The sequence below is a fragment of the Streptomyces sp. TRM68416 genome (assembly GCF_014596915.1).
Taxonomy (GTDB): domain Bacteria; phylum Actinomycetota; class Actinomycetes; order Streptomycetales; family Streptomycetaceae; genus Streptomyces.
In genome coordinates, this window is sequence record NZ_JACVWU010000010.1 from 55,613 (window position 1) to 109,156 (window position 53,544).

Consider the following 53,544-nt stretch of genomic DNA (forward strand, 5'->3'; position numbering starts at 1 on the left):
CGTGGGCGGGCCAGTCCTTGAAGGTGGGCCAGCCGACCGGGTCGTGGCGGCCGTCACCGCCGTTGGTGATGAAGTCGAAGATCGCGAGTGAGCCGTCGGGGTAGTGCTCGGGGCAGTCCTTGAGTGCGTCGGCGATCCCGGCCTCCGAGAAGGGCTTGCCGCAGATGAGCCGCCCGCCGAAGGCCTCGTTGGAGAACAGGTGGTTGTGCGCGTCGACGAAGCCGCGTACCTCCCCCGCGGCGTTGGTGCCGGTGAACGGCTCACCGGTGACGTTGATCTGCGAGTCCGGCGTGGGGCGCGCGGTGGGCAGCCACCAGTCGGTGCCGGCCGCGGAACTCGGCGCCGGGCCGAGCGTCAGGGTCAGGACGAGGAGAAGCAGCGAGACGACGGTGAGGTTGGTGCGTCTGCGGTACGGGAGCCGAGCCATGGGCCACCCCTCCTGGATTGTCATGACCTCCGCAAGGTAGGGAGCAGGATGTCCACTGCCGGTCAATGAGTCAAGGGTCCCGGACAAGCGACCTGTTATTGAGCGCGGGTGGCTCGGGCCCACGGGTCCGGCGAAGCCGGCCACGGTTCGGCAGCGCTCCGAAGGGGCGCGGGGAACTGCGCGACCGGCCACCACGAACCCGCAGCCGAACGACGACACACCACGGCTCCCCCAGCGGAGCGCTACCGCTTCTTGTAGGCCGCGGTGACCTCCACCTCGACCAGCCAGCCCTTGACGGCCAGGGAGGCGACCTCCATGGTGGCGCGCGCGGGCCGGGCCTTGTTGGCAACCAGCGGGGCCTTGGGGGCGGAGGTGCCCATGGGGACGGGCACGACCTTGTGGGTGGCCAGGTCGATGTTGGCGAAGTACTGCCGGTAGGCGCGGTTCCAGCCCGCGTAGTCGGCGGTCTCGGCGCCGGGCGGCTTCATCAGATAGCACTTCATCGTGATGACGTCGGCCGGGGTGACGCCCGCGGCCTCCAGGTTGGTCTTGATGTTGCGCAGTACGACGAGCGCCTGCGCCTCGGTGACGGTGACGCCTTCGGCGCCCTCGGTCAGGGAGGGGTCGGTGTAGCGCTCCGGACTGCCTCCGGGGGCGGCGGGGTTGAGCGCGGTGGGGCCGAGGCCGCTGCTCTGGTAGACGGCGACCTCGCCGCCCGTCGCCACGCCGGTGGCGATGCCGGGGTTGGACTGTCCCTCGGGCAGCATCACGCGCACCTCCTTCGGCGCGGGCCGCCAGCTCCTGCCGTCGGCGAGCGCGGTGCCGCCCGCGAGGAGGGACGCGGTCAGGGCCGTACCGAGGACGGTCTTCGTACGCCGGTTCATGCGGCCATCACTTTCTGGTGGATGTCGGTGGCGACCTTGCGGGCCGAGGTGAACGCGCCGTGCTGCCAGGCGATGACGTGGCTGAGCCAGTCGCCGGCGAAGTGGACGTGCCCGGCGGGCTGGTTGAGCAGCTTGTACTCCGGGCCGCTCTGCGAGGGCCAGCTCACCCAGCCGCCCTCGATGTGCGGGGTGCGGTGCCAGGCGACGCTGAAGGAGTGGTCGAGTTCGGTGCGGTACTTGTCGCCGTGGATCCGTACGCCCCGGCTCAGCGCCCGCTTCAGGCGCTCCTCGTGCGGCAGGGCGCTGTAGGCAAGGGCGTTGGCACCGAAGTTGTAGTAGCCGATGAGGGTGCCGCGGCGGCCGAGGTGGCCGTAGGACGGGTACCAGACGGTGCCCAGGTCGGTGTCGGTGGGCGTGATCCCGCCGTAGATGTGCTCGTCGGTCTCCCACCAGCGGCTGCGGTACTCCAGGCCGATCTTTCCGACGGGTGTCGCGGCGGGGTACTTCAGGGCGGCGGTGACGTTCGCGCCGAGGTTGTGCTTGATGCGGGCCATGACCATCGGGGGCATGGCGGCGACGACGAAGTCGGCGTGCGCGGTGCGGGTGCGGCCGCGGGGGTCCTTGTACGTCACCTCCGCGCCGGCCGGCAGGTCCTTGACCTCCGAGACCTCGGCTCCGTAGGTGATCCGGCCGCGGCCGACGGCCTCGGCCAGAGCCCGGGGAATGGCGTCCATGCCGCCCACCGGCTGGAACATGAGCATGGCCTGGTCGTAACCGAGCTCGAAGGCGAATCTCTGTCCGACACCGCTGGCCAGGACGTCGGACAACGTTGGCACGGGGCCCAGGACGGTGCCCTCCTCGAAGGCGGCGCCGGGCTCGACGGCGTAGCCGCGACGGTCGGTGCCGGTGTAGGCGTAGCCGTCCGCCTTGCCCTTGATGGCGCCGAAGTTCTGCAGGAAGGCGATCAGCCGCTCCTTGTCGGCGGCGGTCAGCTCCGCGTCCAGGGCGCCCTGGTCGGTGGCCTTGGCGAGGAGCTCGGAGACGTAGCCGTGGACGTCGGCCTTCGCGGTGCGCCAGCGCACGGGCTTGCCGGCGAGGGCGGCGCTGTTCTCGTGGTGGATGTAGGCGTTGGCGTTCTGGTTGGTGAACACCTCGACGGGGACGCCGAGTTCGCGGCAGTACTCCAGCGTGACGTGCGACTGCGGCAGCCGGGCGGGCCCCGCGTTCATGTACTGGCCCTTGGTGAACGAGGCGGTCTGCTTGCGGCCGTCGAGGTCGGTCAGGGTCGTGCCGCCGCGCACGGTCCAGTTGCGGCCGCCGGGCCGGTCCGCGGCCTCCAGGATCCGGCAGTCGTAGCCGGCCTTGCCGAGTTCGTAGGCGGTGGCCAGGCCCGCGATGCCGGCGCCGAGCACCAGGACCTTCTTGGCGCTGCGCCCGCTCAGGCTGAAGTCGCTCGCGCGCGGCGCCCGGTACTCGGCGGCCCCTGCCTCCGGCACCGGGGCGATGCCCAGTGCGCCCATCGCCGAGTAGAGCATTCCCGCGCCGCCCGCGACACCGACGTTGCGCAGGAAGTCGCGACGGGATCCGGTCGCTCTTTCCGCAGCCATCCACTCCTCCTCACCCGCGCCCGCGGCCGGGCGCGCTGTGCGATCAACCCGGTCACGTGGGGGGTGAGTTGCCGATGAGACCGGAGGTGCGCACTGAGCCTCCGTCAGGAGTGTTACGTGGCTATACCGATGACGTATCCGTGTCATGAGCACGGAAGTCCGGGGCGAAGGGCGGACCGAGCGGGCGACGTGCCGGTCCCCGGGGCACGCCGGAGTTCAAGTCGTCCTTCGCGTAAGCCCCTGCCGGGGCGCAGCCCGGCTCAGCTCTCCTTGAGCAGCGGGTCGATCATCCTGCGCAGTTTGGTGTCGTCGAGCGCGCCGAATGCCCTGGCCGCTATGTTCCCCTTGCGGTCCACGGCGATGGTGACCGGCAGCGCCTGAAGGTTCACCGTGCCCTTGGGGAATCCCGACAGGAGCAGTTTCCCGGTCGGGTCGTACAGGCTCGGGTAGGAGATGTCGAAGTCGTCCTCGAACGCCTGGGGCCGCAGCCTGTCGTCGTCGCGCGTGTTGATGCCGACGAATTCCACGCCCTTGGCCTTCACCTCCTTGGCGACCTTGTTCAGGTAGGGGGCTTCGGCGCGGCAGGGAGGGCACCAGGAACCCCAGACGTTGATCACGACGACCTTGCCGCGGAGGTCGGCGAGGTCGAGTTGCTCCCGCTGGAGGGTCTCGCCCTTGATCCGGCCGACGGGGCCGCGCTCCTGCGCGGCGACCGTCTCGATGCCGTCCGCGCCCATGACGTAGTGCGTTCCGCCGCGGTCACCGGACTCGCCGCTGCCGCAGGCGGACAGGGCGAGCGAACCAAGAGTGACGGTCACGGTCAGTGCGACCGTACGGGCGCGGCGGCTGAAGATCATGCACTGAGCTTCCCACGGAGCCCCGCATGCCTACGACTCCTATACCAGGACCAGCAGTTGGGCGGCGACCAGCACATCCACCACACCGCACCACTCCGCGAACGTGCGGGCCACCACCCGGTCGCGCCACAGGTGTACGAAGTCCCAGACGCCGTGGAGGAACCAGCCGGTCGCCACGAGGTAGCGGCCCAGATCCGGGTCCACCGCAAGACCGGCCAGCGCCAGCCCGCAGAAGACGGCCGCGCCCGTCGCCTGCACGCCGAAGGTGGCCGGACCGTGCGGAGTTCCGCGCAACACGCCCCACAGCAGGAGGACGAGCGCGAGGGCGACCAGGGCGGTGGACGGGGCGACCGCGCTCTGCAGGGGGAGGACGAACACGACCGTCAGCCCCGCGCCGAGCACCGGCCAGGTGGCCCGGGGCGTGCCGAGCTGGTGGACGGTCAGGTAGATCAGGGGAAGCAGCGGCAGGACCTCTCCGAAGCCGCCGACGGCGTCGGCCACGTCCTCCGAGCCGGATGCCGTCAGGTTGAGCGCCGCGGCCGCGAGGGCCAGCGCTGTCGGCCGGCGTCGCTTGAGTGCCGCGGGCCGGAGGCAGCGCTTCCGTGCCTCGGGCCGGAGGCCGTGTGCGGTGCTCATGGGATCAGCTCCCGTACTCGTCGCGACGACGGAGCATCACGAGGGCCATGAGCGGAAGCATCATGAGGTGCTCAAGGACCATCAGCGAGTCGGAGGTGAGGACGTCCAGCCAGAGCAGGGGGAACAGCAGGAGCAGGGGTGCGAACATCGCCCCGCACATCTCCAGGGTGCCCGCCCGGCCGTGACCTCGATGGCGCATCCACACCCCCATTCCGGCCGCCATGGCGAACGCCATCTCCAGGGAGGCGAGTTCGGGCTGGCGACTCGCGGAGATCTCCGCCCCGGCGAGCGCGAGGACGCCTCGCGTCACCGCGCCGAGGACGAGCATCCCGACGACCATCGCGGCCACCATCTCCAGGTAGTGGCGGGCGAAGTGCCGGAGGGCCGGTCGGCCGTGCGTGTCCTTCCTGAGCTGTGTCGTCTGCTGCATGACGGCCTCTCCTCGGGTACGGGGGTGGGGTATTGCCCGGTGTGCCTTCAGCCTGCTGCGGGGAGAGGTCCGCCAGTAGTGCCGAATCCCCCTGTGCTCACGTGGAGTTGTCACGGCCGCGAATGACATCTGTCATGGGCCAGAATGGCCGCATGGGGGACGAGGCAGTCGAACGCGGCGCGGGGCTGACGGGCTTCCGCCGCTACACGTGGTGGACCGTGCCCGGTATGAGCGCGTGCGTCCTGCTCGCCTTCTTCGGGGAGTGGCTCCTCGACGGCGACGTCACGCTGTGGGCCCGCGTCCCGGCCGCCGTCGCCCTGCCGGTCGAGACGGTGGCGTGCGTGGTGCTGCTGGGCCGGCGCCTGGCGCCCCGGTCGGCGCCCGTGGGCTGGTTGTCCACGGCGGCCGTGGCCGCGGTCGTCCTCGCGGTGGCGCCCCTCGCCGTACGCAACTACGCCCTCTGGCCCCTCGCCCCGGCACTGGTGGTGACGGCCGTCGCGACCTACCTCCCGCCGGGCCGCCGACGGCTGCTGATCGCCGGTGCGACGACCCTCGCGCCCCTGCCCGGCGGCGTCATCAGCCTGGCCGCGGGGGACGGCGAACTGGCGTACGCCGCACTGTTCCCGGCCGGGATCGTCGCCTTCACCGCCTGGGTGACGCTCGGCCCCCTGTGGGCCTGGGACACGGCACGGCGGCTGGACGAGGCGCGGCGGTTGGAGGCGGAGCTGGCGGTCCGGGAGGAGCGGCTGCGGTTCGCCGCCGACCTGCACGACATCCAAGGCCACCACCTGCAAGTCATCGCGCTGAAGGCCGAGTTGGCGGAGCGGCTGGTCGAGAGGGACCCGGCGCGCGCCGCCACGGAGATGAAGGAGGTACGGCAGTTGGCGGCCGACGCCCTCAGCGACACCCGTGCCGTGGTGCAGGGCTACCGCCGGACGGCCCTGGACGACGAGATCACCAACGCGACCCGGGTGCTGGCCGCGGCCGGCATCGACGCGCGGACGGACCTGTCCCCCACCGCCACCGAACTCACCGAGCCCGCCCGTCATCTGCTCGGCCTGGTGATGCGGGAGGCGACCACGAACGTACTGCGGCACAGCCGGGCCCAACACGCCTCCGTCGCCTACCGCATCACCGACGGCTCCGCCCGCCTGAGCGTGACCAACGACGGCGCCGAGGACCACCCCACCGCCCTGGCGGGAGCCGGCCTGGCGGGAACCGGCCTGCGCACCCTCGCCGCACGTCTGACGGCAGCCGGCGGCGACCTCACCTGGCAGCACGCCGACGGCCGGTTCGCCGTCACGGCCGTCCTGCCCGCGGACGGAGCCGCCCGGTGATCCGCCTGCTCATCGCCGACGACGAGGATCTGCTGCGCAGCGCCCTGGCCGCCCTGCTCGCGCTGGAGGACGACTTCGATGTCGTCGCCGAGGCGGCCACCTCCACCGACGCGGTACGGCTCGCCCGCGAGCTGCGCCCCGACATCGCCGTCCTCGACCTGGAGATGCCGCCCACCGACGGCCTGCGCGCCGCCGAGGAGATCCCGGCGGAACTCCCCACCCAGATCGTCATGGTCACCCGGCACGCCCGTCCCGCCGTCCTGCGCCGGGCCCTCGCCGCCGGCGTACGCGGCTTCGTGCCCAAGACCACCCCGGCGACCCGGCTCGCCGAGATCATCCGCGACATCGCGCAGGGCCGCCGCTACGTCGATCCGCACATCGCCGCCTCCGCCCTGGCCGAGGACGACTGCCCCCTGACCGGCCGCGAACTGGAGATCCTGCGCGCCGCCCGCACCGGCGCGTCCATCGCCCAGATCGCCGCGGAGGTCAACCTGGCCGCCGGCACGGTCCGCAACTACCTCTCCTCCGCGATGTCCAAGCTGGGCACCCCGACCCGTCACGCGGCCGCGCACCGGGCGTGGGAACAGGGATGGATCTGACGCCCCGGCCGCTGTCGTCCGAGGACACCGACCCGGCACGCCCGCGCGCCGCCCGGCGAGCGGGTGGCCCTCGTGAGCACGCACGAGCGGCGCGAGGGCTACGGCAGCGGAGAGCCGTCCGTCAGCTTCGTCCGGCGGCACCGGGGCCAGCCCCGGTCAACGGCGGTCGCGGTGCCCCGGGCCACGGTCTCCTCGGCGCCCCACCGCGCCGGACAGGGCCGCTTTGAGGAGGCGGCGGAAGGTGGAGCATTCCATGTGGCTCGGCGCCGGGCAGGCGGCGGCGTGGCGCAGGGAGTCGCGCAGGACGCCCAGTTCGCGGATTCTGCGGTCCAGCTCGTCCGCCTTGTCCGCGAGCATCCGCCGGTCGAGGCGTGGCTGCCCGTCCGGCGCGAACATGCCCGCTATCTCGTCGAGCGAGAACCCGGCCGTGCGCCCCAGCGCGATCAGCGCCAGGCGCTCCACTACGCCGGGATCGTACTGGCGGCGCAGGCCCCGTCGGCCGGTCGAGGCGATCAGCCCCTTCTCCTCGTAGAACCGCAGGGTGGAGGCGGGTACCCCGGCGCGGCGCGCCACCTCGGCGATGTCCAGCTCCGTCATCCTCTTGACCTCAAGTCGACTTGAAGTAGCACGCTGTCATCTCCGCTCGACGACGGCAAGCACGGGAGGCGATGATGGACGTGATGCGTGAGACCTCTGACGAACAGGCGGCCCGCTGGAAGGGCCGCGGCGGCCATGTGTGGGTCGAGAGCCAGGCGCTGCTGGACGGGATGTTCCGGCCGCTGGAGGAACTGCTGCTAGAAGCGCTGCCCGCCAGGCCCGGAGACCGGGTGCTCGACGTCGGCTGCGGCACCGGCGGTCTGACGCTGGCCGTGGCACGGCAGCTCGGTCGGGCGGGTCGCTGCGTCGGGGTCGACATCTCCGAGCCGATGATCGACGCGGCCCGGGCGCGCGCCGAGCGGGAGGGCACACCGGCGTCCTTCGTCCTGGCCGACGCCGCGGACCACGCGTTCGAACCCGGCGGCTTCGACGCCGTCGTCTCCCGCAACGGCGTGATGTTCTTCGGCGACTCCGTGCAGGCGTTCGCGAATCTGCGGCGCGCCGCCAGGGACGGTGCCGGGCTGCGGTTCGTCTGCTGGCGCGGCGCGGAGGAGAACCCGTACATGACGACGGCCGAGCGCGCCGCGGCCCCGCTCCTGCCGAACCTGCCCGCCCGACGGCCCGACGAGCCGGGGCAGTTCGCGTTCGCCTCCGCGGAGAGGATCCACCGGATCCTGGCGGAGAGCGGGTGGACGGACATCGACATCCGGCCGGTCGACAGGACCTGCACGCTGCCCGAGAGCGAGCTGGTGGGCTACTTCACCCGCCTCGGCCCGGTCGGCCTGGTCTTCGCCGAGGCGGACAAGGAGACACAGACCCAGGTCATCGAGCGGGTCCGCGCCGCCTTCGAGCCCTTCGTACACGGCACGGAGGTCCGCTTCACCGCCGCCTGCTGGCTGGTCGCGGCGCAGGCGGGGTAGGGCTGGGGCAGGGGGCGGCTCGGCGCGCGGCTCGGAGGCTCAGCGGCTCAGCGCTCGGCGCTCACGGCACCCGGACGTCGTGCAGCTGATCCGGGCCCAGATCGCCGCGCACAGGGCGTCCTTTCGCCGTCGCGACCGGCGTCAGTCCACGGGCCAGGTGTGCGCGGGCGCGTTGAGATGCATGTAGTCCATGTACGTCGTGGTCATCTGCCGCAGCGCCGCCGCCCGGTCGGCGGTGGACTTCTCCAGGTGGTGGACCGACTCCGCCTGCCACAGGGCTCCGTTGCGGGCGGTGACGCAGCGCTGCTCGATGACGCCGAGCAGGGGTTCACGCCACTCCACGTCCATGCCGACCAGCTCCAGCCCCCGGTGGGCCAGGGGCAGCAGCCGCCGCAACACCAGCTCCGTGACCGGTACTTCGCCGGTGCCGGGCCAGTACAGGCGGGCGTCGATGCCGTCGCGGGCGGCCGCGTGCAGGTTCTCCTCGGCGACCGAGAAGGACATCCGGGTCCAGACCGGCCGGTCGTCGTCGACGAGGGCGCGGGTGAGGCCGTAGTAGAAGGCGCCGTTGGCGATGGTGTCGGCGACGGTGGGGCCGGCGGGCAGGACCCGGTTCTCGATGCGCAGGTGCGGGCCGCTGTCGGTGACGGCGTAGACGGGACGGTTCCACCGGTAGATCGTGCCGTTGTGCAGGGTGAGTTCGCCCAGCTGCGGGACGGCGCCGCGGCCGAGTGCCTCTTGCGGGTCCTCGTCGTCGCAGAGCGGCAGCAGCGCCGGGTAGTAGCGCACGTTCTCCTCGAAGAGGTCGAACACGCTGGTGATCCACCGCTCCCCGAACCACACCCGGGGCCGTACTCCTTGGGCCTTGATCTCCTGCGGGCGGGTGTCGGTGGCCTGCTCGAACAAGGGGATACGGGTCTCGCGCCACAGTTCCTTGCCGAAGAGGAACGGCGAGTTCGCCGCCAGCGCGATCTGTACGCCCGCGATGGCCTGGGCCGCGTTCCAGTAGTCCGCGAACTCCCTTGGGGAGACCTGGAGATGGAACTGGGTGCTGGTGCAGGCGGCCTCGGGGGTGATGGTGTCGGCGTACGTCGACAGGCTCTCCACGCCGTCCACCCTGATCCGCAGATCCTCCCCCCGCGCCGCGAAGATCTGCTCGTTGAGCAGTCGGTACCGCGGATCACCGGACAGGGCGGTCTCGCCCACGTCCGACTCGCCCAGGGTGGGCAGAATGCCGATCATGATCAGGTGTGCGCCCACCTGCGCGGCGCGTTCCTCCGCGTGGTTGAGCGCGTCGCGGATCTCCTGTTCCCAGGCGCCGGGACCGCCGGTCGTGAGCTGCCGGGGCGGGATGTTGATCTCCAGGTTGAAGCGGCCCAGCTCGCTCGACCAGGCCGGATCGGCGATCGCCTGCAGCACCTCGGTGTTCCGCATCGCGGGCAGCCCGCGCTCGTCCACCAGATTGAGCTCGATCTCCAGCCCCACCTGGGGGCGCTCGCTCTCGAACCCCGACTCACGCAGCATCTGCGCCAGTACGTCGAGACAGGTGTGCATCTTGTCCCGGTACCGACGGCGGTCCTCGCGCGTGAACACCAGGGCCGGTACGTCGCGTCCCATCGCACCCTCCCGAGTCACCTCGGCGGACACCTCTCGCTACCCCAGCGTCCCACTTCGGACGGGGCACGCCCAGTCAGCCCGCCTGACGCCTCTTCCGGGCCTGCCCACCAGCCACTTTGTACCCCCGGCAAACAAAGCCGCTGCCGACGCCGGTGGGCGATCTCCACCGCGGCGCGGACGGGCTCTTGCGGGGCATCTGTCACGGGGCCGTGGCCCAGGCACGGGGCCGTGGCCCAGGCACGGGGCCGTGGCCCAGGCACGGGGCCGTGGCCCAGGCACGGGGCCGTGGCCCAGGCACGGGGCCGTGGCCCAGGCACGGGGCCGTGGCCCAGGCACGGGGCCGACGCCCAGGACGAAAGCGCGTGCGTCGGGGGGCGGGCGGCAGCGGGGCGCCAGTCGGACTCCCCGGGCGGCCGGACACGCGCGGCTCCGGTCCCGGACCGTCGGGGCGCGCGGCCGCCAGCGGACCGGCCGAGCCGCGTCACGGCAGGCCCGGACGACCCGCGTCCGCAGGAGGGCCGGACGACCCGCGTCGGCGGGAGGACCTGGCGAGCCGCGTGGTGCCGTACGCCCACGCAGGCCGCGCACGCGACCCGCGGCGGCCCTCAGCCCCCGCGCCGCACCCGCGCCGCCCTGCGGGCCTCGGCGAGCTTGCGGGCCTCGTCGGCCTTGCGTGACTTGCCGCCGGTGCCTCGGGAGGCGGCCTTGCCGGTGCCCAGGCCGCGGAAGGGGGCGTTGGTGTTCTTGGGGCGGGGTGCGGCGGGACCTCCGTCGAGCGGGGTGCCGGAGGGGGCCTTGGCCCCGGTGATCCGGCTCAGTTGCGCCTCGCCCGAGCGCACCTTGGTGACGGTCGGCGCGATACCGGCCTCGGCCATGACCCGGCTCATCTCGCGGCGCTGGCCCGACAGCACCAACGTGACGACGCTGCCGGACTCGCCCGCTCTGGCGGTGCGGCCGGCGCGGTGCACGTAGTCCTTGGGGTCGGCCGGCGGATCGACGTTGACGACGAGATCGAGGTCGTCGACATGCAGGCCACGGGCCGCGACGTTGGTCGCCACCAGGGCGGTGATCCGGCCGTCCTTGAACTGCGCGAGGGTGTGCGTGCGCTGTGGCTGGGACTTGCCGCTGTGCAGGGCGGCGGCGCGCACGCCGCTGGCCCGCAGATGCCGGGTGAGCTGGTCGACCGCGTGCTTGGTGTCCAGGAACAGCAGGACGCGGCCGTCCCGGGCGGCGATCTCCGTGATGACGGCGTACCGGTCGGGACCGTGGACCACCAGCATGTGGTGCTCCATGGTCGTGACCGCGCCCGCACCCACGCCCGCACCCACGCCCCCGTCCACGGGCGAGTCGACGGAGTGCACGACCGGGTCACGGAGGTAGCGGTGGACCAGGTCGTCGACGTCACGGTCCAGCGTGGCCGAGAACAGCATCCGCTGACCGTCGGGACGCACCTGGTCGAGTGCTTCGGTGACCTGCGGCAGGAACCCCATGTCACACATCTGGTCGGCCTCGTCGAGGACGGTGATCCGTACCCGTCCCAGACGGCAGGCCTTCCGGTCGACGAGGTCGTGCAGACGGCCGGGCGTGGCGACGACGACCTCGGCGCCGTCACGCAGCGCGGCGATCTGTCGTCCGATCGACATGCCGCCGACGACCGTGGCCATCCGCAGCCGCAGCGCCTCGGCGTACGGCGTGAGCGCCTCGGTGACCTGCTGGGCCAGCTCCCGCGTGGGCACCAGGACCAGCGCGAGGGGCTGCTTCGATTCCGCACGCCGCCCGGCCGTCCGGGCGAGCAGGGGCAGGCCGAAGGCGAGCGTCTTGCCCGATCCGGTACGGCCGCGTCCCAGCACGTCGCGCCCCGCGAGGGCGTTGGGCAGGGTGGCCGCCTGGATCGGGAAGGGCTCGCGCACGCCGCGCTCGGTGAGCGTGCGCAGCACCTCGGTCGGCAGCCCCAGGTCGGCGAAGGAGGCGACCGCGGACACCGCGGAACCGGTGGGCACCGACTCGGCGAGGCCGCCGTGCGCGGTGTCGTGGCGGTCGGGGTGATGCATGAGGAGCCTTCCGTCCGAGGAATGTGCCGAGGAAGGCCCGGCAGGAATCAGCGTCCGACGACCGTGGGAACCGACCGGGCAGAATCACCGACCATCACGAACGCACAAAGGTCTGAGGATAACACAACGTGACGATCCACCGTCCGGGCTCAGGATGCCGAGCCCGGGCGACCGCCGCGGCGCAGTGCGCGGGTGCACCAGCCGATGATCGCGGCGTTGGCCCCCGCCCCGATGGCGACGGCGCCGAAGAACATGGCGCTGTTGTCCGGCAGCACCAGGAAGACGAGGCTGCCGGGGGCGGTGGCGAGGAGTGGGATGACGCCCGCCATCGACTCGCCCGAGCTGTCGGCCGCGGTCACCACGAGCGCCCACCCGAGCAGGACGGCACAGACCCCGAGGTAGACGAGGCCGAGGACGCCGAAGTGGTCGCGCAGGCGGCGCGGCACGGGTCGGCCGGAAGCAGAATCGGTACCGGTCACAGAAATGAACTCCAGGGTTGCATGGTAGCGGTCAGAGGTGGGTGCCGGGCGGATTCGGGCGGGCGAGCCCGAGGTCGTACGCGAGGATCGTCGCCTGTACCCGGTCGCGCAGGCCGAGTTTGCGCAGCAGCGCGTTCACGTGGGACTTCACGGTGCCCACGGTGATGCCGAGTTGCTCGGCGATCTCGGCGTTGGTGAGGCCGGACGCGACCAGGGCGAGGACACGCCGCTGGCTGTCGGTCAGGCTGTCCAGCTCGGGGGAGCCGGCGTGCGGGACGGCGGCGGTCGGTCCGGACGCGTAGTGTCCGATGAGGCGGCGGGTCGCGGACGGGGCGAGCACGCTCTCGCCGGCCGCCACCACCCGTATGCCGTGCAGCAGTTCGGCGGGGCGCACGTCCTTGAGGAGGAAGCCCGAGGCACCGGCGCGCAGCGCGTCGAAGACGTACGCGTCGAGGTCGAAGGTGGTCAGGACGAGGACCCGGGGCGCGTCCTGGCGAGCGGTGATGATGCGGGTGGCTGCGATGCCGTCCAGTTCGGGCATGCGTACGTCCATCACGACCACGTCGGGCGCCAGTTCTTCGGCGAGCCGCACCGCGCCGGCGCCGTCGGCGGCCTCGCCGGCGACCGTCATGTCCTCCTCGGCGTCGATCACGGCGGCGAATCCCGCCCGTACGATGCCCTGGTCGTCGACGACCAGCACCTTGAGGCTCATCGTTCCCTCTCGTCGTTGCCCGGCGTGACCGCGAGGGGCAGCCGGATGCGGACCGTGCCCTGCGGTCCGGTGGTCAGGGTGCCGCCGAGTGCCGAGACCCGTGCCGTCAGCCGCTCCCTCAGCGTGGGCTCGGCGGCGCGGGGCACCCCGGTGGCCATGAGCGTCAACGTACCGTCGTCCGCGTCGACTTCGAGCGCCGCCGGTTCCTCGCCGCCGGCCGTGAGCACGGTCTCGGCGGCGTGGTAGGCGGCCAGGTCGACGGCGGTGGGGAGGCGCTCCGGTACGCGGTCGGTCAGCCGTATCTCGATGTCGCGTCCGGTGGCGCGGAGTTGGCGGGCGAGCAGGTCGAGCGCCTGGAGGGTGGGCTGCGGCCGCAGCTCTGCTCCGGCCTCTCCGTCCCGGACCGCGTCGAGCAGGGCGCGCATCGCGGCCAGGGCCTCCCGGGCCCGTTCGGCGGTCGCGTCGAGCCGTCCGGCCTCCGCCTCCCTGATCATGTCGGCGGTGCGTGAGAGGACGGTGGTCTCCAGCCCGGCGGCGATCCTACGGCGCTCCGCCCACGCGTCCCGGACGGCATCCTCCGTCCAGGCGGCAAGGCGTTCGTTCCGCGCTCCCCGGGCGGCCCGGTGGCTCCGACCTCGCAGGACTCCGGCCCCGTGGGCGGCGCCGACCGCGAGGGCCGCCGCGACCGTCGCCGACGCCACGACCGCCCCTACGGGGACCGTCGTGCCCCGGTCCAGCACGGCCGCCGTCGCGGCGAACGCGTGCACCACGACGGCGGCGATCGGAAGGACCGGCCATGATGTGCGCGGGCGCACCGGCTGCGGCACGCGCGGACGCCCCTCGGCGACACCTGCCGGTTCCGCCCGAGCGGCTCCGCCTGCGGTGGTACGGGCCGATGCCCGACCCGCGGGAGCGGAACAGTCTGCGCCTGTACAGGCCGAGCTTGGGCTCCCGGAATCGGAGTGGCCTTGGGCAGCACGGGCCGAGCCCCGCCCCCCGGAAGCAGAACGGCCTGCGGCCGCACGGGCAGCGTCCGCCGCGACTGCCGCGCACGTCGCGAGCACGCTCAACACGGGAGGCAGGACCGCCGGCCCGGTGTACTCCCCCGCCGCCATCGCCACCGGCCACAGCAGGGCCAGACCGAGCAGGGCTCCCCGAGCAGCGCGGGGCGTCCGGCGCAGCCACAGCAGGGCGACCGCCTGTGCAGCGGCCAGCAGCGCGAAGAGCACGCCCGCGGACACCCGCGTACCGTTCGACACGTCCTCCGCCCGGACGACCAGCGCCGGCAGCAGCGGCTGTACGACCAGACCGGCGGCGGCCGTCAGTTGTGCCAGGCGGTAGGTCCGCGGAACGGACGACTCCACCGGGGCCGCGGTCCGGCCGGGCAGGACCGCGCGCACCTCCCAACCGCCGTCCGCCGTGGGGCCGGTGGTGAGGCTGCCGCCCGCCTCCCGAGCCCTCGACCTCAGAAAACCCTGGCCCCGGCCGCCGCCGAGTCCCGCCCCGTGCGCCACCGCCCCGGCCGGCGCTGACGCGCTCGTGACCACGACGTCCGTGCGGGTGTCGCCGTACCGGACCTGCACCCTCGTATGCGCACCCGGGGCATACCGCGCCACGTTGGTCAACGCCTCGCGCACGATGCCGTACGCCGCGTCCGCGAGGGCACCGTCCGGGAGGGCGTCGATGGCGCAGTCCACTTGCTGGTCCAGGCGCCGGAATCCCTCGACCAGGCTCAGCAGACGCTCCTCCGGTGACGGCAGTTGCTCGCGGGAGGGCGCCGGGGCCCGAACCGCGCCGAGCGCACGGCTGACCTCGCGTCCGGTCTCCCTCGCGAACTCCAGCGCCTCCTCGGCCATTTCGGGGCGGCGTTCACGCAACCCGAGGGCCGCACCCGCCGTGACCACCACAGCCGTCAGATGATGAGCGCTGACGTCGTGCAACTCCCGCTCCATCCGCTGCCGTTCCACGGCCGGAAGCCGGTGACGTTCGAACTCGGCCCGCTTCAGCACCTGTTCGGCCGCATGCCGTGCCCGACGCGCCCGCCGCACGAGCAGGCCGACGCCGCACGAGGCGGCATACAGCACCGCCGTCAGAACAAGATCGAGTCCGTTGCGGTCGCTGAGCCCGTGCAGGCTGATGCCCTGCAGGAGCTGCCAGACAGCCAGCGCCATCCCGCACAACACAGCGGTGAAGGCGTCGAGTTCGGTCGCCACGGTGAACAGGGCCAGCGCGACGCCTGCGGTCCCGAGCACCGCCATCGCCCCGGCGGGCAGCGGCCCGGCGCCCAGCGCACAGGCGGCGGCGACCACGACAAGGGCGGCCACCGGGCGGACGCGACGAAGCGCGAGTGCGGCCGTCACCACCCCGGCGACCAGGGCCGCGACGAGAAGAGCGGACGCGGGCGGGACGACCCCGCGCACCAGCGCCGCGCCCGGCCACACCACGGCCTGGACACAGGCCGGCAGAGCCGGAAGCAGCCGGTCGCCGGTTCGGCGCGGCATGACGCATTCGACAGCGGTTGAGATGACGGACGGGATGACGGATCTCGCGGCGGATTTCATGGCGGATCAAGGCTATGACCGCAGGTGAGCGGCCCGAATCCGGCTGACGACGGATTCCGGTCTCCAACCTGGGTTACAGACCCTCTACCTGCGGTTCGAGGCCCCGATCCTCCCGCAGCCCGAGGACGGCCCCACGCCCTCGACCATAGGCTCGATCACATTGAGAACGCGGCAGGCCACCGCTTCTACGACCGCTTCTACGACCACTTCCACCAGCGGTTCTTCCACACAGCTCCGCGTATCCAACTCTCCAACGAATTCAGGGGGATCTCCCATGTCCAAGCGCATTCTCCTCTCCTCGCTCATCGGCGCCGTCGCCCTCGGCGGAGTGGCCGCCGGCGGCCTCGCCCTGGCCTCGGCCCCCTCGGAGCCAACGCTGAAGAACGAGTCGGCCCGCTACGTGGCTCCGTCCGAAGCCGGCGCGGGTTCGCTCACCTACACCGTGGACGTGAGCGACGAGTCGGGCATCCGGGACCTCAAGGTCCTTGCCTGGCCCGCGAGTTCCAAGCTCGACCCGACCGAGGAGGAGCTTCGCTCCGTGGACCGCGCCGAGTGCCGCAGCACCTCGGACGAGACCACCCGCTGCACCTACGCACTGAAGGTCACGAAGAAGGAGGCGGCCGATCTGGCCAAGGGCACCTGGTACATCTCGGCCCTGGCCACGGCCAAGGACGGCGACACGACGTTCGCGCCCCGCGCCGCCACGTTCATCGTCACGCCCTGACACGCCCGTCGAGCCATCGTTCAGTGCGCCCGTCCGCCGAAGGCACATGCCGTCGGCAGGCGGGCGCACGGCTTCCCCGCTCACCCGAACACCCTTGCCCACAACCGAGCAGGCACCCTACGCTGACTTTGTGCCGCCAATAAACAAATCCCGTCGGCGCACCGCCGCGCCGGACGCCCGAACCGACCTCACCCGCCTCCGCACCGCCCTGACCACCTTCTTCGCCCTCGACGGCTTCATCTTCGCCGGCTGGGTCGTCCGCATCCCCGCCATCAAGGAACAGACCGGCGCCACCGCCGGCACTCTCGGCCTCGCCCTCCTCGGTGTCTCCGCGGGCGCCGTGATCACGATGATGCTCACCGGCCGCCTCTGCCGCCGCTACGGCAACCACCGGGTCACCGTCGTCTGCGCGGTCCTGCTCTCCCTCAGCGTCGCCCTGCCCCCGCTCACCCACTCCGTCCCGGCCCTCACCGCGGTACTGCTGGTCTTCGGCGCCGCCTACGGCGGGATCAACGTCGCCTTCAACAGCGCGGCCGTCGACCTGGTCGCCGCCCTGCGGCGGCCGATCATGCCCAGCTTCCACGCGGCCTTCAGTCTCGGCGGGATGATCGGCGCCGGGCTCGGCGGCCTGGTGGCCGGGGCCTTCTCCCCGACGCGGCATCTGCTCGGCCTCACCGCCGTCGGACTGGTCGTGACGGCGGTCGCGGGGCGCACGCTCCTGCGGCAGGAACCACCGCGGCCACCGGATCGCGTCGTCGACAGCGCCGGGCGGGGCGAGTCGCGCCGACCGGACCGGCGCACCCGCGGGCTGGTCGTGGTCTTCGGACTGATCGCGCTGTGCACGGCCTACGGCGAGGGGGCCATGGCCGACTGGGGCGCCCTGCACCTCGAACAGGACCTGGACGCCCCGCCGGGTCTGGCGGCCGCGGGGTACGCGTGCTTCGCGCTCGCCATGACGGTCGGCCGGCTCACGGGGTCGGCCCTGCTCGAACGGCTGGGCCGCACCCGTACGGTGGTCTTCGGCGGTGCCACCGCGGCCGTCGGCATGCTCCTCGGCTCCCTCTCCCCCGCCGTGTGGGCGGCGCTGCTCGAGTTCGCCGTCACCGGGCTCGGGCTGGCCAACCTCTTCCCGATCGCCATCGAGCGCGCCGGCGCGCTCGCGGGCCCGAGCGGCGTCGCGACCGCCTCCACCCTCGGCTACGGCGGCATGCTCCTCGGACCGCCCGCCATCGGCTTCATGGCCGACTGGCTCTCCCTGCCCACCGCACTCACCAGCGTCGCCGCGCTGGCCGCCGTGGCCTCGGTCATCGGGGCCGCGACCCGGCACACGACCACGGACTGACCTGCGCAAGGCTCCGCCGGGCGGTATAGCCACCGAGCCGGACGACCATGGCCTCGGACGCTCCCGCGGCGGCCTGACCACCAAGCTCCACCTGGCCGCCGAGCAAGAACAGCAGCCCATGCCGATCGTGGTCACGGCCGGCCAGCGCGGGGGTTCCCCGAAGGTTCGAACCCGTCCTGGAACTCCGCCGAGGGCGACGGCGCACCGGCGGACACCCGGCAAGAAGCTGGGTTCGAGGGGCAGCAGGCCGCCGAAGTTCGACCCGGAGGACTACCGGGCTCGACACGCGGTCGAGTGCGGCATCAATCGCCTCAAGAGGCATCGCGCCGTAGCCACAAGGCACGACAAGCCCGCGGTCCGCTACGAGGCGACCGTCCTCGTAGCGGCCATCAACGAGTCTGTGACCGCCGGGTTGACAGGCCTCTAGGAGTTGGGCGTCTGGTCGAGTGGCCGCAGGAAGCGACGTTCGTACCGGCGAATGCATCGGGTCCGACGAGCCAACTCAATCGTCTCCTGGCACTCGGGGGCACGCGCGCTGTCAGCTCGGTACTGCTCGTATACGGCGAGGCTGGGGAAGGAGAAGAGTGCGTACGCGATGTCACTGTCGCCCTCGCTGGGCAGAAAATAGCCGTGGTGCGTGCCCCCGAACCTGCCGACGAGGGCGACCCACCGGCGGCCGTACTCTTCGAAGTCCTCGATGCGGTCGGGATCGATCTCGTATTTCACGTGAACGGTAATCATGCAACGACATGATGCCTGAGCTGGAGCGTCAGGCTCGGTAGTCATGAGTCACATCGGTTCGCAGACTCGCCGGGGCGGACGCCCCTGGCTGCCGCAGCAAGAACCGGTTTGGTGGCGGACCGGCTGCGCAGCACAGTCGAAAATTCCTTGCGGAGTCGTGGGAGCACTCGATACCCAGCATCGGGACGACAAGGAGCACAGGATGACGACCCGTCTGGGTTCATTGAACGAGTTCTGCTGGATGGACCTCAAAACCCGTGACTCAGCCGGCACCGCCACCTTCTTCTCGACGACGCTGGGCTGGCGCTTCGCAGTGGACGAGAAGGACTGGCGAAAGGCCGTCAAGATAACCATCGACGGGCACCCGGTCGGCGGGGTGAGCGATCTGGCGAACCCGGTCTACCCACCGGGAACACCCGCCCACATCGCCTACTACTTGGCAGTCGACAACGTCGACCGCCGCGCCGAAGTGGCGACGGCGAACGGCGCTCGCCTGGTCGTACCTCCCTTCGACGCGGGCGATCAGGGGCGCATGGCAACATTGATCGATCCGGTGGGCGCCGCCTTCTCCCTGTGGCAGCCGCGCAACTTCACCGGCTGGCAGTTTCCGTCGCGCTTGGCGGGTGCCCCGCACCGCATGGTCCTGACGTGCGCCCAGCCTGAGCAGGCCCGGCACTTCTACCAGAAGACAACAGGGACCCCTCTGATCAGCGCCGATTTCATAGCCGCAGATGGACCGGGTGCATCCGCTCCGCAGTGGGAGCTCGCGGTCGGCGTCGAGGATCTGGACGGCGTCGTCGCACGCACACACGATCACGGCCAGGACTCGGCCACCTGGTCCGAGAACGCCGGTAGTCGTGTTGTGCGGTTGAGCAGTCCGGAGGGACTGACACTCCTCGTTCGCGGCCTTGAGCAGTGACTCGGCCGTCGACCATGTGGCGGTCGCAGCCTGGCCCGACCCGGCGGACCAGCAACTGTCGTACGGTCACGCCCTGGTCGAGCGCTCCACGCTCGGCGACACCACAGGCTCCACCGTCGCCACCTTCGCCAACTCGAACCGCCCCGCAGGCCGGACCAACCACAAGGGTTCGTTCGTCCGGCCTGCGCTACATCCTCAACCCGCCCGGACGGCCGCCCGGATCCACCAGCGCCTGGGCTACGGCCAGAGCAAGCCGGACCGGGACGCGTTCTTCGGCATTCTGCGCGAGCCGGGATTCGACGGGGCGGCCGCGGTGTGCGGGTTTGCCCGGGAGGAACGGGCCCGCGCGTCGTCGGCGTTCATCCCGGCCCCCGTCCGTGAGGAGCTCCCCGCCCGAGACGCCTCATCAGGCCTGCCTGAGTTCCGCCGCTCCGAAGGAGACGTTGAACCGGTCGCACCAGATACTGACGCTGCTGTAGTGGGTCAGGTCGACGTCGGCCGGGACGGTGTAGTTCTGGCTGCCCTTGTTGCCCTTGAGCTTGCCGAGGCTGACGTACTTGCCGTCGTCGAAGACGTGCCAGCCGGCCCTGCCCTCCTTCACGGGTGCGTCGGTCAGCCAGACGCGCAGGTCGGGGCCGTTGCTGGTGTCGAGGTTCTCCAGCCGGACGATGTGGGAGCCGTCGGCGAGCCGGACGAGCTTCACCGTGCCGGAGGTGGCGTGCTCGTGACTGATCAGCTCGCCGTCGGCGAGGGTCTCGGGGCCGGCCGGCGGCGCGGACGGCTCCGCGGTGGACGGCGCGGAGGGCTCCGTAGTGGACGGGGCGGAGCCCTCCGTGGAAGTGGAGGGCTCCGCCGTCGCGGGCGGCGCGGCTGTCCCCACGGCCACGGGCAGCGCCTCGTCCACGGTCTCGTCCTGCCACAGCTTCCACGGCTGGAACCAGTACAGCCCGAATCCGATCCCGACGACGGCCACCACCACTACCGAGATGACCAGCGACTTCCGCACGCGCCCCATGACCCGCCCCGTTCCTTGGGAGTTTTTCTGCCGGCTCCTATTCCAACGGGTCAACGGCCCCTTGGGCAGCCCTGAACCGATGACGAAACCCTTACGGGCACCTCCCTTCGGACCGTGCCCCATCAGGGACAATCGGCCGCATGAAGACTGCTGAGTTCCTCAACGCCCTGGATCGGGAGGGCCGTTTGCTGGCCGCGGCGGCCGAGGAGACCGGGACCGATACCAAGGTGCCGACCTGCCCGGGGTGGCAGGTGCGCGATCTGCTGCGGCACACGGGGGCGGTGCACCGCTGGGCGACCGCTTTCGTCGCCGAGGGCCAGGCCTCGGCGCGGCCCATGGCCGACCCGCCCGAGCTCGACGGGGCCGAACTGCTGGACTGGTTCCGGGCGGGCCACCGCCGTCTTGTCGACACCCTCGCCGCCGCCCCGCCCGCCGTCCAGTGCTGGCACTTCCTGCCCGCGCCGTCGCCGCTCGCCTTCTGGGCCCGCCGGCAGGCGCACGAGACGGCGGTGCACCGCTTCGACGCGGAGGCGGCACGCGGCGGGACGCCGAGCGAGGTCGCCCCGGACTTCGCCGCCGACGGCATCGAGGAGTTGCTGTTCGGCTTCCACGCCCGCGCCAGGAGCCGCGCCCGCACCGCCGAGCCGCGCGTGCTGCGGGTGCGGGCGACCGACATGGCCGACGCCGCATGGACGGTACGGCTGACGCAGGAGCCGCCCGCGGCCGCGCGCGGGGACGTCGAGGAGGCGGACTGCGAAGTGAGCGGACCCGTCGGGCAGTTGTATCTGTCGCTGTGGAACCGGGTGCCGTTCCCGGACGTGACCGGTGACGCCTCGGTGGCCGCGCTGTGGCGGGAGAAGTCCGCCATCGGCTAGAACCACCGGCACGTAGAACTAGCGGCACGTAGAACTACCCGCGCGCCACGCTCAGTCGGCAAGCATCTTCGTCAGTACCGCGCGCTGCACCGGCAGTACCTCGTCGTGCAGCGCGTGGCCCTTGTCCGTGAGGGCGACCTTCACCCCGCGCCGGTCCTCGGGGCACATACGGCGTTCGACGAGCCCGTCCTTCTCCAGGCGCGCGACCAGCCGCGACAGCGCGCTCTGGCTGAGGTGGACGTACTCGGCGATCTCCTGCACGCGCAGGGGGCACGTACCGCCCGACAGCACGTCCAGCACCTCGAAGTCGCTGCCGCACAGGCCGTGTTGGTGCAGCGCACGGTCGAGTTCGCACTGGGTGCGGGCATGCAGCGAAAGGATGTCCCGCCATTGGTCCACGAGCGCCTGCTCGGCCTTCTTCGCCGCCATGGCCGCACCGTAGCAGAGAAACGAATTTGTTGCATCGTAATTAAATGCATTTGCATTCGATGCATGCGCATGTAGTGTCTGCGGCATGACCTCTCCGCTCTCCACCCCCGCGGCCTCCTCCTCGGAAGTCCGCTGGACCCCCCGGCTGTGGGGCACCCTGCTGGTGCTCTGCGCCGCGATGTTCCTCGACGCCCTGGACGTGTCGATGGTCGGCGTCGCCCTGCCGTCCATCGGCGCCGACCTGGGCCTTTCCACCTCGACGCTGCAATGGATCGTCAGCGGCTACATCCTCGGCTACGGCGGTCTCCTGCTCCTCGGCGGACGCACCGCCGACCTGCTGGGCCGGCGTCAGGTCTTCCTGGTCGCCCTCGGCGTCTTCGCCGTCGCCTCCCTGCTCGGCGGGCTCGTCGACTCCGGCCCCCTGCTGATCGCCAGCCGCTTCGTCAAGGGCCTGAGCGCGGCCTTCACGGCGCCCGCCGGCCTGTCCATCATCACCACGACGTTCCCCGAGGGCCCGCTGCGCAACCGCGCCCTCGCCCTCTACACCACCTGCGCGGCCACCGGCTTCTCCATGGGCCTGGTCCTGTCCGGCCTGCTCACCGAGGCCAGTTGGCGCCTGACCATGCTGCTGCCGGCCCCCATCGCCCTGCTCGCCCTGCTGGCCGGCCTGAAGCTGCTGCCGCGCAGCACCCGGGAGCAGAACCACAACGGCTACGACATCCCCGGCGCCGTCCTCGGCACCGCATCGATGCTCCTGCTGGTCTTCACCGTCGTCCAGGCCCCCGAAGTCGGCTGGACAGGCGCCCGTACGCTGCTGTCCTTCCTTGCCGTCGCCGTCCTGCTGACCGCGTTCGTCCTGGTCGAGCGCCGCTCCCCGGGACCGCTGATCCGGCTCGGCGTGCTGCGCTCGGGCAACCAGATCCGCGCCCAGCTCGGCGCCGTCGCCTTCTTCGGCTCGTACGTCGGCTTCCAGTTCCTGACCACCCTGTACATGCAGTCGCTGCTCGGCTGGTCCGCGCTGCACACCGCGCTCGCCTTCCTGCCCGCCGGCGCGCTGGTGGCGCTCTCCTCCACCAAGGTCGGTCCGATCGTCGACCGGTTCGGCACCCAGCGGTTGATCGCGGTGGGCTTCGGCCTCATGGTCGTCGGCTACGCGCTGTTCCTGCGGGTCGACCTCGACCCGGCGTACGCGGCGGCGATCCTGCCGTCGATGCTGCTGATCGGCGCGGCCTGCGCGCTGGTCTTCCCCTCGCTCAACATCCAGGCCACCAACGGCGTCGACGACCACGAGCAGGGCATGGTCTCCGGCCTGCTCAACACCTCGGTCCAGGTGGGCGGCGCGATCTTCCTCGCCGTGGTGACCGCGGTGGTGACCGCGGGCGCCCCCGAGGACGCCACCCCGCAGGCCGTCCTCGACAGCTACCGCCCCGGCTTCGTCGTAGTGGCCCTCGTCGCCGCAGCGGGCCTGCTCATCACCCTCACCGGCCTGCGCACCCGGCGCCCCCGGCGCTCGGTCGTGGTCGCCAAGTCCACCGTGCGGGAGGCGGAGACGGACCGCGTGCCGGTCCGCGACTAGGGGGACCGCCTCCACCGCGTGTGCCCGGCGGGTTTCGCTTGCCCGCCGGGCACACGCCTGTTTGACTCACCCGCATGGACGAATACGGGGGACGGCGCACCAAGGCCGAGCAGGACGCGTACACCGTGGAGATCGGATACGCGCTGTGCAGCGCCCTCTTCGCGGCGGCGGTGGTCTTCGGGGCCGTCGCCGGCCCGGCGCTCCTCTTCGACCTGCCGCAGACGGTCGAGGTGACGCTGCTGCGGGCGGGGCTGATCCTGGCGCCGGTGCTGTTCGTGGCCCGGGTGATCAGCGTGCTGGTGCGGTTCCGGCGGACGTCAAAGGTCGCGGACACGTCCCCAGCGAGCAAGCCGCGTTGACGTGCGCCCACGTGGCGATCATGTCCCTCGTTCCCAGGGGCGAGGGCCAGGGCCGCACCACACGTCCGACCGCCCGGCTCTCCGAGCTGGGCTGCCGACGCAGAAGGTGCCATGAATCCCGCCGTGGTGGACCCGGCAGTGTCGCGAACGGTGCGCCGGCTGTCACCCCTCGGCCGCGCCGGAATTCCCGCTCATGGGTTCCCGGTAGGCATCCGCGTAGGTGGGAGAGTCCTTGATCAGGTCGTCGCAGAACGCGGCGACGTCGGTGCCGATGAGTTCCAGAACTCCCTTGCCCGCGGCGACGCCCTCCTCGAAGAAGTCGACGATTCCGGGGAGGAGGGTTCCGTCGGACAGGCTGACGGGGCCGACCTTGAACAGGTACTTCTGCATCTCCTTGTAGACGATCTGGTAGTCCGGCGGGAGTGCCTTGACCCGGGCCACGTGCGCCCGCCACTGCTTCTTGCCTTCGATGATGTCTTGGATGCTCACATCAGCCTCCCAGCCGGCTCAGTTTCCTCGCGACGTTCCGGTTCAACTGCTCGCGCCACCGGTCGCGATAAGTCCGGGCCCCTGATCCGCCGGCCAGCGCCGTGCAGAAGCCCTGGACGTCGTCGCCGAGCACCTCGTGGATGCTCTGCCCGTCTGCTGCCGACACTTCGAGCAGCCCCAGGGCGGAGTCGAGAATCGGCGTGAGGTTGCGGCCGGTGAAGTCCCCGTAGGGGAAGAGATGCGCGACGATCTGGCCCCACGCCTCCCGGTAGTCGTCGGGCAGGGCCTCGGCTCGGGCTTCGAACGCCTTCCAATCCCTGGTGAGATCGCTGCCTGTGATCTTCTCCCGGAAGTTCATCTCCCGCCCTCCTTGAGCCTGTTGACACGCGATGAGAGGTACTGCCATTTCGCCCAGAACTTCGCCAGTTCCTCGCGTCCGGCATCGTTGAGCGTGTAGAACTTGCGCGGCGGACCGACCCCGGACGGCCGTTTCGTCACCTGGACGAGCCCGTTCCTCTCCAGCCGCAACAAAATGGTGTACACCGTCCCCTCGATGACGTCAGTGAACCCCAGCTCGTTCAACTGGCGGGTGATGGCGTACCCGTAGGTTTCCTCGCTGCCGATGATTTCCAGCACGCACCCTTCGAGCGTGCCCTTCAACATCTCCGTCAGGTCTTCCATCGCGGGTACTCCTCGGCCCGAACCAGTACTACGTGATAACGAGTACCGCTATACCGTATCACCGAGTAGTGGAACGGCAACGTCTCCGGTTCGCGGCCTGCCCCTTGGGCCCGCCCGGTGTCCCGATGTACGAGGTAGCCGATCGCGAGCGGTTCGGCTCAGCCCAACCAGCCCGGCCGCACCAGCCCGGACTCGTAGGCCAGCACGACCAGTTGCGCCCGGTCGCGGGCGCCCAGTTTCACCATCGTGCGGCTGACGTGGGTCTTCGCGGTGAGCGGGCTGACCACCAGGCGACGGGCGATCTCCTCGTTGGACAGCCCGATGCCGACCAGGGCCATCACCTCCCGTTCCCGCTCGGTGAGTTCGGCGAGGGCGTCGGCGGCCGCGGGCTCCTTGGAGCGGGCGGCGAACTCGGCGATCAGCCGGCGGGTCACCCCCGGCGACAGCAGCGCGTCCCCCGCCACCACCGCCCGTACCGCGCGCAGGAGTTCCTCCGGCTCGGTGTCCTTGACCAGGAAGCCGGAGGCCCCCGCCCGGATCGCCTCGAAGACGTACTCGTCGAGTTCGAAGGTGGTGAGCATGACCACCTTCACGTCCTTCAGCCGGTCGTCGTCGGTGATGCGGCGGGTCGCGGCCAGTCCGTCGAGGACGGGCATCCGGATGTCCATCAGGACGACGTCGGGCGCGAGTTCGCGTACCGCGCGCACCGCCTCCTCGCCGTCGGCGGCCTCGCCGGCCACCTCGATGTCGGGCTGGGCGTCGAGCAGGGCCCGGAATCCGGCCCGCACGAGTGACTGGTCGTCGGCGAGCAGTACGCGGATCACCGGTCGTCCTCCTTGGGGGTCACGGGCAGGGCGGCGAGCACCCGGAAGCCGCCATCGGGGCGCGGGCCCGCCTCGATCGTGCCACCCAGCGCGGCGGCCCGCTCCCGCATTCCCGCCAGTCCGTTGCCGCTGCCGCCCGCGTCGGCGCCGGTCGCGGGCCCGTCGTCGTCGATCCGGATCCGCAGCGTCCGGCGGTCGTGGTCCAGGCGCACGCGCGCGTGCCGCGATCCCGAGTGCCGTACGACGTTGGTGAGGGCTTCCTGGACGACCCGGAAGGCCGCGAGGTCCGTGGCGGGCGGCAGGCGGGGCGTCTCGCCCTCGACGTCGACCGCGAGACCCGCGCTCGCCGCCTGGGCCACCAGCTCGGGCAGCCGCCCCAGGCCGGGCGCCGGCGCGCGCGGCGCTGCGCCGGGCGCGCGCAGCGTGTCGAGCACCTGGCGGACCTCGCCGAGCGCCTCCTTGCTCTTGGCCCTGATGGTGGTCAGGGCCGTGCGCGCCTGCTCGGGGTCGGTGTCCAGCAGGGCCAGGCCGACGCCCGCCTGGACGTTGATGACGGAGATGCTGTGCGCGAGGACGTCGTGCAGCTCGCGGGCGATCCGCAGCCGTTCCTCGTCCGCCCGTCGGCGGGCCGCCCGCGCCCGCTCCTCCCGCTCCCGCGCCCACTGCTCGCGCCGGGTGCGCACCAGCTCCGACAGCGCCCCGATCGCCACCACCCAGGCGGCGACCACGATCTCCTGCCCCCAGGGCGCGGCGGAGTCCCCGGACGGCGGCAGCCAGCGGTAGAGCCAGTGCGCCACCAGTACATGCCCGGCCCACAGTGTGCCCATCGCCGCCCAGGCCGCCCTGCGGTGCCCGGCGACGATCGCGCCGAAGCAGCTCAGCGCCACGGTCAGGAACACCGGCCCGTACGGATACCCGGCGCCCAGGTAGACCATGACGGCGGCGGCCGTGCCGAAGGCGACCGCCACCGGATAACGGTGCCGCCACAGCAGCTGCGCCCCGGCGGCGAGCAGCAGCAGACGCGCGAAGGCGTCCAGGGGCGCGCGTTCGTCCACCTGGCTCTCGGCCGCGAAGTGCGAACCGATCAGCACGAACGCCGTGACGAGCACGGTGGACCGCCAGGGCCACCGGACCCGGTCGCCCTCCCGGCTCCACCAGGCGGGACCGGTCCGCCACCGGCGCGACGAACCGGCCGCGGGTGCACGCTGCTCCTCCATGACCGCCACGCTAGACGCGCGCACCGCCGGTCGGCGTCACCCGCGCGCGGTGATCACACATACTCCCCACGCAGTACGGGGCCCTCCTTGACCCGCCACCGGCGCAGCCGCCGGGGCGCCCACCAGTTGGCGCGCCCCGCGAGCCGCATCGTCAGCGGCAGCGGCAGCGGCAGCGGGATCCGGATGAGGGTGGCGTCGACGAGGATCGTCACGGCCGTGCCGACGCCGAGCTCCCTGCGGAAGACGACGCCTCCGGTGGCGTAGGACAGACGATCTGGACGGCGTCCGTGAGTTCGGCGGGGAACGCGCGGTGCAGGGTCTCGGAGGTGGTACGCGAGGAGGTGCGCGCGGGCAGGGTGCACTCGGGGAGCGTGCGCTCGGGCAGGGTGCGCTCGTCGGCCGACGAGCGAGATCGAACTCGGCCACGCCTTCGGCCGTGTCCACGAACTCGTCCGTCTCGCCGCCGCGCGCCCCTTGCGCGAACGCCTCGCCGAACTCCTGACGCCGCCCCTGTGCCGCACCGGCCGCCCGGCGGACGCCCTCGCCGCGTACGAGGCGACCCGGCAGCGCCTCGCGGAGGCAATGGACACGGACCCGGGACCCGCGCTGCGGTCCCTGCACGAGCGGGCCCTGCGCCGTGCCCCGGCTCTGCTGCCGTCGCCGCCGCGGCTCCGGCGGCGTGCGGGCCGCGGCTACTTCGCGGTGGTCGTTCCCTGCTGGGGGTAGACCAGGCCCACCCCGTGGGCGAGTTGGGCCGCGGCGTGCCGGAAGAACGGCTCACGGTCCTCGACGACCCGGTTGAACTGGCCGAACAGCTCGAAGCCGACGAGGCCGTAGAGCTGGGCCCACGCGGCGACGAGCGCCGTCATGTTCTCCGGGGGGAGGTCGGGCGCGAAGTCGGCGGTGAGCCGCTCGGCCTCGGGGCGCAGCTCGGCAGGGAGCGTCGGCTTGGCCAGGCCCAGGCCGCGGTGCGCGTCGCGGAGGATGCCGATGAAGACGAGGCCGACGCGGGAGGCGGCGGGGACGGTGGTGTCGGGGGCGGAGTAGCCGGGGACCGGTGATCCGTAGATCAGCGCGTACTCGTGGGGGTGGGCGAGCGCCCAGGCGCGTACGGCCTCGCACACGGTGATCCAGCGCTGGACGGGTCCGGCATCGGCCGCGGCCTCGTGCGCGGTCTCGACGCTCTCGCCGTGGGAGTTGAAGGCGTCGATGATGAGTGCGGTGAGCAGGTCGTCGCGGCTGGGGAAGTAGCGGTAGAGCGCGGAGGAGACCATGCCGAGCTCGCGGGCGACGGCGCGCAGCGAGAGCTTGGCCGCGCCTTCGGCGGCGAGCTGTCTGCGGGCCTCGTCCTTGATGGCGGCGGTGACCTCGATCCTGGCCCGGGCGCGGGCGCCTTGTGCGGTGCTCATGCGGGGCAGTGTGGCATGAAAGGGAGAGCGGTGCACGCAAACGGAAGCGGTGCACTCGTACGAGAGCAGTGCGCATATTCGAGAGCAGTGCGCGCATACAAGAGCAGTGCGCACATGCGTGAGCAGCGCCCACACAAGAGCGGCGTCCACATTCAAGAGCGGCGCACACATTCGAGAGCACCGCTCTTGCTTTGGATCACCGACCTGCCCCATACTTCAGGAGCACAAGCGAGAGCAGTGCTCACAAACAAGAGCGTCGCTCACCCAACAGAGCAACGCTCTTCCGCCAACCCTGGGGGTTCCCCATGTCCACGCACGTCCAGAAGCCCGGCTGGTTCACCGTCAACGTCTTCAACCGTGCCGTGGCATGGATGACCCGCCGCGGCATCAGCGTCTGGGGCTCCCGGGTCCTCGCCGTCCGCGGCCGCAAGAGCGGCCAGTGGCGGACCACCCCCGTGAACCTGCTGACCGTCGACGGCGAGCAGTACCTCGTCGCCCCGCGCGGCCACGTCCAGTGGACCCACAACATGCGCGCGGCCGGCGGCGGCGAGCTGCACCTCGGCAAGAAGGTCGACGTGTTCACCGCGACGGAGGTCCCGGACGACGAGAAGGTGCCCCTCCTGCGCGCCTACCTCAAGCGCTGGAAGGCCGAGGTCGGCGTGTTCTTCAAGGGGGTCGGACCCGACTCCCCCGACGCAGACCTGCGCCGCATCGCCCCGGACCACCCGGTCTTCCGGATCACGATCAACCACTGACCCGGGCGGTCAGGAACCGCCCTCGCCGCTCACGCCCCCTCGCCACCCGCCTGCGCCTGCGCCTCCGCCTGCCGCCGGTCCAGCGCGGTCAGGGCGCGCTGGGCCATCGGCCGGCTGCGCACGAGCTCGGCCAGCGAGGTCGCCCCGCGGGTGATGTCGGTGAACGCCCGCCACGCGGGCCGGAACCCGGTCAGCGCCGCGTGGAACAGCCCGGGGCGCCGCTCGAACAAGGCCAGCATCCGCTTGCCGACGCTCATCTCCACGCCGAGCCCGGCCTTGACGGCGAACGCGTAGTTCAGGGCCTGGCGCCGGGCGTCCACGGCGTCGTGCGCCTCGGCGATCCGTACCGCCCACTCCCCCGCGAGCCGCCCCGACCGCAGCGCGAACGAGATGCCCTCCCGGGTCCACGGCTCCAGCAGCCCCGCCGCGTCCCCGCACACCAGCACCCGGCCGCGCGACAGCGGCGAGTCCTCGGCCCGGCAGCGCGTCAGATGGCCGGAGGAGATGCTCGGCTCGAACCCGGCGAGCCCGAGCCGCCCGATGAACTCCTCCAGATACCGCTTGGTGGCCGCGCCCTCGCCGCGCGCCGAGATCACCCCGACCGTCAGCGTGTCGCCCTTGGGGAACACCCAGCCGTAGCTGCCGGGCATCGGCCCCCAGTCGATGAGCACCCGCCCCTGCCAGTCCTCGGCGACGGTCTCCGGAACCGGGATCTCCGCCTCCAGGCCCAGGTCCACCTGGTCGACCTTGACCCCGACATGCGCTCCTATGCGGCTGGCGCTGCCGTCCGCGCCGACGACCGCCCGCGCGAGCAGCATTTCGCCGCCCTGGAGGACGACGGCGACCGTGCGCCGGTCGGGCACGGCCGAGCCGTGCTGCTCGACCCGCTGGACGGTGACGCCCGTACGCAGCTCGGCGCCCGCCTTCTGCGCGTGCTCGACGAGCTGCTGGTCGAACTCGGGCCGGTTGATCAGCCCGAACAGCATCTGCCGGGAGCGCCGGGTCCGGGTGAAACGGCCGTTGTGGGAGAAGGTGACCGCGTGCACCCGGTCCCGCAGGGGCAGTTCGAAGCCGGGCGGGAGGGAGTCGCGCGAGGGGCCGATGATGCCGCCGCCGCAGGTTTTGTACCGTGGCAGCTCGGCCTTCTCCAGCAACAGCACGCGCCGCCCGGTGACCGCCGCCGCATAAGCGGCCGAGGCCCCCGCGGGGCCCGCGCCGACCACGACGACGTCCCACACCCGCTGCACGTCGTCCGCCGAAGAGTTCTCGCTGCTCACGATGGTCTACTGCTCCCGATCAAGCCGCTGCCGCACCTGTCTCCCGCATCCTACGGCGGACGTCGCCGCAGACCGCTGTGGGAGGATCAACGGCACTCACAGGTACAACGTCGCACCCACAAGGAGCGTGCCCATGTCGTCGAATCCGGTCGCCGAGACCGTCGCCTCGCTGATGCCGAGGGCGAAGGCGGAGCTCACCGAGCTGGTGGCCTTCAAATCGGTGGCGGACTTCGACCAGTTCCCCCGGAGCGAGAGCGAGGGCGCCGCACGCTGGGTCGCGGACGCGCTCACCGCCGAGGGCTTCCAGGACGTGGCGCTGCTCGACACGCCGGACGGCACGCAGTCGGTCTACGGCTACCTCCCCGGGCCCGCGGGTGCCAGGACGGTGCTGCTCTACGCCCACTACGACGTGCAGCCGCCGTTGGACGAGTCCGCGTGGACGACTCCGCCGTTCGAGCTGACCGAGCGGGATGGGCGCTGGTACGGGCGCGGGACCGCCGACTGCAAGGGCGGTGTGATCATGCATCTGCTGGCCCTGCGCGCGCTGAAGGCGAACGGCGGCGTGCCGGTGCACGTGAAGGTGATCGCGGAGGGCTCGGAGGAGCAGGGCACCGGCGGTCTGGAGCGGTACGCCGAGGCGCACCCGGAGCTGCTGGAGGCGGACACGATCGTCATCGGCGACGCGGGCAACTTCCGCGTCGGCCTGCCGACGGTCACCTCGACGCTGCGCGGTATGACGATGGTCCGGGTGGAGGTCGACACGCTCGAAGGCAACCTGCACTCGGGGCAGTTCGGCGGCGCCGCGCCCGACGCGCTGGCCGCGCTGATCCGCGTACTGGACTCGCTGCGTGCCGAGGACGGTTCGACGACGGTGGACGGGCTCGCCCCGGAGTCGGCGTGGGACGGTCTGCAGTACTCGGAGGAGCAGTTCCGCAAGGATGCCAAGGTGCTGGAGGGCGTGGAGCTGATCGGCTCGGGCACGGTCGCCGACCGCATCTGGGCGCGTCCGGCTGTCACGGTCATCGGCATCGACTGCCCGCCGGTCGTCGGCGCCACCCCGTCCGTGCAGTCGAGCGCCCGCGCGCTGATCAGCCTGCGGGTGCCGCCGGGCGTGGACGCGGCCGAGGCGACCAAGCTGCTCCAGGCCCACCTGGAGGCCCACACGCCGTGGGGTGCGCGGGTGCGCTCCGAACAGGTCGGCCAGGGCCAGCCGTTCAGCGCCGACACGACCAGCCCGGCGTACGCGGCGATGGCCGAGGCGATGGCGGTGGCCTACCCCGGCCAGGACATGCAGTACGCCGGCCAGGGCGGCTCCATCCCCCTGTGCAACACCCTCGCCGCCCTCTACCCGCACGCCGAGATCCTCCTGATCGGCCTGAGCGAGCCGGAGGCCCAGATCCACGCCGCCAACGAGAGCGTCTCCCCCGAGGAACTGGAGCGCCTCTCGGTCGCCGAGGCACTGTTCCTGCGCAATTACGCGGCGAACTGAGCGCCGTAGCACCGAGGATGGGGCGATGACTCGCATCACGCGCCTCATGGCCCACTCCGACGTCGCCACATCCCTCGCGCTCCTCGGCGACCGCGAACTCACGGAGGTGGTGGCGTCGGGCACACCGCTGGGCACCGGGATCGGCGGCCGTTCGGCACTGGTCGAGGTGGACGGCAGACGGGTGTTCGTGAAGCGGGTTCCCCTCACCGACGCCGAATTGCGTCCGGAGAACGTCCGCTCCACGGCGAACTTCCTCGGACTGCCGGCGTTCTTCCACTACGGCGTCGGCAGCCCGGGGTTCGGCGCCTGGCGGGAACTCGCCGTCCACACGATGACGACGAACTGGGTCCTGTCCGACCGCTTCTCGGGCTTCCCGCTGATGCACCACTGGCGGGTCCTGCCCGACGAACCGCAGCCGCTGCCGCCCGAACTGGCCGACGTGGAGGGGGCCGTGGCCTACTGGGGCGGCAGCCAGCAGGTGCGTGAGCGCATCGAGGGGCGGCGGACGGCTTCGGCGAGCCTGGTGCTGTTCCTGGAGTACGTGCCGTACACGGTGCACGACTGGTTCGACGCCCAACTGCGCACGCAGGACGGCGCGGAGGCGGCGTGCGCCCTGGTGGAACGGGAGCTCAAGGGGATCACGGACTTCCTCCGCGAGCACGAACTCCTGCATTTCGACGCCCACTTCGAGAACATCCTCACCGACGGCCGACAGCTCTACCTCGCCGACTACGGCCTCGCCCTGTCGGCCCGCTTCCCGCTCACCCCGGAAGAGCGCGTGTTCTTCGACCGGCACCGCGACTACGACGTCTGCTACACGGCCGCCCATCTGGTGAACTGGCTGGCCAAGGCCCTGTACGGGTACGACGCGCAGGAGCGTGAGGTCTTCGTGCGGGAGTGCGTCGGTGGTCGGCGGCCCGAGGGGATTCCGGGGGCCGCCGCCGACATCATCGTCCGGAACGCGCCCGTCGCCGCCGTCACGGGGGACTTCAACCGGCGCCTGGTGCAGGAGAGTCGGCTGACTCCGTATCCGTACGAGGAGCTGCGGAGGCTGGTTCAGGGGGCGGGAACGCCGGCCTCCAGGTAGAGCGCGGCCCCGCGTTCGCGTGCGCGCAGGGCCCAGCGCAGGCGTGCGTAGCGGACGGGGGGCAGCAGGTCGGCCGCCTCCTCCTCGGTGACGAAGCGCCAGTCGCGCAGTTCGGCGCCGGGCAGCAGCAGGCGTGCGGCCTCGGCGGAGTCCAGGCGGCCGCCGTCGAAGAGGAGGCGCAGGCCGCCGTAGCCCGGGGGTGACGGCTGTTCCCAGTCGATGACGAGCAGCCGCGGTACGTCGTCCAGCCGCAGGCCGGTCTCCTCGGCGACCTCGCGCATGCCCGCGCGCGCCGGGGCCTCTCCGGGTTCGACGACGCCGCCGGGGAACTCCCAGCCGGCCTTGTAGGTGGGGTCGACGAGCAGCACCCGGTCGTGTTCGTCGAAGAGCAGCACCCCGGCGGCGAGCGTCTCGGAGGTGGGCTCGGCCGTCTGCACGATGTCGCAGGCGGGTACGGCGCCGGAGGCGACGGCCTCGGCGATGCGGGCGGCGGTCTCGTACGGGGTGAGGGTGCCGTTGTCGACGGGATGGGCGTCGGCGGTGAGCCAGTCGGCCAGGGCGGTGCGGTAGGACTCGATACGGTCGAACGCCCCCTGCGGGGTGTGGGGTTCGCCGTCGGGGACGTCGGGGGCCTCCCGGTGGGTTATTCGCTCCCGCAGGATCGTTTCAGCCGGGGTCAGCAGGATGTGTCGTACGGTGATCCGGCGCGCGGCCAGGCCGCCGAAGATCTCGTCGCGGTACTCCTGGCGCAGCAGGGTCATGGGGACGACCAGCGTCCCGCCGAGCTCGGCGAGCAGGGCGGCCGCCGTGTCGATCACCAGTCGTCGCCAGATCGGCAGGTCCTGGAGGTCGCCGACCTCGGCAAGGTGCTTGGGCGGGAGCAGCTGGGTCAGTGCTCCGCCGATGACCTCGGGGTCGAAGAGCGTGCTGTTCGGAATCAGTTCGATCAGTTCGCGTGCAGCGGTGGTCTTCCCCGCACCGAAAGCCCCGTTGATCCAAACGATCACAGACTCCCCCTCTTCTCTTGGCCCCCTGTGGCTTGCCCGCTCCACCCTGCCACGGAAACCAGCCCCTGCTGGGGGCGCACAAACGGGTGCGCCGGGGCCCAAGGGAGCAGGAGCCCCGGCGTCGTACCCGGAACCGCCGACGGCGTCAGCCGACCCGACCGGCCGTGTCAGCGGCTTTGCCCGGCCGTATCAGCCGTTCAACCCGGCCGCATTCAGCCGTTCTGCCCGAGGGCGTTGTCGTCGATGGCCAGGCTGTCGCTGGAGACGGTCTTGTCGAGGGCGCTGAGGGTGTCCTTCACGTCGAGGTCCTTCAGCTCCTCCCCCAGCGAGTGGGAGGGAGTGATCGCCGCGACGACGAATCCGGTGGCCAGGGAGGCGATGGCGAGCATGCTGCGCTTCTTCATGGCCGGTTCAACTGCCCGACGCGGGGAAGGTCACGGGGCCGGCTCGGAGACGTACCCTCCGCAGCCGGCCGAATGAACGTTCCTGCGAAGTCGCGTCGGGCCGTCAGACCCTCAGCCCCGTCGCCGACCCCGTCCGCCGCGTCAGGGCCGCCGCTGCCGCACCCACCAGACCCGCGTCCGTGCCCATCTGGGCCGGCATCACGGCCAGGCGCTGGACGAAGGAGAGCGTGGCGTAGTCGCCGAGTGCCTTGCGCAGCGGGGCGAACAGCACCTCGCCCGCCTTGCCGACCCCGCCCCCGACGACGGCGATGTCGATCTCGACGAGGGTGGCGGTGGCCGCGATACCGGCGGCCAGAGCCTGCGCCGCGCGCTCGAAGGAAGCCACCGCGACCGGATCGCCGGCGCGCGCCGCGGCGGCCACCGCCGCGGCGGAGGTGTCGCCGTCGGGACCGGGCCGCCAGCCGTTGTCCAGGGCGCGGCGGGCGATGTTGGGGCCGCTCGCGATGCGCTCGACGCAGCCGCGCGCGCCGCAGGGGCAAGGGTCGCCGTCGAGGTCGACGCTGATGTGACCGATGTGGCCCGCGTTGCCGGTCGGGCCGGGGTGCAGCCGGCCGTTGAGGACCAGACCGCCGCCGACGCCCGTGGAGACCACCATGCACAGTGCGTTGTCGTGACCGCGGGCGGCCCCCTGCCAGTGCTCGGCGGCCGTGATGGCCACCCCGTCGCCGATCAGCTCGACCGGCAGCCCGCCCACCGCCTCCCGGACCCGCCGGACCAACGGGAACTCGCGCCAGCCGGGGACGTTCACCGGGCTCACGGTGCCCGCGGAGGCGTCCACCGGCCCCGCGCTTCCGATGCCGAGGGCCGCGACCCGCATCCACAGCGGGGAGGCGGTCAGCTCGCCGAGCACGGCCTGGACGGCGTCCATCACGCACTCACCGCCCTCCCGCGCCGGCGTCGGGCGCTGCGCCCGCACCAGGATCCGGCCATGGCCGTCCACCAGCCCTCCGGCGATCTTTGTTCCGCCGATGTCGAGCGCGGCCACGAGGTCGGTGTGCATCAGAGTCAGGTCTCCCGGTCAACCATGAGGAAAGGGTGGGCCGGTCTCGCGGTGGGGCGCAGGCCGGAGAGTGCGGTGGACAGTGTCTCCCGGATCTGACAACGTTGTCCAGGCTCTATGCTCGACGCCACATCCTCATACAAAGCACGAATCGACGCATCCCCCCGCCGACGACAGGACAGGACTCGTATCGTGGCCGACACCATCCGCCGGGCAGACCGCACCCCCGCGACCCGCTACGGCAATCGGCCGACGATGAAGGACGTCGCCGCGCGTGCGGGAGTCGGTCTGAAGACGGTCTCGCGCGTGGTCAACGGCGAGCCCGGGGTCACCCCGGAGACGGAGCGCCGCGTCCAGGAGGCCATCGACGCCCTGGGCTTCCGCCGCAACGACAGCGCCCGGGTGCTGCGCAAGGGCCGCACCGCCAGCATCGGCCTGGTCCTCGAGGACCTCGCGGACCCGTTCTACGGCCCGCTGAGCCGCGCGGTCGAGGAGGTGGCCCGCGCGCACGGAGCGCTGCTGATCAACGGCTCCAGCGCCGAGGACCCCGACCGCGAGCAGGAGCTGGCGCTGGCGCTGTGCGCGCGCCGGGTGGACGGACTGGTGGTGATCCCGGCCGGCGACGACCACCGCTACCTGGAGCCCGAGATACGGGCGGGCGTCGCCACCGTGTTCGTGGACCGGCCGGCCGGGATGATCGACGCCGACGTGGTCCTGTCGGACAACTACGGCGGCGCCCGTGACGGGGTCGCCCACCTCATCGCGCACGGGCACCGCCGGATCGGCTTCATCGGCGACATGCCTCGCATCCACACCGCGGCCGAGCGTCTGCGCGGCTACCGGGCGGCCATGGAGGACGCGGGCATACCGGTGGAGGACTCCTGGATGTCTCTGGGCGCCACCAGCCCCGACCGGGTGCGCCGCGCGGCCGAGGAGATGCTGTCCGGCCCCGCTCCGGTCACCGCGGTCTTCACGGGCAACAACCGCGTCACGGTCACCGTGATCCGCGTCCTGGCCGAGCAGACCCGTCGCGTGGCCCTGGTCGGCTTCGACGACCTCGAACTGGCCGATCTGCTCCAGCCGGGCGTCACCGTGGTCGCGCAGGACGCGGCCGCCCTCGGCCGTACCGCCGCCGAGCGCCTGTTCCGCCAGTTGGACGGCAGCCTCGTCACCCCGGAGCGCATCGAGCTGCCCACCCGGCTGATCACCCGCGGCTCGGGCGAGCTGCCGCCGGCGGACTGAGCCGCCCGTGCGGGAGCTCACCCTGGAGGCGCTGGGTCTGGCCGAGGCGCCGCGCGATCATCCGTTGCTCTACCCGGGCGCCTGGCCCGCGGACTCCGGACTGCTGGACGGCGACCGCCTGTTGCCGCTGGACCGGCTGACCCACCCGGAGCGCACGCCGGTGCTCGCCGTCGGCTCCAACGCCTCACCCGGCCAACTGCGCCACAAGATGACCGAGTTCGGCATCTCCACGCCCATCCCGATGGTCAAGGCACGCGTCACGGGCATCGGCATCGGCGTCTCGGCGCATGTGAGCCGGATGGGATACATCTCCGCGTCCCCGTACGACGCGCCCGCCGCCGTACGGGAGTTGTACGTCATCTGGCTCGACGCCGAGCAGCTCGCCGTGGTCGACGCCAGCGAGGGCGTGCCGGTGCCCACCGGCAACTACGACCGCGTCTGGCTGCCCGGCCCCGAGGTGCGCGTCGACCTGGCGGACGGCACGGTACTGCCGGGTGCCTTCGCCTACGTCAACCGCCACGGCGTCCTGCACGACGGCACCTCGGCGCCGCGCGACCACCCGGGCCAGCGGGCGCTGCTCACCGAACTCCTGCTGGAGTCGGCGGCGTTGCGGGAGCTGTTCGGCGTGACCCCGGAGGAGTTCTGTGCGCGGGCGCGCGCCGACCGGCGGCTGTGCGAGCGGGGGACCCGGCTGCTGGCGGAGGAGAAGCTGGTGACGGCGTCCGGTCTGGAGCGGTTCGTGGCCGCTCAGCAGACCGGCAGTCCGGGCACGGGCCCGTCGTTGTCGCCGCCCTTGATGTAGACGTCGCTGACCCAGACGTTCCTGTTGCCGCTGTCGTCGTCGGTCTTGGCCCACCACACGTTGGTCCACTGGCCGGAGGTCTCTCGGCGCCCGAGATTCTGCTGGCAGTAGAAGTAGTTGGTACCGGCGTAGAGGATGCCGACCTCGGTGCCGTCCGCGGTGTAGGACTTGGCGGTCTGCCAGACCTGGCAGTTGTACTTGCCGCCGCCGATGGCGTCGCAGGCGGGGGCGGGTGCCGGGGTCGTGGAGCCACCCCCGCCGGTCGTACCGCCGTCGCCGCCCGTGGTGCCGCCGCCTCCGGTGCTGCCGCTGCCGGAGGTCTCGGTCGGCGACGAGGCGGAGGGGCGCTCGGCGGGCCCGGTGCCGGACCCGTCGGTGGGGGTGCTCGTCGCGCCCGGGGTCTTCTCCTTGCCCTTGGGGGACTTCGGGGTGGCCATGGAGTCGGCCGAGGGGCCGTTCTTCGAGGGCTCGCCCGCGGAACTCGCGACCCCGGCGGGCTGCTCGACCGCCTGGGGTTCGTCCGTGCTGCTCAGGACGGCGACCGTGGCACCGGCCGAGGCGAGGACGAGGGTGACCGCCGCGGCGGTCAGGAGGGCGCGGCCCTTGCGGCGGCCGGCGCGCGAGGCGTTCATGGGGCCGGTGACGGCGGGGTCCTGCGGGGCGGCGGACGCGTGGGCCGCCGGCGCGCCCTGCACCGGGACCTGGGGCGGCCCGAACCCCGGCGGCACGGCCGGAACGCTCAGCTCGGTCTCCGCGCGCGCCGGAGCCGGACCGCGCAGGGCCGTCGTCGGCGGGTCGGTGCCGCCGGCGTCGGCGACCGCCTGCAGCAGTTCGCGCGCCGCGTCGGCCTCCGGGCGCCCCTCGGGCCGCTTGTCCATCAGCCGCTGCAGGACGGGGGCGAGCGGCCCGGCCAGGCGGGGCTCGGGCAGCGGCTCGGTGACGATCGCGGTGAGGGTGGAGAACGTCGAGGTGCGGCGGAACGGCGAGGCGCCCTCGACGGCCGCGTACAGGGTGGCGCCGAGCGCCCACACGTCGGAGGCGGCGCCGGGCTGGGCGCCCTGGGCGCGCTCGGGCGCGAGGTAGTCCAGGGAGCCGACGAGCTCGCCGCTGCGGGTGAGGTGGGTGGCCGAGCCGTCGCCCGGGTCCTCCATCGTGGCGATGCCGAAGTCGGTCAGCACGACCCGGCCGGAGCGGTCGAGCAGGATGTTGCCGGGCTTGACGTCCCGGTGCAGGACGCCGACGCGGTGGGCGGCGGCCAGCGCCTCCATGACCTGGGCGCCGATCCCGGCCACCTCGCGGGGGTCGAGGGTGCCCCGCTCGCGCAGCACGTCGTCCAGGGAGGGGCCGTCGACGAGCTCCATGACGATGAGCGGACGTCCGTCGACCTCGGTGACGTCGTGCACGGCCACCACGCCGGGGTGGCGCACCCGGGCCGCCGCACGGGCCTCGCGCTGCATGCGGATGCGCAGGTCGGCGAGTTCGGGCCCGCCGGCGTCGGTGTAGGTGCGCAGCTCCTTGACGGCGACCTCGCGGCCGAGGACCTCGTCGAGGGCCCGCCAGACCACACCCATGCCGCCGCGCCCGAGCCGCGCCAGGACGCGATAGCGCCCGGCCAGCCGCCGCCCGACCTCGTCCGTCTCTCCGTACTCCCCCGATGACACCGCTGCCCCGCCGTTTCTGTGACTCACCTCTGCGTGGCGTACAGCCTAAAGGGCGAAGGTGACAGTGCGGCTACGCCCCGGAGAGCGTCAGATCACCCCGCCGGGGCGCCGCGAAGCCCTCCAGGTCCCTCCTGGTCAGGCCGGTGAGCCGGGCGACCTCGCCGTTGTCGAGTGCCCCGCAGTCCAGGCCGCGCAGCAGGTACCCGCTGAGCGCCTTCGCGGTCGCGGGTTCGTCCATGACGTCGCCCCCGGCCCGGTTGGCGTAGCGGGCGAGGCGGGCGGCGGCCTGTTCGAAGCCCTCGCGGTAGAAGGCGAAGACGGCCGCGTACCGGGTCGGGATGTGGCCGGGGTGCATGTCCCAGCCCTGGTAGTAGGCACGGCCGAGGGCGCGGCGGGTGAGGCCGTAGTGCAGCCGCCAGGCGTCGTGCACCTTCTCGGTCGTACCGACCGGGAGGACGTTGGTGGAGCCGTCCGACACGCGTACGCCCGTGCCCGCGGCCGCGACCTGCATGATCGCCTTGGCGTGGTCGGCGGCCGGGTGGTCGCTGGCCTGGTAGGCGGCGGAGACGCCGAGGCAGGCGCTGTAGTCGAAGGTGCCGTAGTGCAGGCCGGTGGCGCGGCCCTCGGCGGCCTGGATCATGCGGGCGACGGTGGCGGTGCCGTCGGCGGCGAGGATGGACTGGCTGGTCTCGATCTGGATCTCGAAGCCGAGCCGGCCGGGCTCGAGGCCGCGGGCCTTCTCGAAGGCCTCCAGCAGCCGCACCATGGCGGTGACCTGTTCGGGGTAGGTGACCTTGGGCAGGGTGAGGACGAGCCCGTCGGGCAGGCCGCCGGCCTCCATCAGACCGGTGAGGAAGATGTCCAGGGTGCGGATGCCGCGGTCGCGTACGGCCGCTTCCATGCACTTCATGCGGATGCCCATGTACGGGGCCGCCGTGCCCTCCTCGTACGCCTCGGCGATCAGGCGGGCGGCGCGGGCCGCGTCCCGGTCCTCGTCCCCGCCCTGGTAGCCGTCCTCGAAGTCGACGCGCAGGTCTTCGATCGGCTCGCGCTCCAGTTTGGCCCGCACGCGCGTGTACACGGGCTCGGCGAGGTCGTCGGGCAGGCCGAGGACGGCGGCGAAGGAGGCGGCGTCGGGGGCGTGTTCGTCGAGGAGGCCGAGGGCCTGCCGGCCCCAGGAGCGGATGGTGTCGGCGGCGAAGACGTCCCCGGGGACGTACACGGTGTGGACGGGCTGGCGGGTGCCGGGGTCTCCGGGGTAGCGGCGCTCCAGTTCGGCGTCGACCGGCGCGAGGGAGGCGCTGATCTCCTCGCTGACGGCGCCCGCGAGGCTCGTCGCCACCGTCTCCTGCTGGCCCTGACCCATCCCACACCCTCCAGTTTTCCGCTGTACGGAATCAACAATCCGTAGAACGAAGTTATCTGGGCCCCTTCGGATGGTCAACACCGTGTCCACGGGGAGCCACTCCGCCATCTCGGCATGTTCACGACCACCTCACCTCGCGGTAAGACACTTCCGTACACACGCCCCGCACGACTCGTCCGGCCGTTCCCACCGAAGGAGCCCCCGTGCCGCACCACAGCCGAGTCACGCGCCGTCCGGTTCTCAAGGCCGCGCTGGCCGCCGCGGTCACCACGCCTCTCTCCAGTACAGCACTGCCGCAGTCGTCCGCCGTGGCGCAGGAGGGCCCGCCGCGCCGCCTGGAGGTGATGTCCTTCAACCTGCGCTTCGCGAGCACCGCCGAGCCGCACAGCTGGGCCGTGCGCAGACCGGTGATGCGCGAACTGCTGCGTCGCGAGGCCCCGCACGTCATCGGCACCCAGGAGGGCCTCTTCCCGCAGCTCCTCGACATCGACACCGACCTCGGCCCGCACTACGCCTGGGTGGGCACCGGCCGCTTACGGGGCAGCCACGACGAATCCATGGCCGTCTTCTACGACCGCCGCCGCCTGACCCCGCTGGAGTACGACCACTTCTGGCTCTCCGACACGCCGTACGTGATCGGCTCGAACACCTGGGGCGCCTCCTTCGCCCGCATGGTCACCTGGGTCCGCTTCCGCGAACGGCGCGAGGGCGGACGGGAGTTCTACGTCCTGAACACCCACTTCGACCACGCGAGCCCGTACGCCCGCACCCGCAGCGCCGGCCTGCTCGCCGAGCGGATCGGCGGCCTGGACGCCTCCCTGCCGGTCGTGGTCACCGGGGACTTCAACGTCGCCGCCCGCAAGGACCCGGTCTACGACGCCGTCCTGAGCGCCGGGCTCGTCGACACCTGGGAGACCGCCCGCGCGCGTGGTGCGCTGTACGGGACTTTTCACGGCTACCGGCCGCTGACGCCGGGCGGCGACCGGATCGACTGGATCCTGACCACGCCGGGCGTCATCACGCATTGGGCGCAGATCAACACCTTCGCCGAGGACGGCCAGTACCCGAGCGACCACCTGCCGGTGCAGGCCTCGCTGAGCCTGGGGTGAACGGCCGAGGCCCCCGCGGCCGTCGGACACGGTCGCGGGGGCCTCGTACGGCTTCGGCGGATCAGCCCTTGCGGGACTTGATCTCCTCGGTGAGCTGCGGGACGACGTCGAACAGGTCGCCGACCACGCCGTAGTCGACCAGGTCGAAGATCGGGGCCTCGGCGTCCTTGTTGACGGCCACGATCGTCTTCGAGGTCTGCATGCCGGCGCGGTGCTGGATGGCGCCGGAGATGCCGTTGGCGATGTACAGCTGCGGCGAGACCGACTTGCCGGTCTGGCCGACCTGGTTGGTGTGCGGGTACCAGCCGGCGTCGACGGCGGCACGCGAGGCACCGACGGCCGCGCCGAGGGAGTCGGCGAGCGCCTCGATGATCGCGAAGTTCTCCGCGCCGTTCACACCGCGGCCGCCGGAGACCACGATCGCGGCCTCGGTCAGCTCGGGGCGGCCGGTCGACTCGCGCGGGGTGCGCGCGGTGACCTTGGTGCCGGTGGCCTTCTCGGAGAAGGTCACGGCCAGGGCCTCGACCGCACCGGCGGCCGGGGCGGCCTCGACGGCCGCGCTGTTGGGCTTGACCGTGATGACCGGGGTGCCCTTGGAGACGCGGGACTTGGTGGTGAAGGCGGCGGCGAACACCGACTGGGTGGCCACCGGGCCCTCGTCGCCGGCCTCCAGGTCGACGGCGTCGGTGATGATGCCGGAGCCGATGCGCAGCGCCAGGCGGGCGGCGATCTCCTTGCCCTCGGCGGAGGAGGGCACCAGCACGGCGGCCGGGGAGACGGCCTCGTAGGCGGCCTGCAGGGCGTCGACCTTCGGGACGACCAGGTAGTCGGCGTACTCGGCGGCGTCGTGGGTGAGGACCTTGACCGCGCCGTGCTCGGCGAGCGCGGCGGCGGTGTCGGCGGCGCCGTTGCCCAGGGCGACGGCGACGGGCTCGCCGATGCGGCGGGCGAGCGTCAGCAGCTCCAGGGTGGGCTTGCGGACGGCGCCGTCCACGTGGTCGACGTAGACGAGAACTTCAGCCATGGGACTTCTTCTCTCCTGCTTGCGAAAGATGAGGGGCGGTCAGCGAATCCGGGCTCAGATGAACTTCTGGCCCGCGAGGAACTCAGCGAGCTGCTTGCCGCCCTCGCCCTCGTCCTTGACGATCGTGCCGGCGGTACGGGCCGGACGCTCCGCAGCGGACTCGACCACGGTGTAGGAGCCCTCCAGGCCCACCTCGTCGGCCTCGATGTCCAGGTCGTCCAGCTCCCAGGACTCAACCGGCTTCTTCTTGGCGGCCATGATGCCCTTGAAGGACGGGTAACGCGCCTCGCCCGACTGGTCGGTGACCGACACGACCGCCGGCAGGGAGGCCTCCAGCTGCTCGGAGGCGGCGTCGCCGTCGCGGCGGCCCTTGACCGTGCCGTCCTCGACGGAGACCTCGGAGAGCAGCGTGACCTGCGGGACGCCCAGGCGCTCGGCGAGCAGGGCCGGGACGACACCCATGGTGCCGTCGGTGGAGGCCATGCCGGAGATCACCAGGTCGTAGCCGGCCTTCTCGATGGCCTTGGCCAGCACCAGGGAGGTACCGATGGCGTCGGTGCCGTGCAGGTCCTCGTCGTCGACGTGGATCGCCTTGTCGGCGCCCATCGACAGCGCCTTGCGCAGCGCGTCCTTGGCGTCCTCGGGGCCCACCGTCAGGACGGTGATCTCCACGTCGTCGTCGGAGTTCTCGGAGATCTGCAGCGCCTGCTCGACGGCGTACTCGTCGAGTTCGGAGAGCAGACCGTCCACGTCGTCCCGGTCGACGGTCAGGTCATCGGCGAAGTGCCGGTCGCCAGTGGCGTCGGGCACGTACTTCACAGTGACAACGATCCTCAAGCTCACGCCGGCTCTCCTACTGCGTCGACATTTCTCTGCTGCCTACTTGCAGGCAGCATAGGCGCCCCAAGTGGCCGTTCCCGCTCGGGGCGACCCGCGCTCCGAGCGAAATATTACTCGTCAGTACACCCAGTTCGTTCCCGCTAAGCAAGCGCTTTGAACTGTGACCTGTGCAACGCAGCGTAATCGGAACTCGACGGGTCCGCAGGACGGGTCCGGTGCGCGATCAGTCACACAGGGCGGTGAACCGACCCTGGTGGTACAGCAGCGGACGCCCGGGAGCGGCCTGGTCGCCGTGCACGACCTCGGCCAGCACGATCCGGTGGTCCCCGGCGGGCACGCGCGCGACGACCCGGCCCACCAGCCAGGCCAGCACGCCGTCGAGGACGGGCACGCCCTCGGGTCCCTCGCGCCATTCGGTGGGCGGCCCGAACCGGTCGGCGCCGCTGCGGGCGAAGGTGGCGGCCAGTTCGCGCTGGTGCTCGCCGAGTATGTGCACGCCGACGTGGCCGGCCCGCTCCACCGCGGGCCAGCTGGAGGAGCCGGTGCCGATACCGAAGGAGAGCATCGGGGGCTCGGCCGAGACCGAGGTCAGGGAGGTGGCGGTGAAGCCCACGGGGCCGGACGCGCCACTGGCGGTGATCACCGCGACACCTGCCGCGTGCCGCCGGAAGACGGAGCGGAGCAGCTCGGGGGAGGCGAGCCGGGCGGTGTCGAGGTCGGGGCCGGCGGTCATGGACACCTGGAGAGAGGGGGCACCGGGGACATACAGTCAGACTGACGATAGACAGTACGCACAGTCAAGTTCCGTCCGTGATGTGGGAGATGGCTCACCCTGGGCATGTCGCGTGTCACACGGCCTCCCCGAGGGCGGCGATCACGTCCGCCTTGCGCGGCTGTCCGACGGCCCGGCGCACGACGCGGCCCCCCGCGTCCAGGACCAGCACGGTCGGGGTCTTGAGGATCTCCAGATCCCGTACGAGTTCCAGGCGGGCCTCGGCGTCGATCTCGACGTGGGCGACACCCGGGACCATGCCGGCCACCTCGCCGAGGATGCGTCGCGTGGCGCGGCAGGGGGCACAGAAGGCGCTGGAGAACTGCACGAGGGTGGCGCGCTCGCCGAGCCGCCCGCCCAGTTCGTCCGGTCCGAGTCGTGTTCGGCGCACCAGCACTCTCCGTTTCCGCCAAGTCCGTCGACGTCCCCAGCGCCCCGCAGGGCCGCGAACATTCCCGACTCTCGGGCTCGGCGCGGGCGGACGCGTGAATTACCCCTGCTCACGCGGCAAGTGAGGGTACGCGTGAAGTAAAGGCTTCATAAAAGGCCGAGGTTGATCAAGGGACGACGTGACGAGGATCTCGCCGTTGACCGGCACCAGGACTGGCTCCCCGCGCGTTCTTGGGGCACGATCTGCGAGATGCCGTAAACCTACGGCTGCGTAACTTTCCGCCAGGAGCTCCCTTCCCTGGCAGAGAAGGAAGGGTTCCCCCCGTCCATGGCAGAGCTTGTCTACCGTCCCGTCGTCGGTCTCGCCCTCACGATGTTCAAGGCGTGGGACCTCAAGATCGACTGCAAGGGTTCGGAGAACATCCCGCGCTCGGGCGGCGCCGTGCTGGTGAGCAACCACATCAGCTACCTGGACTTCGTCTTCAACGGCCTGGCGGCGCTCCCCCAGAAGCGCCTGGTGCGGTTCATGGCGAAGGAGTCCGTCTTCCGGCACAGGATCTCCGGTCCGCTGATGCGCGGGATGAAGCACATCCCCGTGGACCGCAAGCAGGGCGAGGCGGCCTACCAGCACGCGCTGCAGTCGCTGCGCTCGGGCGAGATCGTCGGGGTCTTCCCGGAGGCGACGATCTCGCAGTCGTTCACGCTGAAGAGCTTCAAGTCGGGCGCCGCCCGGCTGGCCCAGGAGGCGGGCGTCCCGCTGGTCCCGATGGCGGTGTGGGGCACCCAGCGACTGTGGACCAAGGGCCACCCGCGCAACTTCAAGCGCAGCCACATCCCGGTCACCATCCGCGTCGGCGAGGCCATCGAGGCGTCCAAGGACAAGTACGCGGGGGCCATCACCCGCCAGGTGCGCGAGCGCGTCCAGGAGCTCCTGGAAGCCGCGCAGCGCGCCTACCCCGTACGCCCCAAGGACGCGAGCGACACCTGGTGGATGCCCGCACACCTGGGCGGTACGGCGCCCACCCCGGAGCAGGTGCGCGAGGCCGAGGCCCGCTGACCGGGCCGTCCGTCACGCGGGTGCGCGGACGTCGATCCGCGCACCCGGGCTGAACTCCTCCAGCAGCCCGGCCAGTTCGGCGGCCGCCTTCTCGACCTCGCCGACCGGCGTCGGGGCCAGGCTCTCCAGCAGGAAGAGTGCCGAGACGCTGTCCTCGGTGAGCCGGGTGCGCGGGCCCTGGCGCCAGTTCCAGCGGCGGCAGGTCACGCCGGCGTCGTCGCACCACACCACCTCGCCGGCGTCGGGGTGCTCGACGGTCTCCTCGCCTCCCGCGACGGTCACGAAGTCCTCGTCGCCGGCGGCCCGGACGAGGCGCATGCCGCCCTGGATGCGGTCCAGGTCCTCGCCGCCCACCGGGATCAGATGGGCGACGCTGACGGCGTTGTAGAGGTCGACGAGCAGGTTGATCCGGGGCAGCCCCGCCTCGGTCAGCGCCCTCTTCGCCAGCGCCTCCGCCGAGTTGCGCGTGCGCGACGGCTTCGAGCCGAACGCCGTGTACGTCGCACGCCAGGCGGCCATGTGCGGGTCCTCGTGCGGGGCACGCCCGTCCAGGCGCAGCGCCAGGCGGCGGGCCGCGTCGTCGAGGAGGCCGGAACTGCGGTCCGTACTGGGCCCGTTGACGAGCCCGCGCGCTTCGATCGCGAGGTGCGTGAAGCCGGGCGCGAGGGCGCGCACGTCGTCGGACACGGTCAGGGCGAGCGTCATGGTGCGCCTTTGCGTCAGAGTTCAGAGTGCGGTCGGGAGCGTCTTCTGAAGGTACGCGGCGTCGGGCGCGGCCCGCAGCGCGTCGAGTACGGCCGGATGGGGTTGAGCGTACAGGACGTCGTAGTCCACTTCATTGAACTCCGGGTCCGGAAGGAAGGGCAGCCGCTCCCCGCCCAGGGAGAACGCGCCCGCAGCCCCCGCCTCGCCGCCCCGCGGATCCTGCCGGTGCCAGGCCCCGTTGAACCGCACGGCGACCAGCCCGTGGACGACCTCGAACTTCTGGTAGCACAGCGCCGTCGGGATGCCCTCGGCGCGCAGCAGCGCGGCCAGGGCGTGGGACTTGGCGTAGCAGATGCCGGTGCGCTGCTCCAGGACGTCCGAGGCGCGCCAGGTGACACGGGGGTCGCCGGAGTCCTGGGAGTGCGGGATGGTGTCACGCACGAAATCGAAGGCCAGTCGCGCATAGGCATACGAATCCTCGGCCTGCGCCGCGAGCCGTGCGGCGGTCGCGCGCACCCGCGGATGATCATGGTCGATGACCTCGTCAGCAGCCAAGTATGCGGACAGGTCAGGGGTTTCCTGGATGAGCTCCATGTCCGCAGAGCATAGGAATGCGATCACCCGACAGTCAATGACTTTTCGAGTGACCGCATACCTATGCATTGTGCTCCAGTGCGCCGCCTTCTCCGTCGGCGCGCGTTTCTAGCGAGCCATCTCCTCCTTGAGCGCCGCCACGAACGCGTCCACGTCCTCCTCGGTCGTGTCGAAGGCGCACATCCAGCGCACGACGCCCGCGGCCTCGTCCCAGAAGTAGAAGCGGAACCGCTTCTGCAGCCGTTCGCTCACGTCGTGCGGCAGCTTGGCGAAGACGCCGTTGGCCTGCACCGGGTAGAGGATCTCCACACCGTGCACGGCCCGCACGCCCTCCGCCAGGCGCTGGGCCATCTCGTTGGCGTGGCGGGCGTTGCGCAGCCACAGGTCCTTGGCGAGCAGCGCCTCCAACTGCACCGACACGAAACGCATCTTGGAGGCGAGCTGCATGGACAGCTTGCGCAGATGCTTCATGTGGCTGACCGCGTCCTGGTTGATGACCACGACCGCCTCGCCGAACAGGGCGCCGTTCTTCGTGCCGCCCAGGGAGAGGATGTCGACGCCCACCGCGTTGGTGAAGGTCCGCATCGGGACGTCCAGCGAGGCCGCCGCGTTGGCTATCCGGGAGCCGTCGAGGTGGACCTTCATGCCGTGGGCATGGGCGTGGTCGCAGATCGCGCGGATCTCCTCGGGCGTGTACAGCGTGCCCAGCTCGGTGCTCTGGGTGATCGAGACGACCTGCGGCATCGCGCGGTGCTCGTCCTCCCAGCCCCAGGCCTGCCGGTCGATCAGCTCGGGGGTGAGCTTGCCGTCCGGCGTGGGCACGGTGAGCAGCTTCAGGCCGCCCATGCGCTCGGGGGCGCCGCCCTCGTCGACGTTGATGTGCGCGCTCTCGGCGCAGATCACCGCGCCCCAGCGGTCGGTGACCGCTTGGAGCGCGACGACGTTGGCGCCGGTGCCGTTGAAGACCGGGAACGCCTCCGCCGTGGGCCCGAAGTGGCTGCGGACGATCCGCTGGAGGTTCTCCGTGTAGTCGTCCTCGCCGTAGGCGACCTGGTGGCCGCCGTTGGCCAGGGCGAGCGCGGCCATCACCTCCGGGTGGGCCCCGGCGTAGTTGTCGCTGGCGAAACCGCGGACCTCCGGGTCGTGGTGGCGACGCGCGTCGGTCTTCGGGGGGTTCACGGCTTCTCGGTGAGCCACAGACGCTTTCCGTTCACTTCCGCGGCGGGCTGGTCCCAGACGCCGGTGATGGCCTCGGCGAGGTCCTTGACGTCCGTGAAGCCCGCGAACTTCGCGTTGGGCCGCTCGGCGCGCATCGCGTCGTGCACCAACGCCTTGACCACCAGGATCGCAGCCGCGGACGTCGGTCCGTCGGCGCCCCCCGCCTTGCGGAAGGCGTCGGCCAGCGCGAGCGTCCACGCCTCGGAGGCGGCCTTGGCGGCGGCGTAGGCGGCGTTCCCGGCCGTGGGCTTGGACGCGCCCGCGGCGCTGATCAGGACGTACCGCCCGCGCTCGCTGCGCTGCAGGCCCTCGAAGAAGGCGAGCGAGGTGTGCTGCACGGTGCGGATGAGCAGCAGCTCCAGGAAGTCCCAGTCGTCGAGGCTGGTCTTGACGAAGGTCTCGCTGCCGCGCCAGCCGCCGACGAGGTGGACAAGCCCGTCGACCCGGCCGAAGTCCTTCTCGATCCGGCCGGCCCAGTCGCGGGTCGACTCCAGGTCGAGCAGGTCGACCGGCTCGCCGGTGACGGTGGCGCCGCCGGCGGCGTAGCGGGCCGCGTCGACGGCCTCCGCCAGGCGCTCGGGGTCGTTGTCGGCGCCGACCACGGTCGCGCCCGCCTCGGCCAGCCTGAGCAGGGTCGCCCGGCCGGCGGGTCCGCCCGCACCGGCCACCGCGATCACCGCACCGCTGAGAGCTCCGTTCCCCGCCATGTTCTTCGCCTCCTGAGCAGTGGTGTTGCGGTCGCTCACGCGGCGACTCGCTCGGCGCTGTCCGCCGTGATGCCCTTGGCCGAGGCGATCACGTTCTTGAGCTTCTTGGACAGGGCCTCATAGAACATGCTCAGGGGAAACTCGTCGGGAAGCACGTCATCGACGAGCTTGCGCGGCGGCTGGGACAGGTCCAGGGCGTCCGGACCCTTGGCCCACTTGGAGCCGGGGTGCGGGGCGAGGTAGGTGGAGACCAGCTCGTAGCCGGCGAACCAGTGGACGAGCTTGGGGCGGTCGATGCCGTCGCGGTACAGCTTCTCGATCTCGCCGCACAGCTCGTTGGTGACCTGCGGGGCGCGCTGCCAGTCGATGAAGAGCTTGTTGTCGGTCCAGCGGACGACGTCGTGCTTGTGCAGGTAGGCGAAGAGCAGCTGACCGCCGAGGCCGTCGTAGTTGCGGACGCGGTCGCCGGTGACGGGGAAGCGGAACATGCGGTCGAAGAGGACCGCGTACTGCACGTCACGGGCCTGCGGGACGCCTTCCGCCTCCAGCTTGACGGCCTCCTTGAAGGCGGTCAGGTCGCAGCGCAGCTCCTCCAGGCCGTACATCCAGAACGGCTGGCGCTGCTTGATCATGAACGGGTCGAAGGGCAGGTCGCCGTGGCTGTGGGTGCGGTCGTGGACCATGTCCCACAGGACGAAGGCCTCCTCGCAGCGCTTCTGGTCGTGGACCATCGCGGCGATGTCCTCGGGCAGCTCAAGGCCCAGGATGTCGACGGCGGCGTCGGTCACCCGGCGGAAGCGGGCGGCCTCGCGGTCACAGAAGATGCCACCCCAGGTGAATCGTTCCGGCGCCTCGCGTACGGCGATGGTCTCCGGGAAGAGCACGGCGGAGTTGGTGTCGTACCCGGCCGTGAAGTCCTCGAACTTGATGCCGCAGAACAGCGGGTTGTCGTAGCGGGTGCGCTCCAGCTCGGCCAGCCAGTCGGGCCAGACCATGCGCAGCACGACCGCTTCGAGGTTGCGGTCCGGGTTGCCGTTCTGCGTGTACATCGGGAAGACCACCAGGTGCTGGAGGCCGTCCGCGCGGTTCGCCGCCGGGTGGAAGGCCAGCAGCGAGTCGAGGAAGTCCGGCACCTGGAAGCCGCCCTCGGCCCACCGGCCCAGGTCCTTCATCAGGGCCTGGTGGTACTCCGCGTCGTGCGGCAGCAGCGGCGACAGCTCCTCGACGGCCTCGACGATCCGGGCCACGGCGGCCTCGGCGTCGGCGGCGGCCGGGGCACCCTCGGCCTCGAAGTCGATCGACCCGTCCTTGGACTGCCATGGCCGGATTCGCTCCACGGCATCCTTGAGCACGGGCCATGCCGGGTGCTCCACCACCCTGGCCGTAGGAGGAACCTGCTCCCCCACACCCGACTGCACAAGAATTTCCGTCATGTCTCATCCTCCACGGGAGAACCTCTCGTAAGCCCACCGTATGCGCAGGCGGTTCCTCCCAGCAAGGGGGGTCTCAGGAAAATCTCCTGCTCACACCCCGTCGTCACCGAATTTTTTCCTGCCGGATACGGGGTCGGCGCCTGCCCGTGCCGGACGGCCGCCCCCTGCCCCGCCGGGTGTACCGCCCGCGCCGCCGCCCGGCGGCCACAGGCCGGGCGACTCGCCCACGCCCGGGGGACCGCCTGCCCGGGCGCCCGTGCGGGTACACACCAGATGCTGGCCGAATCCTGCCCCCGGGCGGCCCGAATCCCCGTGTACGCACGGGTTTCATCACCGTCCCCGGCGGTTAGGCTGCGGCCTGCCGCGCGAACGTCCCCCTCCGGTCCGTGCGCGTGCCGAGCCGCCGTCGACGGAAGCGAGTCGAACCTTGAACTTCCTCACCATCGGTCATCGCGGAATGATGGGTGTCGAACCCGAGAACACCCTCCGTTCCTTCGTCGCCGCCCAGCAGGCCGGCCTCGACGTCATCGAACTCGATCTGCATCTGAGCAAGGACGGCGCACTCGTCGTCATGCACGACACCGACGTGGACCGCACGACCGACGGCTCCGGCCCGATCGCCGAGAAGACGCTCGCGGAGCTGCGTGCCCTGGACGCGGGCAAGGGCGAGCGGGTGCCGGTCTTCGAGGAGGTCCTGGAGGCCGTGACGGCACCGCTCCAGGCCGAGATCAAGGACGTGGCCGCGGCCCGGGCGCTCGCGGAGGTGATGCAGCGGCGGGACCTGGTCTCCCGGGTGGAGGTGTCCTCCTTCCACGACGAGGCGATCGCCGAGATCGCCCGGCTGCTGCCGGGCGTACGGACCGCGCTGATCGGCAGCCGCTACGGCCTCGACATCGTGGAGCGCGCCGTCGAGGCCGGCGCCGAAACGGTCTGCCTGAACATCCGCCGGCTCACCCTTGAGGTGGTCGAGGAGGCCCGCAAGGCGGATCTGAGAATCATCGGCTGGGTGGTGAACACCCAGGACCACCTGCGCCTGGTACGGGCCCTCCAGCTCGACGGCGCCACCACCGACTACCCGGAGATCAAGCGCACCGGCCGCTTCACCGCGTGACGGTCGACGGCGCAACGATCACGCGAGCTCCTTGACCAGCAGCTCGAACTGCAGGTCGTCCCGCTGCGGAATGCCGAAGCGCTCGTCGCCGTACGGGAAGGGCGTCATCTCTCCCGTACGGCGGTAGCCGCGGCGCTCGTACCAGGCGATGAGGTCCTCCCGTACCGAGATCACCGTCATGTGCATCTGCGTCACGCCCCACGCCTCCCGGGCGGTGCGCTCGGCCGCGGCGATCACTGTCTTGCCCAGGCCCGCGCCCTGGAGGGCGGGGCTGACCGCGAACATCCCGAAGTAGGCGTGCGCGCCGCGGTGTTCGAGCTGGCAGCAGGCGACGATCCGCCCGTCCCGCTCCACGGTCAGCAGCCGGCTGTCGGCGTCCTTGATGACCTCCAGCACGCCCTGCGGGTCGGTCCGCTGCCCTTCGAGGATGTCCGCCTCGGTGGTCCACCCGGCCCGGCTGGAGTCCCCCCGGTAGGCCGACTCGATCAGCGCGACCAGCTCGTCGACGTCGGCGTCGGTGGCGTCACGGAAGGTCAGTCCGGTCTCCATGGGGCGCATCTCCACTTCTCGGGGCGGGTCGCATTCCCGGCGCGGCCGGGGCACCGACGAGACTAGGGCCTGTCCGGCGGATCAGGTCGCAGGAAAGCGGCGGTGACTCATCGATGCCGGTGAGCGGGGCCCGGTGCGTGCAGCTGCAAGGCGGAGGAGGGCGTCGACGCGGAGCGTCGGCAACCGACGACAACGCCGCAGATGGGCGTGCCAGGCCCCGCGTCTGCGGCATGATCCGCCGGACAGGCCCTAAGCGCTCCGCCGGAAGTGCCGCGACGGGGTCTGCCTCGCCTGCGGCGCCGTCGTGGCCGGTCGCGCACTTCCCCGGCCCCTTCAGGCGCTGCCGAACCGCAGCCGGCTTCACCCGACCCGCTCGGCGTTGCCACTACGCTCCGGTTGCATGGTGCATGTTCTCAGCAGCAGGATCCTGCTCCACCCCGTCGACCCCGACCGCTCCCGCGCCTTCTACGGCGAACAGCTCGGCCTCGCCGTCCAGCGCGAGTTCGGCACGGGACCGGAGCGGGGCACCGTCTACTTCCTGGGCGGCGGCTTCCTGGAACTCTCCGGCCGCTCCGAGACCCCGCCCTCCCCCGCCCTGCAACTCTGGCTCCAGGTCGAGGACGCGGACGCCGCCCACGAGGAGCTGAAGGCCAAGGGCGTCGACATCGTCCGGCCGCCGGTGAAGGAACCGTGGGGCCTGATCGAGATGTGGATCGCCGATCCGGACGGCACGCGGATCGTCCTGGTGGAGACGCCCCTGGATCATCCGCTGCGGTACCGGCCCGGGATCTGAGCGGCCCCCGGACCGTACGGCCGCGTCCCGGGGCCGCCCCGGACGTGCGTCGGCTCAGGGCCGGTGCTCCCAGCCCCGGTCGGTGCGGGTCAGTTCCCGGAAGCCGGCCGAGGTGAGGCGGTCGAGAGCGGCCCGGTCGGTGGCATCCTCGTAGGCGACGAGGCGGTCCGCTCCGCACAGGCCCGCCCAGTGGGCCGCCTGGGCGAGGAGCAGGCGGGCCGTCTCCTCGGTCTCGGCGCGCAGGTTGCCGAGGTCGGCGAGGCCCGCGGCCCGGGTGTGGCGCTCGGGACGGGCGAGCGCCGTGTCGACCTCGACGTGGCCGAGGGCACGCGGGCCGTCGTAGGCGGTGAGACGGGTGCCGCACTCCCCCAGGCTGCGTTCGACGGTGACGCCGGGCGCGGGCTCGGGGGCGGGGAGGTCGGCGACGCGTGCGAGCAGCACGACCTCCGTGTGCCCGAGGTGCCTGAAGCCCGACCGCTCGTAGGCGGCCCGGATGTGCGGCCAGTTGCGGGGCAGGCCGTACACGACCGGGGCGGGCAGGGAGCCGTCGGCGTACCGCACCCGGACGTTCCAGCGGGCCAGCCGCGCCAGACAGGCGGCCATCAGCAGGTCGGCGGCCTCCTCCGCGTCCGGCCAGAAGGACGCGCGCGGCCGGCACACCAGCCAGTTGATCTCCCCCGAGTCCCGGTAGTCCGCGCCGACCTCGGCGTCCGCGCGGTACCGCAGCAGATGGGCGGCCGCGACGACGTACCGGCGCTGTTCGGCGACGAGGGTGACG

The 53,544-nt window shown here is 71.8% G+C and carries 57 protein-coding genes and 1 pseudogene (2 of these 58 only partly in view); 19 read left to right on the forward strand and 39 right to left on the reverse strand.

The window, feature by feature from the left end; translation table 11 throughout:
* The 6 genes from ICC28_RS17675 to ICC28_RS17700 form a co-directional block, all read right to left on the reverse strand.
* Nucleotides 1–427: the 5' portion of a discoidin domain-containing protein gene (locus tag ICC28_RS17675; RefSeq protein ID WP_188289551.1), read on the reverse strand. The gene continues 1,631 nt to the left of window position 1, outside the view; the window shows 427 of its 2,058 coding nt (coding positions 1–427); it begins with the start codon at nucleotides 425–427; its stop codon lies off the left edge, out of view.
* 242 nt (nucleotides 428–669) lie between these two features.
* Nucleotides 670–1,311, reverse strand: coding sequence for a Rid family hydrolase (locus tag ICC28_RS17680; RefSeq protein WP_188289552.1), 642 nt, complete (start codon nucleotides 1,309–1,311; stop codon nucleotides 670–672).
* Nucleotides 1,308–2,918, reverse strand: coding sequence for a flavin monoamine oxidase family protein (locus ICC28_RS17685; RefSeq protein WP_188289553.1), 1,611 nt, complete (start codon nucleotides 2,916–2,918; stop codon nucleotides 1,308–1,310). Before ICC28_RS17685 ends, ICC28_RS17680 begins: the two co-directional genes overlap by 4 nt.
* Nucleotides 2,919–3,178: 260 nt before the next feature.
* Entirely contained in the window at nucleotides 3,179–3,775 is a 597-nt protein-coding gene (locus ICC28_RS17690) for a TlpA family protein disulfide reductase (protein WP_188289554.1), read from the reverse strand.
* Nucleotides 3,776–3,814: 39 nt separating this feature from the next.
* A complete protein-coding gene (locus ICC28_RS17695; RefSeq protein WP_188289555.1) occupies nucleotides 3,815–4,411 on the reverse strand; it encodes a hypothetical protein in 597 nt (198 codons plus the stop codon).
* Nucleotides 4,412–4,415: 4 nt separating this feature from the next.
* On the reverse strand, nucleotides 4,416–4,841 hold the full coding sequence (locus tag ICC28_RS17700; RefSeq protein ID WP_188289556.1) for a hypothetical protein: 426 nt from the start codon (nucleotides 4,839–4,841) through the stop codon (nucleotides 4,416–4,418).
* Nucleotides 4,842–4,993: 152 nt separating this feature from the next.
* Between ICC28_RS17700 and ICC28_RS17705 the strand changes: the two genes are divergently transcribed.
* Nucleotides 4,994–6,178, forward strand: coding sequence for a sensor histidine kinase (locus ICC28_RS17705; RefSeq protein WP_188289557.1), 1,185 nt, complete (start codon nucleotides 4,994–4,996; stop codon nucleotides 6,176–6,178).
* Entirely contained in the window at nucleotides 6,175–6,777 is a 603-nt protein-coding gene (locus ICC28_RS17710; RefSeq protein ID WP_188289558.1) for a DNA-binding response regulator, read from the forward strand. Before ICC28_RS17705 ends, ICC28_RS17710 begins: the two co-directional genes overlap by 4 nt.
* Nucleotides 6,778–6,933: 156 nt before the next feature.
* Here the strand turns inward: ICC28_RS17710 and ICC28_RS17715 are convergent, their stop codons facing one another.
* Entirely contained in the window at nucleotides 6,934–7,374 is a 441-nt protein-coding gene (locus ICC28_RS17715) for a helix-turn-helix domain-containing protein (protein ID WP_188289559.1), read from the reverse strand.
* 83 nt (nucleotides 7,375–7,457) lie between these two features.
* Between ICC28_RS17715 and ICC28_RS17720 the strand changes: the two genes are divergently transcribed.
* On the forward strand, nucleotides 7,458–8,294 hold the full coding sequence (locus tag ICC28_RS17720; RefSeq protein WP_317454039.1) for a class I SAM-dependent methyltransferase: 837 nt from the start codon (nucleotides 7,458–7,460) through the stop codon (nucleotides 8,292–8,294).
* A 141-nt stretch (nucleotides 8,295–8,435) separates the two neighbouring features.
* Here the strand turns inward: ICC28_RS17720 and ICC28_RS17725 are convergent, their stop codons facing one another.
* From ICC28_RS17725 to ICC28_RS17745, 5 genes are all read right to left on the reverse strand, one after another.
* On the reverse strand, nucleotides 8,436–9,911 hold the full coding sequence (locus tag ICC28_RS17725; protein WP_188289560.1) for a glutamate--cysteine ligase: 1,476 nt from the start codon (nucleotides 9,909–9,911) through the stop codon (nucleotides 8,436–8,438).
* 605 nt (nucleotides 9,912–10,516) lie between these two features.
* The gene (locus tag ICC28_RS17730; RefSeq protein ID WP_188289561.1) at nucleotides 10,517–11,962 is read right to left on the reverse strand and encodes a DEAD/DEAH box helicase; all 1,446 of its coding nucleotides are present in this window, start codon (nucleotides 11,960–11,962) and stop codon (nucleotides 10,517–10,519) included.
* Between the two features lie 149 nt (nucleotides 11,963–12,111).
* Nucleotides 12,112–12,441, reverse strand: a complete 330-nt coding sequence (locus ICC28_RS17735) for an SCO4225 family membrane protein (protein WP_188289562.1) — start codon at nucleotides 12,439–12,441, stop codon at nucleotides 12,112–12,114.
* Between the two features lie 31 nt (nucleotides 12,442–12,472).
* Nucleotides 12,473–13,153 (reverse strand): response regulator, encoded by a 681-nt coding sequence (locus tag ICC28_RS17740; protein WP_188289563.1) that lies wholly within the window; start codon nucleotides 13,151–13,153, stop codon nucleotides 12,473–12,475.
* The gene (locus ICC28_RS17745; protein WP_188289564.1) at nucleotides 13,150–15,654 is read right to left on the reverse strand and encodes a histidine kinase; all 2,505 of its coding nucleotides are present in this window, start codon (nucleotides 15,652–15,654) and stop codon (nucleotides 13,150–13,152) included. The genes ICC28_RS17740 and ICC28_RS17745 overlap by 4 nt, the downstream gene beginning before the upstream one ends.
* 334 nt (nucleotides 15,655–15,988) lie before the next feature.
* On the opposite strand from ICC28_RS17745, the gene ICC28_RS17750 reads away from it, so the two are divergent.
* Together ICC28_RS17750 and ICC28_RS17755 are read left to right on the forward strand one after the other, a co-directional pair.
* Nucleotides 15,989–16,438: a DUF5707 domain-containing protein gene (locus ICC28_RS17750; protein WP_188289565.1), complete on the forward strand. Its 450-nt coding sequence runs from the start codon at nucleotides 15,989–15,991 to the stop codon at nucleotides 16,436–16,438.
* Nucleotides 16,439–16,568: 130 nt separating this feature from the next.
* Nucleotides 16,569–17,780, forward strand: coding sequence for an MFS transporter (locus tag ICC28_RS17755; RefSeq protein ID WP_317454040.1), 1,212 nt, complete (start codon nucleotides 16,569–16,571; stop codon nucleotides 17,778–17,780).
* 423 nt (nucleotides 17,781–18,203) lie between these two features.
* Here the strand turns inward: ICC28_RS17755 and ICC28_RS17765 are convergent, their stop codons facing one another.
* A complete protein-coding gene (locus tag ICC28_RS17765) occupies nucleotides 18,204–18,521 on the reverse strand; it encodes an NIPSNAP family protein (RefSeq protein WP_188289567.1) in 318 nt (105 codons plus the stop codon).
* A gap of 202 nt (nucleotides 18,522–18,723) precedes the next feature.
* Here ICC28_RS17765 and ICC28_RS17770 point away from each other — a divergent pair, with 202 nt between their 5' ends.
* Nucleotides 18,724–19,440 carry a VOC family protein gene (locus ICC28_RS17770; RefSeq protein ID WP_188289568.1) on the forward strand — a complete coding sequence of 239 codons (717 nt, stop codon included), beginning with the start codon at nucleotides 18,724–18,726 and terminating at the stop codon, nucleotides 19,438–19,440.
* 406 nt (nucleotides 19,441–19,846) lie between these two features.
* On the opposite strand, the gene ICC28_RS17775 is transcribed toward ICC28_RS17770, so the two are convergent.
* Nucleotides 19,847–20,455, reverse strand: coding sequence for a DM13 domain-containing protein (locus ICC28_RS17775; protein ID WP_188289569.1), 609 nt, complete (start codon nucleotides 20,453–20,455; stop codon nucleotides 19,847–19,849).
* A 140-nt stretch (nucleotides 20,456–20,595) separates the two neighbouring features.
* On the opposite strand from ICC28_RS17775, the gene ICC28_RS17780 reads away from it, so the two are divergent.
* Nucleotides 20,596–21,330 carry a maleylpyruvate isomerase family mycothiol-dependent enzyme gene (locus ICC28_RS17780; protein ID WP_188289570.1) on the forward strand — a complete coding sequence of 245 codons (735 nt, stop codon included), beginning with the start codon at nucleotides 20,596–20,598 and terminating at the stop codon, nucleotides 21,328–21,330.
* A gap of 51 nt (nucleotides 21,331–21,381) precedes the next feature.
* Here the strand turns inward: ICC28_RS17780 and ICC28_RS17785 are convergent, their stop codons facing one another.
* On the reverse strand, nucleotides 21,382–21,759 hold the full coding sequence (locus ICC28_RS17785) for a MarR family winged helix-turn-helix transcriptional regulator (RefSeq protein WP_188289571.1): 378 nt from the start codon (nucleotides 21,757–21,759) through the stop codon (nucleotides 21,382–21,384).
* An 85-nt stretch (nucleotides 21,760–21,844) separates the two neighbouring features.
* Here ICC28_RS17785 and ICC28_RS17790 point away from each other — a divergent pair, with 85 nt between their 5' ends.
* Nucleotides 21,845–23,335, forward strand: coding sequence for an MFS transporter (locus tag ICC28_RS17790; protein WP_188289572.1), 1,491 nt, complete (start codon nucleotides 21,845–21,847; stop codon nucleotides 23,333–23,335).
* A 74-nt stretch (nucleotides 23,336–23,409) separates the two neighbouring features.
* Nucleotides 23,410–23,694 (forward strand): DUF6332 family protein, encoded by a 285-nt coding sequence (locus tag ICC28_RS17795; RefSeq protein WP_188289573.1) that lies wholly within the window; start codon nucleotides 23,410–23,412, stop codon nucleotides 23,692–23,694.
* A 162-nt stretch (nucleotides 23,695–23,856) separates the two neighbouring features.
* Here ICC28_RS17795 and ICC28_RS17800 read toward each other — a convergent pair whose 3' ends face one another.
* The 6 genes from ICC28_RS17800 to ICC28_RS17825 form a co-directional block, all read right to left on the reverse strand.
* Nucleotides 23,857–24,183, reverse strand: coding sequence for a DUF1048 domain-containing protein (locus tag ICC28_RS17800; RefSeq protein WP_188289574.1), 327 nt, complete (start codon nucleotides 24,181–24,183; stop codon nucleotides 23,857–23,859).
* A gap of 1 nt (nucleotide 24,184) precedes the next feature.
* Complete coding sequence (locus ICC28_RS17805; RefSeq protein WP_188289575.1) at nucleotides 24,185–24,541, reverse strand: DUF1048 domain-containing protein; 357 nt, start codon at nucleotides 24,539–24,541, stop codon at nucleotides 24,185–24,187.
* A complete protein-coding gene (locus tag ICC28_RS17810) occupies nucleotides 24,538–24,864 on the reverse strand; it encodes a PadR family transcriptional regulator (protein ID WP_188289576.1) in 327 nt (108 codons plus the stop codon). Before ICC28_RS17810 ends, ICC28_RS17805 begins: the two co-directional genes overlap by 4 nt.
* A 158-nt stretch (nucleotides 24,865–25,022) precedes the next feature.
* Nucleotides 25,023–25,688, reverse strand: a complete 666-nt coding sequence (locus ICC28_RS17815; RefSeq protein ID WP_188289577.1) for a response regulator — start codon at nucleotides 25,686–25,688, stop codon at nucleotides 25,023–25,025.
* A complete protein-coding gene (locus ICC28_RS17820; protein ID WP_188289578.1) occupies nucleotides 25,685–26,905 on the reverse strand; it encodes a sensor histidine kinase in 1,221 nt (406 codons plus the stop codon). Before ICC28_RS17820 ends, ICC28_RS17815 begins: the two co-directional genes overlap by 4 nt.
* Nucleotides 26,906–26,958: 53 nt before the next feature.
* The gene (locus tag ICC28_RS17825; RefSeq protein ID WP_188289579.1) at nucleotides 26,959–27,117 is read right to left on the reverse strand and encodes a hypothetical protein; all 159 of its coding nucleotides are present in this window, start codon (nucleotides 27,115–27,117) and stop codon (nucleotides 26,959–26,961) included.
* Between the two features lie 133 nt (nucleotides 27,118–27,250).
* On the opposite strand from ICC28_RS17825, the pseudogene ICC28_RS17830 reads away from it, so the two are divergent.
* Nucleotides 27,251–27,631, forward strand: a pseudogene (locus ICC28_RS17830) (AfsR/SARP family transcriptional regulator); the annotation flags it as partial.
* Here the strand turns inward: ICC28_RS17830 and ICC28_RS17835 are convergent.
* Nucleotides 27,598–28,314 (reverse strand): TetR/AcrR family transcriptional regulator, encoded by a 717-nt coding sequence (locus ICC28_RS17835; RefSeq protein WP_188289580.1) that lies wholly within the window; start codon nucleotides 28,312–28,314, stop codon nucleotides 27,598–27,600. The pseudogene ICC28_RS17830 and the gene ICC28_RS17835 sit on opposite strands and share 34 nt — an antisense overlap.
* Nucleotides 28,315–28,619: 305 nt before the next feature.
* On the opposite strand from ICC28_RS17835, the gene ICC28_RS17840 reads away from it, so the two are divergent.
* A complete protein-coding gene (locus ICC28_RS17840) occupies nucleotides 28,620–29,069 on the forward strand; it encodes a nitroreductase family deazaflavin-dependent oxidoreductase (protein WP_188289581.1) in 450 nt (149 codons plus the stop codon).
* 29 nt (nucleotides 29,070–29,098) lie between these two features.
* Here ICC28_RS17840 and ICC28_RS17845 read toward each other — a convergent pair whose 3' ends face one another.
* Complete coding sequence (locus ICC28_RS17845) at nucleotides 29,099–30,346, reverse strand: geranylgeranyl reductase family protein (protein ID WP_188289582.1); 1,248 nt, start codon at nucleotides 30,344–30,346, stop codon at nucleotides 29,099–29,101.
* A gap of 133 nt (nucleotides 30,347–30,479) precedes the next feature.
* Between ICC28_RS17845 and ICC28_RS17850 the strand changes: the two genes are divergently transcribed.
* Together ICC28_RS17850 and ICC28_RS17855 are read left to right on the forward strand one after the other, a co-directional pair.
* Nucleotides 30,480–31,835, forward strand: coding sequence for a dipeptidase (locus ICC28_RS17850; RefSeq protein WP_188289583.1), 1,356 nt, complete (start codon nucleotides 30,480–30,482; stop codon nucleotides 31,833–31,835).
* A 25-nt stretch (nucleotides 31,836–31,860) separates the two neighbouring features.
* Nucleotides 31,861–32,922, forward strand: a complete 1,062-nt coding sequence (locus tag ICC28_RS17855) for a serine/threonine protein kinase (protein WP_188289584.1) — start codon at nucleotides 31,861–31,863, stop codon at nucleotides 32,920–32,922.
* Here ICC28_RS17855 and ICC28_RS17860 read toward each other — a convergent pair.
* The 3 genes from ICC28_RS17860 to ICC28_RS17870 form a co-directional block, all read right to left on the reverse strand.
* Entirely contained in the window at nucleotides 32,892–33,929 is a 1,038-nt protein-coding gene (locus ICC28_RS17860; RefSeq protein WP_188289585.1) for an NUDIX hydrolase, read from the reverse strand. The two genes, ICC28_RS17855 and ICC28_RS17860, sit on opposite strands and share 31 nt — an antisense overlap.
* Nucleotides 33,930–34,141: 212 nt before the next feature.
* On the reverse strand, nucleotides 34,142–34,333 hold the full coding sequence (locus ICC28_RS17865; RefSeq protein ID WP_188289586.1) for a hypothetical protein: 192 nt from the start codon (nucleotides 34,331–34,333) through the stop codon (nucleotides 34,142–34,144).
* Nucleotides 34,334–34,436: 103 nt separating this feature from the next.
* Nucleotides 34,437–35,393, reverse strand: a complete 957-nt coding sequence (locus ICC28_RS17870; protein WP_188289587.1) for an ROK family protein — start codon at nucleotides 35,391–35,393, stop codon at nucleotides 34,437–34,439.
* Between the two features lie 192 nt (nucleotides 35,394–35,585).
* Here ICC28_RS17870 and ICC28_RS17875 point away from each other — a divergent pair, with 192 nt between their 5' ends.
* Both ICC28_RS17875 and ICC28_RS17880 read left to right on the forward strand, forming a co-directional pair.
* Nucleotides 35,586–36,635 carry a LacI family DNA-binding transcriptional regulator gene (locus ICC28_RS17875; RefSeq protein ID WP_188289588.1) on the forward strand — a complete coding sequence of 350 codons (1,050 nt, stop codon included), beginning with the start codon at nucleotides 35,586–35,588 and terminating at the stop codon, nucleotides 36,633–36,635.
* Between the two features lie 7 nt (nucleotides 36,636–36,642).
* A complete protein-coding gene (locus ICC28_RS17880; RefSeq protein WP_188289589.1) occupies nucleotides 36,643–37,437 on the forward strand; it encodes a hypothetical protein in 795 nt (264 codons plus the stop codon).
* Here ICC28_RS17880 and ICC28_RS17885 read toward each other — a convergent pair.
* The gene (locus tag ICC28_RS17885) at nucleotides 37,383–39,098 is read right to left on the reverse strand and encodes a serine/threonine-protein kinase (RefSeq protein ID WP_188289731.1); all 1,716 of its coding nucleotides are present in this window, start codon (nucleotides 39,096–39,098) and stop codon (nucleotides 37,383–37,385) included. The genes ICC28_RS17880 and ICC28_RS17885 overlap by 55 nt on opposite strands.
* A gap of 70 nt (nucleotides 39,099–39,168) precedes the next feature.
* Entirely contained in the window at nucleotides 39,169–40,464 is a 1,296-nt protein-coding gene (locus ICC28_RS17890; RefSeq protein ID WP_188289590.1) for a DUF6986 family protein, read from the reverse strand.
* 203 nt (nucleotides 40,465–40,667) lie between these two features.
* Here ICC28_RS17890 and ICC28_RS17895 point away from each other — a divergent pair, with 203 nt between their 5' ends.
* Nucleotides 40,668–41,573: an endonuclease/exonuclease/phosphatase family protein gene (locus tag ICC28_RS17895; protein WP_188289591.1), complete on the forward strand. Its 906-nt coding sequence runs from the start codon at nucleotides 40,668–40,670 to the stop codon at nucleotides 41,571–41,573.
* A 61-nt stretch (nucleotides 41,574–41,634) separates the two neighbouring features.
* On the opposite strand, the gene ICC28_RS17900 is transcribed toward ICC28_RS17895, so the two are convergent.
* The 4 genes from ICC28_RS17900 to ICC28_RS17915 form a co-directional block, all read right to left on the reverse strand.
* Entirely contained in the window at nucleotides 41,635–42,597 is a 963-nt protein-coding gene (locus ICC28_RS17900) for an electron transfer flavoprotein subunit alpha/FixB family protein (protein ID WP_188289592.1), read from the reverse strand.
* Between the two features lie 54 nt (nucleotides 42,598–42,651).
* Nucleotides 42,652–43,440, reverse strand: a complete 789-nt coding sequence (locus ICC28_RS17905) for an electron transfer flavoprotein subunit beta/FixA family protein (protein ID WP_188289593.1) — start codon at nucleotides 43,438–43,440, stop codon at nucleotides 42,652–42,654.
* Nucleotides 43,441–43,660: 220 nt separating this feature from the next.
* The gene (locus ICC28_RS17910) at nucleotides 43,661–44,170 is read right to left on the reverse strand and encodes a flavin reductase family protein (protein ID WP_188289594.1); all 510 of its coding nucleotides are present in this window, start codon (nucleotides 44,168–44,170) and stop codon (nucleotides 43,661–43,663) included.
* A gap of 115 nt (nucleotides 44,171–44,285) precedes the next feature.
* Entirely contained in the window at nucleotides 44,286–44,606 is a 321-nt protein-coding gene (locus ICC28_RS17915) for a thioredoxin family protein (protein ID WP_188289595.1), read from the reverse strand.
* Between the two features lie 321 nt (nucleotides 44,607–44,927).
* Between ICC28_RS17915 and ICC28_RS17920 the strand changes: the two genes are divergently transcribed.
* Nucleotides 44,928–45,656: a lysophospholipid acyltransferase family protein gene (locus ICC28_RS17920; RefSeq protein WP_188289596.1), complete on the forward strand. Its 729-nt coding sequence runs from the start codon at nucleotides 44,928–44,930 to the stop codon at nucleotides 45,654–45,656.
* A 12-nt stretch (nucleotides 45,657–45,668) separates the two neighbouring features.
* Here ICC28_RS17920 and ICC28_RS17925 read toward each other — a convergent pair whose 3' ends face one another.
* From ICC28_RS17925 to ICC28_RS17945, 5 genes are all read right to left on the reverse strand, one after another.
* Nucleotides 45,669–46,361, reverse strand: coding sequence for a B3/4 domain-containing protein (locus tag ICC28_RS17925; RefSeq protein WP_188289597.1), 693 nt, complete (start codon nucleotides 46,359–46,361; stop codon nucleotides 45,669–45,671).
* Nucleotides 46,362–46,382: 21 nt separating this feature from the next.
* Nucleotides 46,383–46,955, reverse strand: coding sequence for a transglutaminase-like domain-containing protein (locus ICC28_RS17930; protein ID WP_188289598.1), 573 nt, complete (start codon nucleotides 46,953–46,955; stop codon nucleotides 46,383–46,385).
* Nucleotides 46,956–47,063: 108 nt separating this feature from the next.
* Entirely contained in the window at nucleotides 47,064–48,134 is a 1,071-nt protein-coding gene (locus tag ICC28_RS17935) for a threonine aldolase family protein (RefSeq protein ID WP_188289599.1), read from the reverse strand.
* The gene (locus ICC28_RS17940; protein ID WP_188289732.1) at nucleotides 48,131–48,880 is read right to left on the reverse strand and encodes an SDR family oxidoreductase; all 750 of its coding nucleotides are present in this window, start codon (nucleotides 48,878–48,880) and stop codon (nucleotides 48,131–48,133) included. The genes ICC28_RS17935 and ICC28_RS17940 overlap by 4 nt, the downstream gene beginning before the upstream one ends.
* Nucleotides 48,881–48,915: 35 nt before the next feature.
* Nucleotides 48,916–50,313, reverse strand: a complete 1,398-nt coding sequence (locus ICC28_RS17945; RefSeq protein ID WP_188289600.1) for a DUF6421 family protein — start codon at nucleotides 50,311–50,313, stop codon at nucleotides 48,916–48,918.
* Nucleotides 50,314–50,740: 427 nt separating this feature from the next.
* On the opposite strand from ICC28_RS17945, the gene ICC28_RS17950 reads away from it, so the two are divergent.
* Nucleotides 50,741–51,424, forward strand: coding sequence for a glycerophosphodiester phosphodiesterase (locus ICC28_RS17950; RefSeq protein ID WP_188289601.1), 684 nt, complete (start codon nucleotides 50,741–50,743; stop codon nucleotides 51,422–51,424).
* Between the two features lie 18 nt (nucleotides 51,425–51,442).
* On the opposite strand, the gene ICC28_RS17955 is transcribed toward ICC28_RS17950, so the two are convergent.
* Nucleotides 51,443–51,982, reverse strand: a complete 540-nt coding sequence (locus ICC28_RS17955; RefSeq protein ID WP_411158603.1) for a GNAT family N-acetyltransferase — start codon at nucleotides 51,980–51,982, stop codon at nucleotides 51,443–51,445.
* Nucleotides 51,983–52,373: 391 nt separating this feature from the next.
* Here ICC28_RS17955 and ICC28_RS17960 point away from each other — a divergent pair, with 391 nt between their 5' ends.
* Nucleotides 52,374–52,766 carry a VOC family protein gene (locus ICC28_RS17960; protein WP_188289603.1) on the forward strand — a complete coding sequence of 131 codons (393 nt, stop codon included), beginning with the start codon at nucleotides 52,374–52,376 and terminating at the stop codon, nucleotides 52,764–52,766.
* A gap of 54 nt (nucleotides 52,767–52,820) precedes the next feature.
* Here the strand turns inward: ICC28_RS17960 and ICC28_RS17965 are convergent, their stop codons facing one another.
* Nucleotides 52,821–53,544, reverse strand: the 3' portion of a protein-coding gene (locus ICC28_RS17965) for an N-acetyltransferase (RefSeq protein ID WP_188289604.1). It continues 176 nt past the right edge of the window; 724 of the gene's 900 nt are visible here — the last part of the coding sequence; its start codon lies beyond the right edge, outside the window; its stop codon occupies nucleotides 52,821–52,823.

What these genes read in the sequence shown, in the direction of transcription:
- ICC28_RS17785 (WP_188289571.1), bottom strand. Translation starts at nt 21,759, where the DNA reads ATGGCGGCGAAGAAGGCCGAGCAGGCGCTCGTGGACCAATGGCGGGAC.
- ICC28_RS17780 (WP_188289570.1), top strand. Translation starts at nt 20,596, where the DNA reads ATGAAGACTGCTGAGTTCCTCAACGCCCTGGATCGGGAGGGCCGTTTG.
- ICC28_RS17770 (WP_188289568.1), top strand. Translation starts at nt 18,724, where the DNA reads ATGACGACCCGTCTGGGTTCATTGAACGAGTTCTGCTGGATGGACCTC.
- ICC28_RS17720 (WP_317454039.1), top strand. Translation starts at nt 7,458, where the DNA reads ATGCGTGAGACCTCTGACGAACAGGCGGCCCGCTGGAAGGGCCGCGGC.
- ICC28_RS17855 (WP_188289584.1), top strand. Translation starts at nt 31,861, where the DNA reads ATGACTCGCATCACGCGCCTCATGGCCCACTCCGACGTCGCCACATCC.
- ICC28_RS17850 (WP_188289583.1), top strand. Translation starts at nt 30,480, where the DNA reads ATGTCGTCGAATCCGGTCGCCGAGACCGTCGCCTCGCTGATGCCGAGG.
- ICC28_RS17740 (WP_188289563.1), bottom strand. Translation starts at nt 13,153, where the DNA reads ATGAGCCTCAAGGTGCTGGTCGTCGACGACCAGGGCATCGTACGGGCG.
- ICC28_RS17930 (WP_188289598.1), bottom strand. Translation starts at nt 46,955, where the DNA reads ATGGAGCTCATCCAGGAAACCCCTGACCTGTCCGCATACTTGGCTGCT.
- ICC28_RS17910 (WP_188289594.1), bottom strand. Translation starts at nt 44,170, where the DNA reads ATGACCGCCGGCCCCGACCTCGACACCGCCCGGCTCGCCTCCCCCGAG.
- ICC28_RS17960 (WP_188289603.1), top strand. Translation starts at nt 52,374, where the DNA reads ATGGTGCATGTTCTCAGCAGCAGGATCCTGCTCCACCCCGTCGACCCC.
- ICC28_RS17775 (WP_188289569.1), bottom strand. Translation starts at nt 20,455, where the DNA reads ATGGGGCGCGTGCGGAAGTCGCTGGTCATCTCGGTAGTGGTGGTGGCC.
- ICC28_RS17795 (WP_188289573.1), top strand. Translation starts at nt 23,410, where the DNA reads ATGGACGAATACGGGGGACGGCGCACCAAGGCCGAGCAGGACGCGTAC.
- ICC28_RS17940 (WP_188289732.1), bottom strand. Translation starts at nt 48,880, where the DNA reads ATGGCGGGGAACGGAGCTCTCAGCGGTGCGGTGATCGCGGTGGCCGGT.
- ICC28_RS17870 (WP_188289587.1), bottom strand. Translation starts at nt 35,393, where the DNA reads ATGCACACCGACCTCGTGGCCGCGCTCGACATCGGCGGAACAAAGATC.
- ICC28_RS17945 (WP_188289600.1), bottom strand. Translation starts at nt 50,313, where the DNA reads ATGACGGAAATTCTTGTGCAGTCGGGTGTGGGGGAGCAGGTTCCTCCT.
- ICC28_RS17840 (WP_188289581.1), top strand. Translation starts at nt 28,620, where the DNA reads ATGTCCACGCACGTCCAGAAGCCCGGCTGGTTCACCGTCAACGTCTTC.
- ICC28_RS17715 (WP_188289559.1), bottom strand. Translation starts at nt 7,374, where the DNA reads ATGACGGAGCTGGACATCGCCGAGGTGGCGCGCCGCGCCGGGGTACCC.
- ICC28_RS17725 (WP_188289560.1), bottom strand. Translation starts at nt 9,911, where the DNA reads ATGGGACGCGACGTACCGGCCCTGGTGTTCACGCGCGAGGACCGCCGT.
- ICC28_RS17900 (WP_188289592.1), bottom strand. Translation starts at nt 42,597, where the DNA reads ATGGCTGAAGTTCTCGTCTACGTCGACCACGTGGACGGCGCCGTCCGC.
- ICC28_RS17680 (WP_188289552.1), bottom strand. Translation starts at nt 1,311, where the DNA reads ATGAACCGGCGTACGAAGACCGTCCTCGGTACGGCCCTGACCGCGTCC.
- ICC28_RS17750 (WP_188289565.1), top strand. Translation starts at nt 15,989, where the DNA reads ATGTCCAAGCGCATTCTCCTCTCCTCGCTCATCGGCGCCGTCGCCCTC.
- ICC28_RS17765 (WP_188289567.1), bottom strand. Translation starts at nt 18,521, where the DNA reads ATGATTACCGTTCACGTGAAATACGAGATCGATCCCGACCGCATCGAG.
- ICC28_RS17890 (WP_188289590.1), bottom strand. Translation starts at nt 40,464, where the DNA reads ATGGGTCAGGGCCAGCAGGAGACGGTGGCGACGAGCCTCGCGGGCGCC.
- ICC28_RS17745 (WP_188289564.1), bottom strand. Translation starts at nt 15,654, where the DNA reads ATGCCGCGCCGAACCGGCGACCGGCTGCTTCCGGCTCTGCCGGCCTGT.
- ICC28_RS17730 (WP_188289561.1), bottom strand. Translation starts at nt 11,962, where the DNA reads ATGCATCACCCCGACCGCCACGACACCGCGCACGGCGGCCTCGCCGAG.
- ICC28_RS17690 (WP_188289554.1), bottom strand. Translation starts at nt 3,775, where the DNA reads ATGATCTTCAGCCGCCGCGCCCGTACGGTCGCACTGACCGTGACCGTC.
- ICC28_RS17810 (WP_188289576.1), bottom strand. Translation starts at nt 24,864, where the DNA reads ATGGAAGACCTGACGGAGATGTTGAAGGGCACGCTCGAAGGGTGCGTG.
- ICC28_RS17865 (WP_188289586.1), bottom strand. Translation starts at nt 34,333, where the DNA reads ATGAAGAAGCGCAGCATGCTCGCCATCGCCTCCCTGGCCACCGGATTC.
- ICC28_RS17835 (WP_188289580.1), bottom strand. Translation starts at nt 28,314, where the DNA reads ATGAGCACCGCACAAGGCGCCCGCGCCCGGGCCAGGATCGAGGTCACC.
- ICC28_RS17805 (WP_188289575.1), bottom strand. Translation starts at nt 24,541, where the DNA reads ATGAACTTCCGGGAGAAGATCACAGGCAGCGATCTCACCAGGGATTGG.
- ICC28_RS17920 (WP_188289596.1), top strand. Translation starts at nt 44,928, where the DNA reads ATGGCAGAGCTTGTCTACCGTCCCGTCGTCGGTCTCGCCCTCACGATG.
- ICC28_RS17925 (WP_188289597.1), bottom strand. Translation starts at nt 46,361, where the DNA reads ATGACGCTCGCCCTGACCGTGTCCGACGACGTGCGCGCCCTCGCGCCC.
- ICC28_RS17705 (WP_188289557.1), top strand. Translation starts at nt 4,994, where the DNA reads ATGGGGGACGAGGCAGTCGAACGCGGCGCGGGGCTGACGGGCTTCCGC.
- ICC28_RS17685 (WP_188289553.1), bottom strand. Translation starts at nt 2,918, where the DNA reads ATGGCTGCGGAAAGAGCGACCGGATCCCGTCGCGACTTCCTGCGCAAC.
- ICC28_RS17695 (WP_188289555.1), bottom strand. Translation starts at nt 4,411, where the DNA reads ATGAGCACCGCACACGGCCTCCGGCCCGAGGCACGGAAGCGCTGCCTC.
- ICC28_RS17790 (WP_188289572.1), top strand. Translation starts at nt 21,845, where the DNA reads ATGACCTCTCCGCTCTCCACCCCCGCGGCCTCCTCCTCGGAAGTCCGC.
- ICC28_RS17700 (WP_188289556.1), bottom strand. Translation starts at nt 4,841, where the DNA reads ATGCAGCAGACGACACAGCTCAGGAAGGACACGCACGGCCGACCGGCC.
- ICC28_RS17820 (WP_188289578.1), bottom strand. Translation starts at nt 26,905, where the DNA reads ATGGAGGAGCAGCGTGCACCCGCGGCCGGTTCGTCGCGCCGGTGGCGG.
- ICC28_RS17955 (WP_411158603.1), bottom strand. Translation starts at nt 51,982, where the DNA reads ATGCGCCCCATGGAGACCGGACTGACCTTCCGTGACGCCACCGACGCC.